The 57671-nt window shown below is 63.2% G+C and carries 51 protein-coding genes, 1 tRNA gene, 1 pseudogene and 1 riboswitch (1 of these 54 cut by a window edge); of the genes and pseudogenes, 26 read left to right on the top strand and 27 right to left on the bottom strand.

Annotated features, from left to right (window positions below):
• The 3 genes from NHAM_RS03695 to NHAM_RS26405 all read right to left on the bottom strand — a co-directional run.
• A protein-coding gene (locus tag NHAM_RS03695) for an efflux RND transporter permease subunit (RefSeq protein ID WP_011509299.1) crosses the window boundary here: on the bottom strand, window positions 1-2440 show its 5' portion. 734 nt of this gene lie to the left of the window's left edge; only the first 2440 of its 3174 coding nucleotides appear in the window; the start codon lies at window positions 2438-2440; the stop codon falls past the left edge of the window.
• Between the two features lie 31 nt (window positions 2441-2471).
• A complete protein-coding gene (locus NHAM_RS03690; RefSeq protein WP_245269981.1) occupies window positions 2472-3587 on the bottom strand; it encodes an efflux RND transporter periplasmic adaptor subunit in 1116 nt (371 codons plus the stop codon).
• A 271-nt stretch (window positions 3588-3858) separates the two neighbouring features.
• Window positions 3859-4320 (bottom strand): hypothetical protein, encoded by a 462-nt coding sequence (locus NHAM_RS26405; protein WP_157043526.1) that lies wholly within the window; start codon window positions 4318-4320, stop codon window positions 3859-3861.
• A 499-nt stretch (window positions 4321-4819) separates the two neighbouring features.
• Between NHAM_RS26405 and NHAM_RS03680 the strand changes: the two genes are divergently transcribed.
• The 6 genes and pseudogenes from NHAM_RS03680 (at window position 4820) to NHAM_RS03655 (ending at window position 9980) form a co-directional block, all read left to right on the top strand.
• Window positions 4820-5899 (top strand): alkene reductase, encoded by a 1080-nt coding sequence (locus NHAM_RS03680; RefSeq protein ID WP_011509296.1) that lies wholly within the window; start codon window positions 4820-4822, stop codon window positions 5897-5899.
• A gap of 104 nt (window positions 5900-6003) precedes the next feature.
• On the top strand, window positions 6004-6426 hold the full coding sequence (locus tag NHAM_RS03675; RefSeq protein WP_011509295.1) for a DoxX family protein: 423 nt from the start codon (window positions 6004-6006) through the stop codon (window positions 6424-6426).
• A 149-nt stretch (window positions 6427-6575) separates the two neighbouring features.
• Window positions 6576-6956 carry a nuclear transport factor 2 family protein gene (locus NHAM_RS03670; protein WP_245269980.1) on the top strand — a complete coding sequence of 127 codons (381 nt, stop codon included), beginning with the start codon at window positions 6576-6578 and terminating at the stop codon, window positions 6954-6956.
• A 215-nt stretch (window positions 6957-7171) separates the two neighbouring features.
• Window positions 7172-7285: pseudogene (locus NHAM_RS27895) on the top strand (serine protease); the annotation flags it as partial.
• 361 nt (window positions 7286-7646) lie between these two features.
• A complete protein-coding gene (locus NHAM_RS03660) occupies window positions 7647-9359 on the top strand; it encodes a SulP family inorganic anion transporter (protein ID WP_011509293.1) in 1713 nt (570 codons plus the stop codon).
• A 3-nt stretch (window positions 9360-9362) separates the two neighbouring features.
• Window positions 9363-9980 (top strand): ParB-like protein, encoded by a 618-nt coding sequence (locus tag NHAM_RS03655; RefSeq protein WP_011509292.1) that lies wholly within the window; start codon window positions 9363-9365, stop codon window positions 9978-9980.
• 149 nt (window positions 9981-10129) lie between these two features.
• On the opposite strand, the gene NHAM_RS03650 is transcribed toward NHAM_RS03655, so the two are convergent.
• From NHAM_RS03650 to NHAM_RS03640, 3 genes are all read right to left on the bottom strand, one after another.
• Window positions 10130-10318 carry a hypothetical protein gene (locus tag NHAM_RS03650; protein ID WP_041357660.1) on the bottom strand — a complete coding sequence of 63 codons (189 nt, stop codon included), beginning with the start codon at window positions 10316-10318 and terminating at the stop codon, window positions 10130-10132.
• A complete protein-coding gene (locus tag NHAM_RS03645) occupies window positions 10318-11133 on the bottom strand; it encodes an RMD1 family protein (protein ID WP_011509291.1) in 816 nt (271 codons plus the stop codon). Before NHAM_RS03645 ends, NHAM_RS03650 begins: the two co-directional genes overlap by 1 nt.
• 1006 nt (window positions 11134-12139) lie before the next feature.
• Window positions 12140-13249: an IS5-like element ISNha7 family transposase gene (locus tag NHAM_RS03640; protein ID WP_011509106.1), complete on the bottom strand. Its 1110-nt coding sequence runs from the start codon at window positions 13247-13249 to the stop codon at window positions 12140-12142.
• A 224-nt stretch (window positions 13250-13473) separates the two neighbouring features.
• Between NHAM_RS03640 and NHAM_RS03635 the strand changes: the two genes are divergently transcribed.
• Both NHAM_RS03635 and NHAM_RS03630 read left to right on the top strand, forming a co-directional pair.
• On the top strand, window positions 13474-13743 hold the full coding sequence (locus NHAM_RS03635; RefSeq protein WP_049769284.1) for a hypothetical protein: 270 nt from the start codon (window positions 13474-13476) through the stop codon (window positions 13741-13743).
• Between the two features lie 113 nt (window positions 13744-13856).
• Window positions 13857-14804 carry a GNAT family N-acetyltransferase gene (locus NHAM_RS03630; RefSeq protein WP_011509289.1) on the top strand — a complete coding sequence of 316 codons (948 nt, stop codon included), beginning with the start codon at window positions 13857-13859 and terminating at the stop codon, window positions 14802-14804.
• Here NHAM_RS03630 and NHAM_RS03625 read toward each other — a convergent pair.
• The 5 genes from NHAM_RS03625 to mnmA form a co-directional block, all read right to left on the bottom strand.
• Complete coding sequence (locus NHAM_RS03625; RefSeq protein ID WP_157043525.1) at window positions 14792-15559, bottom strand: lysophospholipid acyltransferase family protein; 768 nt, start codon at window positions 15557-15559, stop codon at window positions 14792-14794. The genes NHAM_RS03630 and NHAM_RS03625 overlap by 13 nt on opposite strands.
• 823 nt (window positions 15560-16382) lie before the next feature.
• Window positions 16383-16459: transfer RNA gene (locus NHAM_RS03620), tRNA-Met, on the bottom strand.
• Window positions 16460-16581: 122 nt separating this feature from the next.
• Window positions 16582-16926: a hypothetical protein gene (locus tag NHAM_RS03615; RefSeq protein ID WP_011509287.1), complete on the bottom strand. Its 345-nt coding sequence runs from the start codon at window positions 16924-16926 to the stop codon at window positions 16582-16584.
• 50 nt (window positions 16927-16976) lie between these two features.
• Window positions 16977-17615, bottom strand: a complete 639-nt coding sequence (locus NHAM_RS03610) for a class I SAM-dependent methyltransferase (RefSeq protein WP_011509286.1) — start codon at window positions 17613-17615, stop codon at window positions 16977-16979.
• A 22-nt stretch (window positions 17616-17637) separates the two neighbouring features.
• Window positions 17638-18840, bottom strand: coding sequence for a tRNA 2-thiouridine(34) synthase MnmA (mnmA, locus tag NHAM_RS03605; protein ID WP_011509285.1), 1203 nt, complete (start codon window positions 18838-18840; stop codon window positions 17638-17640).
• 338 nt (window positions 18841-19178) lie between these two features.
• Here mnmA and NHAM_RS03600 point away from each other — a divergent pair, with 338 nt between their 5' ends.
• From NHAM_RS03600 to NHAM_RS03560, 9 genes are all read left to right on the top strand, one after another.
• Window positions 19179-20747 (top strand): flagellar hook-length control protein FliK, encoded by a 1569-nt coding sequence (locus NHAM_RS03600; protein ID WP_245269978.1) that lies wholly within the window; start codon window positions 19179-19181, stop codon window positions 20745-20747.
• 10 nt (window positions 20748-20757) lie between these two features.
• Window positions 20758-21450, top strand: coding sequence for a flagellar hook assembly protein FlgD (locus NHAM_RS03595; protein WP_011509283.1), 693 nt, complete (start codon window positions 20758-20760; stop codon window positions 21448-21450).
• Window positions 21451-21657: 207 nt separating this feature from the next.
• Window positions 21658-21933 (top strand): DUF1153 domain-containing protein, encoded by a 276-nt coding sequence (locus tag NHAM_RS03590; RefSeq protein ID WP_002714638.1) that lies wholly within the window; start codon window positions 21658-21660, stop codon window positions 21931-21933.
• Window positions 21934-22111: 178 nt separating this feature from the next.
• Window positions 22112-23734 carry a flagellar basal-body MS-ring/collar protein FliF gene (fliF, locus tag NHAM_RS03585; RefSeq protein WP_011509282.1) on the top strand — a complete coding sequence of 541 codons (1623 nt, stop codon included), beginning with the start codon at window positions 22112-22114 and terminating at the stop codon, window positions 23732-23734.
• A 6-nt stretch (window positions 23735-23740) separates the two neighbouring features.
• Window positions 23741-24829, top strand: a complete 1089-nt coding sequence (fliG, locus tag NHAM_RS03580; protein WP_011509281.1) for a flagellar motor switch protein FliG — start codon at window positions 23741-23743, stop codon at window positions 24827-24829.
• Window positions 24829-25458 (top strand): FliH/SctL family protein, encoded by a 630-nt coding sequence (locus NHAM_RS03575; protein ID WP_011509280.1) that lies wholly within the window; start codon window positions 24829-24831, stop codon window positions 25456-25458. Before fliG ends, NHAM_RS03575 begins: the two co-directional genes overlap by 1 nt.
• Before the next feature lie 17 nt (window positions 25459-25475).
• Entirely contained in the window at window positions 25476-25826 is a 351-nt protein-coding gene (gene fliN / locus NHAM_RS03570) for a flagellar motor switch protein FliN (protein ID WP_011509279.1), read from the top strand.
• Between the two features lie 47 nt (window positions 25827-25873).
• Window positions 25874-27253 carry a sigma-54-dependent transcriptional regulator FlbD gene (locus tag NHAM_RS03565; RefSeq protein WP_011509278.1) on the top strand — a complete coding sequence of 460 codons (1380 nt, stop codon included), beginning with the start codon at window positions 25874-25876 and terminating at the stop codon, window positions 27251-27253.
• A gap of 112 nt (window positions 27254-27365) precedes the next feature.
• Window positions 27366-28475, top strand: a complete 1110-nt coding sequence (locus tag NHAM_RS03560; protein WP_011509277.1) for an ATP-dependent DNA helicase — start codon at window positions 27366-27368, stop codon at window positions 28473-28475.
• A 40-nt stretch (window positions 28476-28515) separates the two neighbouring features.
• Here NHAM_RS03560 and NHAM_RS27435 read toward each other — a convergent pair whose 3' ends face one another.
• Complete coding sequence (locus NHAM_RS27435) at window positions 28516-28776, bottom strand: hypothetical protein (protein WP_198137058.1); 261 nt, start codon at window positions 28774-28776, stop codon at window positions 28516-28518.
• Between NHAM_RS27435 and NHAM_RS03555 the strand changes: the two genes are divergently transcribed.
• Window positions 28688-29068: a BA14K family protein gene (locus NHAM_RS03555; protein WP_011509276.1), complete on the top strand. Its 381-nt coding sequence runs from the start codon at window positions 28688-28690 to the stop codon at window positions 29066-29068. The two genes, NHAM_RS27435 and NHAM_RS03555, sit on opposite strands and share 89 nt — an antisense overlap.
• 323 nt (window positions 29069-29391) lie before the next feature.
• Here NHAM_RS03555 and metB read toward each other — a convergent pair whose 3' ends face one another.
• From metB to clpB, 4 genes are all read right to left on the bottom strand, one after another.
• A complete protein-coding gene (gene metB, locus NHAM_RS03550) occupies window positions 29392-30576 on the bottom strand; it encodes a cystathionine gamma-synthase (protein ID WP_041358679.1) in 1185 nt (394 codons plus the stop codon).
• A gap of 437 nt (window positions 30577-31013) precedes the next feature.
• A complete protein-coding gene (locus NHAM_RS03545) occupies window positions 31014-32744 on the bottom strand; it encodes an NADPH-dependent assimilatory sulfite reductase hemoprotein subunit (protein ID WP_011509274.1) in 1731 nt (576 codons plus the stop codon).
• A gap of 10 nt (window positions 32745-32754) precedes the next feature.
• Window positions 32755-34596, bottom strand: a complete 1842-nt coding sequence (locus NHAM_RS03540) for an assimilatory sulfite reductase (NADPH) flavoprotein subunit (protein ID WP_011509273.1) — start codon at window positions 34594-34596, stop codon at window positions 32755-32757.
• 480 nt (window positions 34597-35076) lie between these two features.
• Window positions 35077-37713 (bottom strand): ATP-dependent chaperone ClpB, encoded by a 2637-nt coding sequence (gene clpB / locus NHAM_RS03535; RefSeq protein WP_011509272.1) that lies wholly within the window; start codon window positions 37711-37713, stop codon window positions 35077-35079.
• A 222-nt stretch (window positions 37714-37935) separates the two neighbouring features.
• On the opposite strand from clpB, the gene NHAM_RS03530 reads away from it, so the two are divergent.
• Window positions 37936-38721 (top strand): MOSC domain-containing protein, encoded by a 786-nt coding sequence (locus NHAM_RS03530; protein WP_041357659.1) that lies wholly within the window; start codon window positions 37936-37938, stop codon window positions 38719-38721.
• Window positions 38722-38893: 172 nt separating this feature from the next.
• Here NHAM_RS03530 and NHAM_RS03525 read toward each other — a convergent pair whose 3' ends face one another.
• Complete coding sequence (locus NHAM_RS03525; protein ID WP_011509270.1) at window positions 38894-39496, bottom strand: TIGR02594 family protein; 603 nt, start codon at window positions 39494-39496, stop codon at window positions 38894-38896.
• A 267-nt stretch (window positions 39497-39763) separates the two neighbouring features.
• On the opposite strand from NHAM_RS03525, the gene NHAM_RS27430 reads away from it, so the two are divergent.
• Window positions 39764-39937, top strand: coding sequence for a hypothetical protein (locus NHAM_RS27430; RefSeq protein WP_198136985.1), 174 nt, complete (start codon window positions 39764-39766; stop codon window positions 39935-39937).
• Between the two features lie 471 nt (window positions 39938-40408).
• Here the strand turns inward: NHAM_RS27430 and metW are convergent, their stop codons facing one another.
• The gene (gene metW / locus NHAM_RS03520; protein ID WP_011509269.1) at window positions 40409-41077 is read right to left on the bottom strand and encodes a methionine biosynthesis protein MetW; all 669 of its coding nucleotides are present in this window, start codon (window positions 41075-41077) and stop codon (window positions 40409-40411) included.
• 1 nt (window position 41078) lies between these two features.
• Complete coding sequence (gene metX, locus NHAM_RS03515) at window positions 41079-42278, bottom strand: homoserine O-acetyltransferase MetX (RefSeq protein WP_011509268.1); 1200 nt, start codon at window positions 42276-42278, stop codon at window positions 41079-41081.
• A gap of 90 nt (window positions 42279-42368) precedes the next feature.
• Window positions 42369-42448: riboswitch (SAM riboswitch) on the bottom strand.
• A 159-nt stretch (window positions 42449-42607) separates the two neighbouring features.
• On the opposite strand from metX, the gene NHAM_RS03510 reads away from it, so the two are divergent.
• The 3 genes from NHAM_RS03510 (at window position 42608) to NHAM_RS03500 (ending at window position 45631) form a co-directional block, all read left to right on the top strand.
• Complete coding sequence (locus NHAM_RS03510; protein WP_041358677.1) at window positions 42608-43459, top strand: chorismate mutase; 852 nt, start codon at window positions 42608-42610, stop codon at window positions 43457-43459.
• 136 nt (window positions 43460-43595) lie between these two features.
• Complete coding sequence (locus NHAM_RS03505) at window positions 43596-44693, top strand: pyridoxal phosphate-dependent aminotransferase (RefSeq protein ID WP_011509266.1); 1098 nt, start codon at window positions 43596-43598, stop codon at window positions 44691-44693.
• A complete protein-coding gene (locus NHAM_RS03500) occupies window positions 44690-45631 on the top strand; it encodes a prephenate/arogenate dehydrogenase family protein (protein WP_011509265.1) in 942 nt (313 codons plus the stop codon). The genes NHAM_RS03505 and NHAM_RS03500 overlap by 4 nt, the downstream gene beginning before the upstream one ends.
• 188 nt (window positions 45632-45819) lie before the next feature.
• On the opposite strand, the gene NHAM_RS03495 is transcribed toward NHAM_RS03500, so the two are convergent.
• A complete protein-coding gene (locus tag NHAM_RS03495; RefSeq protein WP_011509264.1) occupies window positions 45820-47010 on the bottom strand; it encodes a DUF2125 domain-containing protein in 1191 nt (396 codons plus the stop codon).
• A 180-nt stretch (window positions 47011-47190) separates the two neighbouring features.
• On the opposite strand from NHAM_RS03495, the gene NHAM_RS03490 reads away from it, so the two are divergent.
• Window positions 47191-47775, top strand: coding sequence for a gamma-glutamylcyclotransferase (locus NHAM_RS03490; protein ID WP_011509263.1), 585 nt, complete (start codon window positions 47191-47193; stop codon window positions 47773-47775).
• A 123-nt stretch (window positions 47776-47898) separates the two neighbouring features.
• Here NHAM_RS03490 and NHAM_RS03485 read toward each other — a convergent pair whose 3' ends face one another.
• The 4 genes from NHAM_RS03485 to ftsE all read right to left on the bottom strand — a co-directional run bounded on the left by NHAM_RS03485 (window position 47899) and on the right by ftsE (window position 51127).
• Window positions 47899-48666: a lysophospholipid acyltransferase family protein gene (locus NHAM_RS03485; protein ID WP_011509262.1), complete on the bottom strand. Its 768-nt coding sequence runs from the start codon at window positions 48664-48666 to the stop codon at window positions 47899-47901.
• A gap of 25 nt (window positions 48667-48691) precedes the next feature.
• Window positions 48692-49408 (bottom strand): YdcF family protein, encoded by a 717-nt coding sequence (locus NHAM_RS03480; RefSeq protein WP_011509261.1) that lies wholly within the window; start codon window positions 49406-49408, stop codon window positions 48692-48694.
• Between the two features lie 95 nt (window positions 49409-49503).
• Entirely contained in the window at window positions 49504-50475 is a 972-nt protein-coding gene (locus NHAM_RS03475; RefSeq protein ID WP_011509260.1) for a cell division protein FtsX, read from the bottom strand.
• Window positions 50468-51127: a cell division ATP-binding protein FtsE gene (gene ftsE, locus NHAM_RS03470; RefSeq protein ID WP_011509259.1), complete on the bottom strand. Its 660-nt coding sequence runs from the start codon at window positions 51125-51127 to the stop codon at window positions 50468-50470. The genes NHAM_RS03475 and ftsE overlap by 8 nt, the downstream gene beginning before the upstream one ends.
• A gap of 180 nt (window positions 51128-51307) precedes the next feature.
• Here ftsE and NHAM_RS03465 point away from each other — a divergent pair, with 180 nt between their 5' ends.
• Entirely contained in the window at window positions 51308-52162 is an 855-nt protein-coding gene (locus tag NHAM_RS03465; RefSeq protein ID WP_011509258.1) for an MJ0042-type zinc finger domain-containing protein, read from the top strand.
• Window positions 52163-52165: 3 nt separating this feature from the next.
• Window positions 52166-52549: a response regulator gene (locus NHAM_RS03460; RefSeq protein WP_011509257.1), complete on the top strand. Its 384-nt coding sequence runs from the start codon at window positions 52166-52168 to the stop codon at window positions 52547-52549.
• Window positions 52550-52557: 8 nt separating this feature from the next.
• Here the strand turns inward: NHAM_RS03460 and NHAM_RS03455 are convergent, their stop codons facing one another.
• The 3 genes from NHAM_RS03455 to NHAM_RS03445 form a co-directional block, all read right to left on the bottom strand.
• Window positions 52558-55092 (bottom strand): TIGR02302 family protein, encoded by a 2535-nt coding sequence (locus NHAM_RS03455; RefSeq protein ID WP_011509256.1) that lies wholly within the window; start codon window positions 55090-55092, stop codon window positions 52558-52560.
• 223 nt (window positions 55093-55315) lie between these two features.
• On the bottom strand, window positions 55316-55870 hold the full coding sequence (locus NHAM_RS03450; RefSeq protein WP_011509255.1) for a methylated-DNA--[protein]-cysteine S-methyltransferase: 555 nt from the start codon (window positions 55868-55870) through the stop codon (window positions 55316-55318).
• Between the two features lie 53 nt (window positions 55871-55923).
• Window positions 55924-57444: an FAD-dependent oxidoreductase gene (locus NHAM_RS03445; RefSeq protein ID WP_011509254.1), complete on the bottom strand. Its 1521-nt coding sequence runs from the start codon at window positions 57442-57444 to the stop codon at window positions 55924-55926.
• Window positions 57445-57671: the final 227 nt, after the last annotated feature.

Below are 57671 nucleotides of genomic sequence, written 5' to 3'. Positions count from 1 at the left end.
TTGCAACCGCACCGAGCGGCACCATTTCCGATGCGTTCGAACGGGTCCGTAAGGCTTCCACATCGCGCGTCGAAAGCCGGAATGGATTGTCGGCCTGTGCAGTCACCCGATAGGTGCGCCCCAGGATGTTGAAGTCATTGACGTAGGTCGAGCCCATATAGGTCGACAGCGTGTCGAAGAAACGCGAGATCGGCACACCGAGTATCTCGGCCTTTGTGCGGTCGATGTCGGCAAAAACCTGTGGCGTCGCGGCGTTAAACAGCGTGAAGACCTGAACGAGCCCAGGGGTCTGGTTAGCCATGCCGGTTATTGCGCCGACGACTCGCTCCAGCGCACGCGGACCGCGGCCAGCGCGATCCTGGACATAGAGTTTAAAGCCGCCGCCCGTTCCGATGCCGGGGACCGAGGGCGGTGGAATGACCAGAACGAAGGCCTCGCGCAACGCTCGCACCTGCGCTCGCAGATCATTAAGGATCGTTTCAGTCTTGAGCTTCTCTTTTACCCTTTCCTCGAAAGGCTTAAGGGTAACGAAAAGAACACCGGAATTGGGAGCGTTCGTGAAAGTCGCGCCGTCGAACCCGGCGAAAGTCACGGTGTGGGCGACGCCTGGCCGCGATAGCAGAAGGTCCGATGCCTTGCGGATGACGGCATCGGTGCGTTCGAGGCTAGAACCCGGCGGCAAAGTGATCGCCGTGATGAAATAGCCGCGATCCAGCGGCGGGATGAACCCAGACGGCGTGCGGGCGAACTGGAAGTAGGTCAGGCCAATCAGGCCGGCATAGACGAACAGCATCAACGCCAGGATTCGCAGCACCCGTCTGGTCAATCCCGCATAGCCACTCGAAAGCTTATCGAAGCCTCTGTTGAATCCGGCAAAGAAGGCATTGAATGGCCGGCCGACGGTCATCCAGAAGCCCGGCTTTTGTTCATGGCCATGCGGCCGCAGGAACAGTGCCGCCAACGCCGGCGACAGTGTCAACGACACGATGGCCGAGATGATCGTCGAGGACACGATGGTGAGAGCGAACTGCCGATAAAATGCGCCGGAAATACCGGCGATGAATGCGGAGGGAATGAACACCGCGCAAAGGACCAGCGCGATCGCGATCAAAGCGCCACCAACCTCATCCATGGTTTTGTGAGCAGCCTCGCGCGGGCTCAGGCCCTGACGCAGATAACGTTCGACGTTCTCGACCACGACGATAGCGTCGTCCACGACGATGCCAATGGCGAGGACAAGCCCGAAGAGCGTCAGGTTGTTCAGCGAGAAGCCAAAAGCCTCCAACACGAAGAACGTGCCGATCAAAGACACCGGAATAGCGACCACAGGAATGATCGCGGCACGCCATGTCTGCAAGAATAGGATGATGACGAGCACCACCAGGACAAGCGCCTCGAACAAGGTTCGGATCACCTCGTCGACCGATTGCTGAACGAATTCGGTGGTATTGTATGCGATGCGGTAGCCGAGACCGGGGGGAAAGTTCTTCGCAAGCTCGTCCATCGTTGCGATTACAGCGGCGGCGGTCTTAAGCGCATTTGAGCCGGGACGCTGAAATATGCCGATTGCGGTCGCGACCTTGCCATCGAGATAAGCGTTCGTGGTGTAGGTATACGCGCCAAGCTCAACCCGAGCGATATCCCGCACCCGCGTCACCCCGCCGTCCTGATCGGTCGCGACGATGATGTCGCTAAACTGCTCCGGACTGGACAGCCGACCCAGTGTCTGCACCGCCACCTCGAATCCAACCGGAGATTTCGCGGGCGGCTGATTGATGGCGCCAGCGGCGACCTGAATGTTGGCGCCGCGCAAGGCGGTGATCACATCGCTCGCCGTCAGACCGCGCGATTGCACTTTGGCCGGATCAAGCCAAATCCGCATGGAATAGTCACGCGCGCCAAACACGATCGTATCACCCACCCCGTCGACACGGGTAAGCACATCTTTGATATTGATGGTCGCGTAGTTCGAAATATACGATTGATCGAGCGCGCCGTCGGGTGAGATCAGATGAATCACCATCATCAGGTCAGGTGATTTTTTCTTGACGGTCACACCGACACGCTGCACCTCTTCCGGCAAACGCGGCGACGCGATCGAGACCCGGTTCTGCACCAGCACCTGCGCATCGTCGATATTCGTGCCGGGCTTGAAGACTACGTCAATCTTTGTCGTGCCGTCGCCGGTCGATTGCGACACCATATAAATCATGTTGTCGACGCCGTTGATCTCCTGCTCTATCGGCGAGGCGACAGTCTCGGCCACGATATCGGCCGCAGCACCAGCATAGGTTGCCGTCACCTCGATAGTCGGCGGAGCGATTTCAGGAAATTCAGTGATCGGTAGCGCGCGAAGGGCGATCACGCCGACAAGCGTCAGGATAATTGAAACCACGCTCGCGAAGATCGGCCTGTCGATGAAGAAATGGGGAAACCGCATTTGAGCCTCACCACCCCGCGCCGAACAGCGCTTAGTTCGCAGCGGCCTTTATCGTTCCGTCCTCTGCCTTGACCTTCTGTCCGGGCCGCGCGCGTGCTAACCCTTCGATCACGATACGGTCTTTTGGCGCCAGACCCGAGCGAACGACGCGCAGTCCATCAACGATCGGACCCAGTTCGACCTTTTTGATGCCAACCGTGCCATCTTCAGCGACGGTGAATACGATCTTGCTCGCCTGATCGGACAGGATCGCACTATCAGGGATCAGAAATGCCTGGGTCTCGCCGCCATAGAGTCGAAGCCGCCCAAAAAAGCCCGGCGTCAGCAATCCATCCTTGTTATCGAAGATGGCGCGGCCGCGAATCGTGCCTGTCTTCGGGTTAATGACGTTATCAACGAAATCCATTCGGCCGGTGTGCTTGAAATCGGTCTCGTCCGCGAGTCGAACGGCAACCGGGTTCTGCACGTCGCGCGACGATCGTCGCCCTCCGGTTGCGGCGAGACGCAGGTAGTGCAGGAAATCGGACTCGCTGCCATCGAATATGAAGTGAATGGGATCGAGGGAAACAATCACGGTCAGCAACGTCGCCCCGCTCTGGCCGCCCGTGATCAGATTTCCGGCATCGACGCGCCGATCGGAAATACGTCCGGCTATGGGGGCACGAACCTCGCTCCATTCGAGGTTGAGTTCGGCTTGCTTGAGCGCAGCCTCAGCCGCGCCAACTCCGCCTACGGCGTCGCGTTGCGTGGACCTTCGCGTGTCGAACTCACGTGCGGTTAAGGTCTGATGTCTGATCAGCGGCGTCGCCCGCTCCACGTCGGCCGTGGCGATCTCAAGCTTGGCTCGCGCCCGCTCGAGATCGGACTTAGCCTGATCGACCGCGAGTTTATAGGGCCGCTGGTCGATCACGAACAGGAGATCGCCTTCTTTGACAATCTGACCGTCCTTGAAATGAATGGAATCTATGAAACCCGAGACGCGCGCACGAACACCGACCGTCTTCAGCGCCTCGAACCGGCCAGTGTATTCATCCCATTCGGTAACCGACTTCTGAATTGGTTTCGAAACGGTGACGGATGGCAGCGGAGGAGGATTGGTGCTCGCCGCCGGTTTGGCGTCGCAACCGGCAAGCAAGCTGGCCAGCAATAAGCCAATCATTGGAAATGGAGCCCGTGTCATCAGAGCAAGTCTCCAATACGCGTCAGGCTCGGACAGTGTCTCGAAATATTGGAGTGAAAGCGAGTCCATTTTTAGTCTATTCGTTCGGTGCTAACGACCCTCGTTTGAAAAAGCTCGCGCGTTTACGCGCACTCTGCTGCGGCCTTGAGCACGATTGGGAGAGCGAAGATGATTCCGTTGCTGACCGACGCCATCCAGGCACACGGCGGCCTGAACCGCTGGAACGCCCATCGCACTCTCACCGCAATGATGTGGTGGCAAGCTTTAGGCATTGAAGGGTGTCAGTCAGGACCAAAATCCCCCGACGCTGCGGGTCGACCTGCACCGACAGTGGGGTTCCGTGGAGCCTTTCGGGAAGACCGGCCAGCGCATTGACTTTACTCCCGAACGCATTGCCATCATCACGAGAGAAACGACCGTCGCGGAACGACGAAATCCGCGCGACTCGTTTGCCGGACATGACATGCGGACCAGTTGGGACGTGCTGCATCACGCCTACTTCAGCGGATGCGCTCTCTGGACCTACATGACAACTCCGTTCCTTCTTGTAATGGACGGATTCCAGGTTCGCGAAATCGAACCGTGGCGCGAAGGAATCGAGATCCGGCGCGGTCTGAGGGCGACGTTCCCCGCAACGATCGCGAGCCACTGCGTCGAGCAGGATTTTTATTTCGGCCCCGACATGCTTATGCGTCGGCACGACTACAAGGTCGAAATCGCTGGAAACTTTGCAGTGGTGGTCGCAAAGCAGGGCCGCTCTTCATGGCGTTGCCGCCGCCGTCCAAGGCGCGCGCTCCGCTCAGCACGTTCGCGAGGCCTCCTTCGCTGCGACGCCTGCCGAGCAGTTCTTCAAGCGCTCGATCATCCATCGCCCGGCTGGCCCCGGAGGCTCGCCTTCCCGATAGACTGCGAACATGGGCAGAGGCAGTCCTCCAGGCGGCGCCTCTTCAATCGAAAGCTCGACCAGCCGCCTTCCGGCGTGGAGTGGCATGCCTAAAGCTGCCCTCATCGGCAGCAGCCACGAACATCCGCAACTGGTCGATACGCTTTCAAGCATCGACCACTCCATCGGTCCAGCCGATGGATAACATCAAAACATGCTGGCTACACCCGATGCCAGCCACCCCTCATTTTGTGCATGAAGGCGGCGTTGAGCGCCCCCGACCAAGGAACGGCCCAAGCAGCCGAAGGAGCACACGATGACACTTCGCACGCACACATTCACGCCTGCCCGCCTCGGACGCCACGTCCTGCCAAATCGTCTGGTCATGTCCCCGATGACCCGCAGCCGCGCCAGGCAGGACGGCACGCCGGGAGAACTGGCCGCCGAATACTATGCCCAGCGCGCCAGCCTCGGCCTGATCGTGGCGGAAGGCACGCAGCCTTCGGACGACGGACAGGGCTATCTCACGACGCCGGGCATCTACACCGCAGCACATATCGCCGGATGGAAGAAGATAACGACGGCCGTGCATGACAAGGGCGGTCGCATCTTCATCCAGCTCATGCATGTCGGGCGCATGTCGCATCCCGACAACACGCCGCACCATCGCCAGGCCGTTGCGCCGTCCGCCATCGCACCCGCATCGCAGATGTTCACCGCAACGGGGATGCAGGACATTCCGGTACCGCGCGCATTGTCGGCCGAAGACATCGGCCAGACCGTTGCCGACTTCCGTCACGCCGCGCGCGCGGCCATTAAGGCTGGCGCCGACGGAGTCGAGATCCATGGCGCCAACGGCTATCTCCTGCAGCAATTTTTCGCCCCGAACGCCAACACGCGCACCGACCAGTATGGCGGTTCCATCGAAAACCGGACCCGCTTCGCGATCGAAGTTGCCAAGGCCGTCGCCGAGGAGATCGGTGCGGACAGGACGGCGATCCGCTTGTCTCCCGGATCGACGCTCGGCGGTATCGACGAGGGTACCAGCAGCTCGGATCTCTACCGCTATCTGGTCGCCGAACTCGACAAACTCGGCCTTGCCTACATCCACGTCATCCACAACGGCGATGACATACTGATGGCCGACCTGCGCGCGCGGTGGAAGCAGGCGCTGATCCTGAATCGACCCGGCCGCCCACGCGACCAGATCGGCGGAGATGTGGCTTCGGGACTGGCCGACCTGGAAGCCTATGGGCAGATGGTGCTCGCCAACCCGGATTTCGTCGTGCGCTTAAAAAACGATGCGCCGATGAACACGGCAGACCGCACCACCTTCTTTGGCGGCACCGCACAAGGCTACACCGACTATCCCGCGCTTGTGGCCACCGCCGCCTGAACCGCGCGACGTTTGTCCGTCATCGATCGAGCTGCGCGGCCGCGCGGCTCAGAGCCGGCCAGATCTCGGCGCAGCAAAATTCCCCTCATACAGGAGTCATTGCCATGACGATTATCCGTTATCTTCCCTTCGCCGGCCGGCTGATGATCGGTCTTCCTTTTGCCATGAGCGGCTTGAGCAAGCTCGGCGCCTATAGCGCCACAACCGGGATGATCGGCGCCGTCGGATTGCCTTTCCCACCACTGGCCTTCGCCGTGGCTGTCGTTGTCGAACTCGGCGGTGGTCTGCTGCTCATTGCCGGGTATCATGCTCGCTCCGTCGCCGCTGCTCTTGCCCTGTTCTCGCTTGCAGCGGCGGTGTCGTTTCACAACAACTTTGCCGATCAGAACCAGATGATCCACTTCCTCAAGAACGTGATGATGGCGGGTGGGCTTCTGCAGATCGCGGCATTCGGCGCCGGTGCGCTTAGCATCGACAATCGGCGCAAGGCTGGCAGCATAGGTTCAAGCCCGGCCGTGGCCGCTTGAATATCTGCGACGGCGTTCTCGCTCGTGGTCTTGAGCGTCACGAACCGAGCCCGATCACCACGTTGAGAACGTCGTTGGCGCTCGCTCCCTGACCTTCTTGCAACAGAACAATCCTACGTCAACGCATCGTATGCCGCATTCCATGCCAAGTGGAGAAAACCATGTCCAACACGGTATCGACCTTGTTGCTTCGCAACCTCCACGATGTGTTTGGCGAAATCGACCCCACGCGTCGACGCGCGGCGATCGACGAGATCTTCCACGAAGACGCTGTGTTCTGCGACCCCAAAGGCGGAATTTTCCGCGGCCGCGACGAGATCGACCGTATCGCCACCGTGATCAAGGCGTCTCATCCTGACTTTCACTATCAGCCGATCTCCCAACCTGAGGAGATGGGCGATGGCGGCCGGGTCCGGTGGGTATCGGGCAGCCCCGGCAAGCCGCCCGCTTACGCCGGCACCGATTTTGCGATCGTCCGGGACGGCAAGATTGCCGCCGTCTATCTCTTCTTTGACGACCTCCCCAACTGAACGCCGTCCCGAGCGACCACCATTGTGAGTGCCTTCTCGAAGTTCGCGTAATCGCACGACATCATGAGCAGGAGGAACGCCGTTCAGCTCAACGGCTTTTCGCCAATGGTAACCGTCACGTCGCGCGCCTCGCCGCGACGCAATACGCCAAGTGTGACCGCAACGCTTGCACTGTCTGGCCCCAGTCTGCGGATCAGTCGCGTGGTCCGCGCACTGGCGCGCAAGGCATCGCCTTCGCCATCGCTTCCAACACCGCCAGTTTCGTCATTGCCGAAATCATCCGCTTCGGCCATGTGCGCCGCGCCTTCATCGGGGTCTCGGCCGACAGTTTTGCGGGACGAGCGACGAGCCCACCGATTCCAGAATGTCTCCGCCGCCTTGAACCGTTGCCATCTTGCGCAGCATCCCATCAGGAATGCGATGACGTTGTCGACTGCCTCGTCTGCCGGCGTGGCATTAGCGATCGTCAATCGATGGCCAAACGACATTCCTAGCTAAACAATCAAGCAGGAGCACGGGATCGAGCCATTCGGTCGAAACGCAATCTACTGGATCACTCGTCTCTTCTCGGTTGGGCATGCTGATGTACCAAACACTCGCTGTTTTTTGCGGAGCTTAGGTTTATAAACACAATTGCATGACACGTTTGGTCAAGTAACGCGCAGGTGTAATTGGGCAAGGTAACCGCCGATGCAAGGTATGGGACAGTCCCCGCTGTTCGCCTCCATGCGCGGCTGGAGCCGCAAGGACCTGGGCGGTGACGCCTTCGCTGGCCTGACACTGGCTGCCATTGCCATCCCCGAGCAGATGGCCACCGCGCGCCTCGGCGATCTCTCGCCCCAGGCCGGCTTCGTCGCTTTCCTGGCGGGCACCGTAGCCTTCGCGCTGCTCGGCTCGAGCCGCCACATTTCCGTTGGTGCGGATTCCACCATCACGCCGATCTTCGCGGCGGGCCTTGTGATTTTGGCCGCGTCTGGCTCGCCGCATTACCAGGCGCTGGCTGCGTTGCTCGCGCTGATGGTAGGCGCCACAGTATCGGCCGCCGGCCTGCTGCGGCTCGGCTGGGTCGCCGATCTGCTCTCGGTGCCGGTCACGGCCGGCTTCCTTGCCGGAATATCGATCCATATCGTTACCTCGCAACTTCCTGAACTGCTCGGCCTGCACCCTGGAAGCGGAGACGTCTTCCACCGCATCGCAGCGGTCTATGGCGGCTTGGGTGACATCAATCCCTATAGCGCCACCATCGGCATAGCCGTGTTCGCCGTCGTCGTCCTGTGCGAGCGCATCAGCGCGCGTGTCCCCGGCGCGCTGATCGCACTAGCGGCGGCCACGCTCGTGGTGGTCGCCTTCGGTCTGCCGGCGCGCGGCGTCGCGGTCCTCGGCACACTGCCGGCCGCCTCGCCTGGCCTACGTCTGCCGGAGGTGACGTTCGGGGACATGCGTACGCTGGTGCCGCTAACCCTTCTGGTCACCATCGTCATCATGGTCCAGACGGCGGCCACCACGCGCTCCTTCGCCGGCAGCGGTACTTCGGGCTCTGACGACGTCAACCGCGATTTCATCGGCGTCGGCGCGGGCAGCCTGCTGTCCGGCCTCGCCGGTGCGTTCCCGGTCAATTCCAGCCCACCCCGCACCGCCATCGCGGTCGAGACGGGCGGGCGCTCGCAGGTCGCCGGCCTGCTGGCCGCGGCCATCGTGCTGGCGCTTGTGCTGTTCGGCACCGACCTTTTAAAAAACGTGCCGCAGGCGGCGCTGGCCGGCATCCTGTTCTTCGTGGCTATGCGTATCTTGCGCTGGCAGACCTTCATGGCAACGCTGCGCCAGGCACCGACGGAATTCTTGCTGATCGCCACCACCGCGCTCGCCATCGTGGCGCTGCCGATTGAGATCGGCGTCGCCATCGGCATCGGCCTGTCACTGCTGCACGGCGTGTGGACCATCACCCAGGCCAGGGCGATCGAGTTCGAGCACGTGCCGGGCACCTCCATATGGTGGCCACCGGACGGCAAGCCGGCGGGCGAGCGGATCGCAGGCGTGCTGGTAGCAGCGTTCCAAGCGCCGCTGTCCTTCGTCAACGCAGATCGCTTCCGCCAGGACTTCCACGCGATGGTGGGGGAGCGCGCGGGCAGCCTGAAGCACGTGGTGTTCGAGGCCAGCAGCGTCATCGACATCGACTATACGGCGGCGCAGACCTTGCGCGAGGTGATCACCCATTGCCGAGACGCCGGAATTACCTTCTCGATCGCTCGGCTGGAATCGGTCAGAGCGCAGAACGCATTGGCACGCTTCGGCATCACCGCCATGCTGGGTTCGGCCGGGGTCTACCGCAGCGTCGACGACGCCGTACGCGCACTGACGCGTGGACAGGACGCAGTGCCGCCCTCTGCCAATGGCAAGGAATGAGCCATGCCCACGAACATCCTACCTGTCCTGCACACCGTTTCCGTGAGTACCCTGCGGCCTACCCAGATGACGGTCGGACTGCGCGAGGTGGCGCGGAAGCGCAAGGATATCCGGGCGATGACCGTCGGCAAGACCGGGGTTTTCCTGGCCGGGCATTCCCTTCCCGCCGTCGTCGGACCGAAGGGCCGCTACTACATTGTGGACCATCATCATCTTGCGCTCGCCCTGCATCAAGAGGACATCGAGCAGGTTCTCCTCACGGTGATCTGCGATCTTTCTGCGCTCGACAAGGACGCCTTCCTGATCGTGCTGGATAACCGCGCCTGGATGCACCCGTTCGATGCCTCCGGCAGGCGCCGTCCCTACAACGATCTTCCCAAGAGCGTTGACAAACTCGTCGACGACCCCTTCCGCAGTCTGGCCGGAGAGGTCAGGCGCCTAGGCGGCTATGCCAAGGACACCACGCCCTTCGCCGAGTTCTTGTGGGCGGACTTTTTCCGACGCCGGATGGACGCACGGGGCCTGGAGGATGATTTCCACAAAGCCGCCACTCATGCGCTGCGACTAGCACGGCAGAAATCGGCCGGCTACCTGCCCGGATGGAGCGGCCCTGACAACTGAACAAGCAGCACAGACCACGATTCAAACGCGATCCTATATGCGGTGCTCATTAGCAACATCATTCGATGAGCTCAAAAAAGCATTTCCGCTTCGGTGGACCGGATATGGAGCGGCTACAATCAATGCATTTCCTGGGGTCGCCCCCCCCCTCAGCCGTTCTGGATATGCGTTTTGGCAGGATGAGAGGACAGAAGTCGGGCGGTCTCGGACCGATCGACATGGCCTATGATCAGCAGGCCGTAGAGCGAAGGGAGGTCTCCTGCAGCGGTTCGCCGCAGGACATTGATTTGTTGCTTCAAGGCCAGAGTTTCTGCATCAAGCGCAACTCGCTGCAGCATCAGTGGCCTCCAGCAGCATAAATTTGGTAAAAGGTGACGACAATTTCGAGCGCGATCAGCACAACGATAATGAGTTCAAGGCGTAGCGATCGGCGTGTATCGATGATGTCAGCGAGAGTGTTGGCCGTTTCGGCCACTACGGCGAGCTTCCGGTTGAGTGCGTCGACGCGCTCTTTAAGTTCGTATTCGTCTTCGAGCCGTGCATAGAGCCGCTCCAGATCTGGGCGGTCCCATAAAGCATCGGGTTTTTCCGCTACCGCAACACGACCCGATACCCGGTGCTGTACCAGCAGGGCATTTCCGAGCAATTTCAACATCCCTTTTCGGTTCCGCCGAGTGCCTCCGTGATCTGCCAGCTCTTTCGCAAATGGCTCGATGATCTCGAACACTTTTGCCACTTCGCGTTCATCATGGGCAAGCACAACGCTCTTCGCAAGGACATCGGCAATGACAAGAAGCCTTTCGTGCGACATATCCCGCAACTGAATCGGTCCTCCCGCCTGAACCTGGTCCTCGGCTTCACTGGCAAGCGCAACGATCGCGGTTTCTTCCTCAAATCGCACGAACTCGCCACCGATCCGGGGCTTCAGCGTTTCCAAAAAGTCGACCTCATCTTCGGGCGAAAGGCCGATCAGCACCGCGACGCCGTAGCGAAACAGAACGGCGACACCAGCCTTGCCAACCCGGACCGCGAGCGGGAGCGCCGAAAGCACTTCTCCCTCGAAGCCCATCGTATTGATCCGGTCTCCAATATACAGGGCATGTGCGGTGACCCGTGTGCCCATTTCCGCGGAGATAATTGCCGGTTTGGTCATCACGACATCTCCCCAAAGTCTCCGCGCTTCATGCAGCGGTTCTTCAGCAAGCGTTCATTTCTCGCACACTATCCCGCTCAAGGCGTTCGGCAATTGGCGGGTCCGACTGCTCGCGCGGTCGCGGCGTCGCAGGGAACGTGGAGGGCGTTGCTCATTTGCAGTCAATGTAGGGTGCGCACGCCAGGAGAACCAGCGAGAGCTGACCGAGCCGCCTTGGAGTCAACGGTTGGATGTATGGCAGTCCGATCCGATCGATCGGCGCTCACGCAGAACCTGAGAAACAGCGTGCAGGCGACCGCTCTTGGCGCAAGGCGCTTGTCGCTTACAAGAAGGTTTGTAAGATTTGTCCGGAAGCCTGCGGTTTGAGTCTCAGGGCAAATGCTCACGTTTTCGCGTTGTGAAGATATCAATTTCGTTGTGCGGTCCAGTACCCTGAGCATCGCGCATTTCCTGCGTGGCCGTTCCATGTCCCGCGGCCAGAAACACTGGAGAGTCTGCCTGAGCCGGAGGCGTATTTATCCTGAACGGTCACCGAAGCGCGAACCGCGCCAGATTTTGCGACGTATCCTCTGAACTTCACGAGATTAGGATGCGTCACAACTCCGTTAGAAATATTGACGGTGAAGTTGTAGGTAGGATCGCATGCGCCTCGTTGCGTCACGAAGACGAGATCCCAAGAACCATCGTAGGCCGATCGTGCGTTTGCGGTATGCGCTAGGACAACGAAACAGATTATTGCCGTCGCGCAAAGCGAAAGCCTTTTCATAATCATTTCTCCCAAGCATGGTCAGAGTAGCTTGCTCCTTTAACGAAACGCATCGCTTAAATGGGGTCCGCCCTGAACCATTTCAAATGGCCTGAACAGCGATGCGATCGCGGAAAGGCTCTAGCAGGCTGTTGAAGAAGTTTCCCACGGAGACGGATATGGAATGGAGTCAGCGTGATCTGCGGGCGGCGCCACCATCAGGGTCCTGATCGAGCATCTTGACGGTGCACGACTTGTGTTTCACGCGGCGGCTGCCAGGAGTTTGGGCAAGCGGATCAGGTTGTAGGCCGCCAGCGCCAGGGTGAAGGTGGCGTTGACGCGGTCGCGGCCTCGCAGCTTGATCTTGGCAAGTCCGGCGGAGGCCTTGATCCAGCCGAACACCTCCTCGATGCGCTTGCGACAGCGTTGGCTGACGGCATATCCGGCATGACGGAGAGTCCTCTGGTCGATCGCGGTCTTGCGCGGCTTTCCGGTCTTGCTCAAATGCCCGTCGATGGCGATGTGCGGCGTGACCGAACGCCGTCTTAAGTCCTCGACGAATGCGGTGACGTCATAGGCCTTGTCGGCGCCCAGCGTGATCCGCCGCTCGCTTTGGCCGCGGTGGCAGTCGATCAGCGCCAACGCCTGATCCCGCTCCGCCGTTCCGGTCGCCCGGCTCACGCCACCCAGCACCGCCAGTCCGTTGCGGTTCTCCATCAGGGCATGGCCGATGTAGCAAAGCTTCGCCGGCTGGCCGCCGCCCTTCTTATAGAGCCGTGCCTCGGGATCGGTCGTGCTCTGATGCGTCTCGTTGCAGCGCTTCTCGTTGTGGAAACTGCGCTCGGCGTTGCGTCCCGGTCCATCACTGTCCTGGTCACCGCCGTCCTTGCGCCGGAAGCTCTTGATCGATGCCCACGCCTCGATCAGCGTGCCGTCGACCGAAAAATGCTCGCTTGATAACAGCCGCTTGACCTGGTGCTGCCCCATCAGCGCGTTCAAGAACTTCGCGGCGATCTCACCTTCAAGCAATCGGTCGCGGTTCTTCGAGAAGGTCGAGTGGTCCCACACCGGGTCGTCCACGCCCAAGCCCACGAACCAGCGCAACAGCAGGTCGAACTCCAGCCGCTCCATCAACTGCCGTTCCGAGCGGATCCCGTAGAATGCCTGCAGCAGCATTGCCCGAAGCAGCTTCTCCGGTGCGATCGAGGGACGGCCGAACGCCGTGTAGAGCTTGTCAAAGTCCCTCGACAGATCATTCAACGCCGCGTTCGCGATCTGTCGGATCGTTCGCAGCGGATGGTCGGAGCGAATCCGAGCCTCCAAGTCCACATAGCTGAACAGCGAGCCTGACCGTTCGTCGCTTCCCCGCATCGCTCCCCCCTCGACGCATCCGCATCAAGAGAATCATGCCCAGAACCGCTGCGCCAGAGACTTCTTCAACAGCCTGCTAGAGCAAGGTTACTTGCCTAGATTGCTTTAGTCGCCCTGGATCGATGCGGAGCGATTTAATCACGTCCGAATCTGGCGCAAGGTCTTTGTCAGCGTTCTCGTTGGTGGCGACTCAGCCAGCCGACTCGGAGCGGGTGCTTTGCCGAATGCGCCGGCGTATTGCGCCTGGCAAAGAAATCATTCTGGTCACCCATTTCTACTCCGAGCGAGGAGCCGTCGCCGCGATCGAGCGCTGGTCGGCACGCTATGTCGGCGCCATAGGACTACGACCGGACTTTCCGCTCTCGCGCCTCCTGCAATGGGCTGGGAGGCCGGACGGCATCGAATTCGCCGGAAGCGAGCCGGTCGAACCGCTGCGGGTTTTCACGGTTGTTCGTTTCCGTCGGCCGGCTGCCGGGCTCGCCGCCGCGGCATGAGCGGCGGCCGCGCGTGCGAGGTCCACACTGGCGCTTTCATATAGCTGTAGCTTGTCCGTGCTTGAGTGGCGCAGCAACTCAACGGGGGTTCGCCGAACAGGCGACTGCATCCGATGTCCGTCGTAGATCCTCCTACCCGTGCTGCCGGCTTCCGTTTCCGGCCGCCATTCGCACCAAACGGAATGAGCCAGGTCATCCCGGCGCTGCGGGCATATAGCGGATTGCAGGTTGTAGGCCGCGAAGCACTGCTCGACCAGGAGGTGCTGGGCCGCATCAACTCGCTCGAGATTCGTCTCGCCACCAAGGCCAAGCATGTGCGCCTGGCGCAGAAGCTGCGCTATCGTGTGTTCTACGACGAGATGTCGGCCACCCCCAACCCGGTCGCCTATTTGTCAAAGCGCGACATCGACCCTTACGACGGCATCTGCGATCATCTGATCGTCATTGACCGCTCGCTTCCCGCCAACGGGCGGTCGCGCTTCGGCGTGGTCGGCACCTACCGCCTGTTGCGCCAGAGCGTCGCAGCCGCGCATGGCGGCTTCTACGCCGCCCGGGAATACGACATCGGCGGGCTGCTGTCGCGCCACGAGGGCCTGCGTTTCCTCGAACTCGGCCGCTCCTGTGTGTTGCCGGCCTATCGCGACCGGCGCACCGTGGAACTGCTCTGGCACGGCATCTGGACTTACGTCGTCCGCCATCGGATCGATGCGATGATCGGCTGCGCCAGCTTCGAGGGCACCAACGCCGACCAGCTCGCGCTGCCGCTGTCGTTCCTGCATCACCACGCGGTGGCGCCCGATGCCTGGGCGGTTCGTGCGCGTCCGAGCCGCTATGTCGAGATGAACCGCATGGCCAAAAGCATGATCGATACCAAGGTGGCGATGCGGGCACTGCCACCGCTCATCAAGGGCTACCTTCGCGTCGGGGCTTTCATCGGCCACGGGGCGGTTATCGACCGGCAGTTCGGCACCACTGACGTCTTCATCGGCTTGCCGGTCGCCTCGATCAACCGCCGCTACATCGAGCACTTCGGCCCGGCGGCGGAGCGTCACGCCGCCTGACCGGCGACGTCGTGCGCGGCCTTGAGGCCGCGCACGCTCTCTTCGAGCCGGCGCGTGACCTCCTTGCGGTCGCTGCCCGGCGTGAAGGTAAGCGGCGCTCCCCATGAAACGTGGGCTTCAATCTCGCCGGCTCTCACTACGCTCAACAGGTGCGGCAGAAACGCCATATCGCCGTACCACGCAGCGACGCGCCGGTTCGATCGAGGGTACGATACGGCAAGCGGCTGGATGAACACCGCCGCCGCGCCGCTGTCTACAGACATTGCCGCTGCGGCCGCGCCGACGAGCGCCGAGCGGAACGGAAGAACCGTCGAGCCGTCACTCGACGTGCCTTCCGCAAACAGCACCACGGCATGGCCAGCGAGCATCCGTCCGGCGATCTCCTCGGCGGCGGTGCGGCTTTTGAGCTTGCGGTCGCGATCGACGAACACGGTCTGCTGAAGCTTGGCGAGCCGGCCGAGAAGCGGCCATCCGGCAACCTCGCTTTTGGCGACGAAGATGAGCGGCGTGCAGGCCGACAGCACGACAATATCGAGCCAGGAAACGTGGTTCGATACGATCAGCAGCGGCCGGCTGTGCGATGGCTCGCCGTCTACCACCACGCTCAAGCCGATCAGGCGGGCGAGACAGCGATGGTAAAGCATCGGAATGCGCCGGGCGGCGGGCCGCTTTGCCCATACCGCGACGATCTGGAACGGTAGCAGCAGGCCCGTAATAAGTGCGAACACGGACGCAAACCAAATCTGACGAAGCATGTGAAATGCCGCCATTCCCTGCCCGGTTCAACTCTCCAGGAGCCGCGGTTGATACCTAATGAGCTATTGTAATGGTTTTGTGATCCCCATTGCGACAGGGTACTGACGAGGAAACAAATCCATTGGCTGAGCAACGCCGCCCGGCGGCAAGATATACGACACATACGTTCGACAACGCCGCTAGATCTCCGGCGCGATTTGTCCGATGGAAGGTAAAGGTGCGGACGCTCGTCCTGCCGACATGCAACACCGAGGCGATGAACCTCCATCTCGCCGAAATCGATTTACCGGAATATCGATTCACTCACACCAAATGGCAACGGCGCGTCATGCGCCTTAGTCTTCGCGCGGACCTGCAAAGAACGAGCCGCAATCGGGCTCCGGTTGCGTCGAGAGACTGGAATCGATATCGCGGAAGGAGCAACCCGCCACTGTCGCTTGCCGATGGCCCAACAAAGAAGCATGACGTTCCGGCGGACCACCTGCTGTACACGACTAACCGCTCGGCGCCTCGATCCTTTCACGGTGATACCTGGACCATTGCGTACGTTGGAGCGATGGTTGAAGGACAGTCAGTTTGCCGCGCCACACGCCGCCGTGCCTGACGATAATCGGCGGTCCCTAACGACGTCCGAAACAGTGGCTGGTTGAGCAGGGTGGCCACGACATGACTGCAGCGAACCTGAAGGCAATAACGTCCCTCGCGACGGGCGAGATAGGAGACGCGCCATAGCAGCCCCATGGGTACATCACCGTGAGATGTCTCACAGTGGTCGGAACCTCAGGCAGTCATAAGGCGTTGAAATATCTTGATGTTTTCTGGTGGTAGCGAGGGAGGGACTCGAACCCCCGACCCCAGGATTATGATTCCCGTGCTCTAACCAGCTGAGCTACCTCGCCACGGCGTTCGTGGTCGGCCGAAGCCGTGAACGCGTGGCATATAAAAAGCCGCTCACGGGCCTGTCAAGCAAAGCCGCCCGATATGCCAGCTTATTGCGGGATAGTGCTTATTTTGGCCGCGCTTATTTTGGTCGCACGGTGGGATCGCCGCCGGGGCTGCCGGGTGGCGGGATAACCGGCATATTGCCGCCTTCCGGCGTCGGCGCGCGAATCTCCGGATCAACGCCCGCAAGCGCGCACACTACGCCGTCGGATTTCACCAGCTTGTCGCCCAGCGGCTCCCCGCGCTCGTTCGTCGTCGTTCCGTTCGGCGCGGCCGTGTCGTGATTGGCGCAACTCGCCGAGTTCGGGGAAGGGGCGGACTTCGCCATGGCAGGCGGCGTGGCCGGGGTCGGCGGCGCCTGCGCAAGAGCGATATCCGGAAGCGCAACAAGCGCGACCAACAAAAATGTGACCTTCATCCGCATGGCACGGCAACGAACGGCCACAGCGGATGTTCCGCCGGGAACCGGCGCGATCAGGATTTGCGATAGCGGATCAGCGAAAAGTGGCCCATCGGCGGCATCGGGCGATGCTCGGAGAGCGTGACGCCGCCGTGCTTGGCGGCCCAGTTCACGAGGCGCGCCCACGGGAATTCCGGGCGCCAGCCGAGCCGCCGCGCCAGCGGCGCAAACGCCAGTTCGAACAGGCGGCGCGGCCCGCGCTCGGCGCCAATGTGATTGACCAGAATCAGTTCGCCGCCAGGCTTCAGCACACGGATGAAATCGTCCAGTGTCGCTTCCGGATCCGGCACCGCGGTGATGACATATTGCGCCACCACTGCGTCGAAAAACGAATCCGCGAACGCAAGATGTTTGGCGTCCATCACCGCCAGCGTTTCGACATTGGTGAGATTGAGCGAACGCACCCGCTGCTGCGCCTTGCGCAGCATCGGTTCGGAAATGTCGACGCCGTAAAGTTTCGTGGTGGACGCATAATCCGACAGCGACAATCCGGTGCCGACGCCGACATCGAGGATACGCCCTCCGATCGTGTCGGCGATAGCGATGGTGGACTGACGGCCAGGATCGAAGACCTTGCCGAACACGAGATCATAAACCGGCGCCCAGCGGCCGTAAGCCCTGGCGACGCCTGCGCGGTCGATGTCGTTGCCCATGCTCCCCGCGCGCCCCGAACGTCTACCCGCGCAATTCGGCGGCGAGGGGCTGCGCCGGCGTGCCGTTCTGCGCAGCGATTTCGTTTGCGCGCCTGGCCATGGCGCGCGCGATGAATCCGCCGCCGAGCACCCGCGCCTGCCCTTCCAGCCCATCGTAGAACACACAGGCCTGACCGGGCGACACGCCCTCCTCGCCGGCCACGAGTTCGATCTCATAGCGGCCATCGATTGCACGCAGCCACGCCGGCTGGGGCTTGCGCGTCGAGCGGACCCGGACGAACAGCTCAAGTCCGGCACCGACAGCGCGATCGAGCGCGCCGTCACCGATCCAGTTCACGTCGCGCAGGATGATGCGATGCATCTTCAGCGCTTCGCGCGGCCCGACCACCACGCGCCGGTTCGCGGCATCGAGACTCAAGACGTAAAGCGGCGCGCCGGAGGCGATGCCGAGGCCACGGCGCTGCCCGACTGTGAAATGCACGATGCCGTCGTGATGACCGATGACATGCCCGTCGAGATCGACGATATCGCCTGATACCATCGCGTTCGGTTTCAGCTGACTGATGATATCGGTGTAGCGACCGGTCGGCACGAAACAGATATCCTGGCTGTCATGCTTGTCGGCAACCGACAATCCGAAGCTCCGCGCCAGTTCGCGGGTCTGCGGCTTGGTCATGTCGCCGAGCGGAAACCGCAGAAAATCGAGCTGCTCGCGCGTGGTGGCGAACAGGAAATAGCTCTGGTCGCGATCCGCATCCGCCGCGCAGAGCAGCGCGCGCGATCCGCCGGCCATGCGGTGGGAGGCGACGTAATGACCGGTCGCCAGCGCCGCGGCGCCAAGCTCGCGCGCGGTAGCCAAAAGATCACGAAACTTGACCAGACGATTGCACTCGATGCAAGGCACCGGCGTTTCGCCCGACGCATAGCTGTCCGCGAAATTCTCGATCACGGTTTCGCGAAAGCGGTTTTCATAGTCCAGCACGTAGTGCGGGATGCCGAGGCGCTCGGCGACATTGCGGGCATCATGGATATCCTGCCCGGCGCAGCACGCGCCCTTGCGATGGGTCGCAGCGCCGTGATCGTAAAGCTGCAGGGTTATTCCGACGACGTCGTAACCCTCGGACTTCAACAGCGCGGCCGTCACCGACGAATCGACGCCGCCCGACATGGCGACCACGACCCGCGTGTCCTGAGGACGGCCTTCCAGTTCCAGACTGTTGAGCATTGATCCTGTCATTCCCAAGACCGCGCAAGGTCACAGACGCCTTGCGGATCGGAGGCTTTCGCGGCGGTCCGGAGCGGGATTCCGCTCCGTCGGGCCGACCGAAACACACCCATTAATATAGTCCGTATTCCTGCGAGGCAATCACGGCCAGACAACGGCGCCCGACCGACGGCAAATCTTGCCGCCGGGCAGAAAGGAAGCAGCCGAACCGGCCGGGTCGGCCACCGCATGATCCTGATAACCCATTGAATATTATAGTTATTTATTCCTATTCGATGATGGCCCGGTCCTTGCTGTTTGCTTGGCAACTTTATCACGAGAGGTTGCCTGTGCTTAGCGTGACATCAGAAACCACCACCGGCGTGTCGTTTCCGAACGCGCGGCAGAGGTCTGAGCGGGACGATCGGTCGGCCGGCGGCACTTTCGGTGCCCTGGTCGACATCAACGCGCAAGCCTCACAGGCTTCGACCGCGCAAAGGCCGAATTTGCCGGATCAGCAGGATATGCGCCCGGACCGGCTTGCCAACGCCTCCCCTCGGGACCGCACCATGCCGGCCGACGACAATGATCAAACGCGCGGCTCCCAGACGTCATCCAGTCGGCCGCCAGAGACCGATTCGGCAGGCCCCCGCACCGGCATTCAAAAGCCCGCCGCGGGCACCGAAACATCGGGCGATACACACCACCATCGGGCCAAACACGAAGGCATCGACGTCACCTCGACCGGAGATGCTTCCGACCCCATGATGGCCGTCTCGGACACCACAACGGCAGATCCGACCGTCCCGCCGCAACCCGTCACAACGCTGCCCGCGGTTGCCGTCCCGGTCGCGGCCCCGCTATCGGCAGCCGCCGCGCCTGCCGCAACTGCAGCCACCGATTCAGCGATCGTATCAACCGGAGCCGCCGGAGCATTGCCGGCCCAAGCGGCTTCTGCAGCTCAAGTCACGCCCGCGGGCACCGGTTTCAATCCAGCCGTCGCCGCCGATAGCACAGCTTCCACCGCGGCCATGCAGACCGGAAATGCCTTGGCGGCCGCGGTCGCCGCGGCAACACCGGCCACCGCGAAGGCGACCGTAAAGACGCCGGACACCACGCAGCCGGGCAAGACGACAGCATCGGTCATGACCGGACTCCAGCCCGGACTGATGCCCCCGGACGTAACAGCTCCGCCCGCCGCATCCGGCAATCCCGGCGCGCCGCACGCCGCCGCCGCCAGCGATCACAAGCATGATGCCGTCGCCACCGACGGCGCGAAGACCGCCTCGTCCGACACCGGCACGCTCGCAACGCAGCCGGGAGCCGCCGCAACGCCGCAGCATTCCGCCCAAACGGCCGACGCCGCTCCGCAACCGCAACCGGGCCAAACCGACAGCGGTCAGCCGCAGGGCCTCAACAGCGCGCTTGCGCAGCCGCAGGTGCAATCCACGGCCGCGACGACGCCGGTGACGCCGCAGTACAATGTCGCCGTCGCAGCCGGCGCGGCGGTACCGCTCAACGGACTCGCGGTCCAGATCGCGGTCACTGCGCTAAGCGGCAAAAGCCGCTTCGAGATTCGGCTCGACCCCGCCGATCTCGGCCGCATCGATGTCCGGCTCGACGTCGACCGCCAGGGCCGGGTCACGTCCCATCTGACGGTGGAGAAGCCGGAAACGCTTGCGATGCTGCGGCAGGATGCGCCGCAGCTCCAGCGCGCGCTGCAGGACGCGGGCCTGAAGACCGGCGACGGCGGCCTGCAATTCAGCCTGCGCGATCAATCCTCGCAGGGCCAGACCCCGCGCGACGATACCGGCCGCAACACCCGGCACCTGATCGTGACCGAAGACGCCGTCGTTCCCGTGGCGACAGCCGGGCGAAGCTATGGCCGGATGCTCGGATCGAGCCGCGGCCTCGACATCAGGGTTTAAGGAGACGGACATGACGACGTCAGTGGGTTCCGCGGTTCAGCAGGTCGTGTCGGGCACGACGACACCGCCTGCGTCCTCCTCAAGTTCGTCGGCATCGACCAACAACAGTACGCTGGCCGGCAACTTCCAGACCTTTCTGACACTGCTGACGACGCAGTTGCAGAACCAGAACCCGCTTGATCCGCTGGACACCAACCAGTTCACCCAGCAACTCGTCCAGTTTGCGGGCGTCGAACAGCAGTTGAAGACCAACGACCAGCTCACGAGTCTTGTCTCCCTGCAGCAGACCGCGCAGGCAACCCAGGCCCTGGACTTCGTCGGCAAGAACGCCGTGGTCGACGGCAGCACCGCCACCATGACCAACCACGCGGCGACCTGGCAGCTCGGCGTCCCGACGGCCTCCACCCTCACCGTCAATATCGCCAGCAGCACCGGCCAGAACGTCTTCTCCGGCTCCTACGGCGTCAATGCCGGCGACAACCAGGTTTTCTCCTGGAACGGTCTCGGCAATGACGGCACGCAATGGCCCGACGGCAAATACACGCTGACGACGACGGCCGCCGATGCGTCCGGCAATTCGGTCCCGGTCTCGACGCAGATTCAGGGTCAGGTGAATTCGGTTGATCTGACCCAGTCGCCACCATTGCTGTCGATCGGAGGCGACACATACACGATCAGCCAGATCAAGCGCATCGTGAACTGACGGCAGCGCGGTTCAGCCGGTCCGCTGCTCCCCCCGTCTTCCTGCTCATATGAACGGTCCTGGAGCCACCCGAACGCTGGCCCGGTGCCGTTTCCGCAACGGCATTTCGAAGGAGAATCGTATTGAAGCCTTGAGCTTAGGCAAATTTTAAGCCGCGAGGCGTAGGTTCCTCGGTGAGTTCAATGGTTTAGAGTTTGTGAGTACGCCATGACAGAACCCCATCGCCCGAGGGTGAAATACGTCATCGGGCCCGACGGCAGCCCGTTAACGATCGCGGACCTGCCGGCACCCGGGACCAAACGGTGGGTGATCCGCCGCAAGGCCGAGGTCGTTGCCGCGGTACGCGGCGGCCTGCTCTCCCTCGAGGAGGCCTGCAGCCGCTACACGCTGACCGTCGATGAATTCCTGTCCTGGCAGTTCTCGATCGACCAGCATGGCCTTGCCGGGCTGCGTACCACCCGCATTCAGCAATATCGCCAGTAAGCGCATCCCGCGGATATTTCGGATTTTCAGAAAACCGGCATCCTTTGCGGATGGCGGTTTTTTGCCATTCAGCAATTTCGTCACGGGTCTTAACCGCCGTTAACCATATCGAAACCATCCCATAGGCAATAATTGCCGAGCCGGCCTTTCCAAGGGCCGAATCCGAGGGGCTGGTTCGTTGCAAGGTCTGCTGGCATTTCTGAAGGGCCTGGGCCCATCCCGGCTGATGGCGATGGTCGCGGTCACCACCGCACTGATCGGCTTCTTCGCGTTCGTCATCATGCGCGTCACGGCCCCGCAGATGACGACGCTCTTTACCGACCTCAGCGTCGAGGACTCCTCCGGCATCATCAAGGACCTCGAACGTCAGGCAATCCCCTACGAACTGCGGAACGACGGCGCCGTGATCATGGTGCCGAAGGACAAAGTGACGCGGCTGCGCATGAAGCTCGCCGAGGCAGGTCTGCCCAAGGGCGGCGGGGTCGGCTACGAGATCTTCGACAAATCCGACGCGCTCGGCACCACCAGTTTTGTCCAGAACATCAATCGCCTGCGCGCACTTGAGGGCGAGCTCTCCCGCACCATCAAGGCCATCGACCGCATTCAGGACGCCCGCGTCCATCTGGTGCTGCCCGACCGGCCGCTGTTCTCGCGCGAAGCGCCGCAGCCTTCGGCATCGATCGTTCTGCGCGTCCGCGGCGGCCTCGAACCGCAGCAGATCCGCGCCATCCGCCATCTCGTCGCCTCGGCCGTCAACGGATTGAAACCGCAGCGAGTGTCCATCGTGGACGAAACCGGCCAGTTGCTTGCCGATGGCTCGGCGACCGACGCCGACGGCACGACCGGAGACGAGCGGCGTACCGCATTCGAAAAGCGAATGCGCAATCAGGTCGAGGCCATCGTGTCGTCGGTGGTCGGAAGCGGCCGTGCGCGCGTCCAGCTCTCCGCCGACTTCGATTACAACAAGATTACCCAGACCTCGGACAAGTTCGATCCGGAGGGCCGGGTGCTGCGATCAAGCCAGACCCGCGAGGAATCCTCCGTGACCGCCGACAACAACGGCCAGGTCACGGTCAACAACGAACTGCCCGGCAACCAGCAATCGGACAATCCAAGCCCCGCGCGCGACCAGAGCAAGAAGAGCGAAGAAACCAACAACTACGAGATTTCCCGCACCACCAAGACCGAGGTGACCGAAGCCGGCCGCGTCAACCGCATTTCTGTCGCCGTTCTCGTCGACGGCACCTATACCAAGAATGACCAGGGCCAGATGGTCTATGCGGAGCGCAGCAAGGAACAACTCGACCGCATCGCGACGCTGGTGCGCTCAGCCATCGGTTTCGACCAGAAGCGCGGCGACCAGGTCGAGGTCGTCAACCTCAAATTCGCCGAGCCGCCCGCCGCCGTGCCGCTCGCCGAGCCGGCCGGTTTGCTGGGAATGATGGCATTGACGAAAGACGACGTGATGTACGTCATCGATCTCGCCGTCATGTTGCTGCTCGGCCTCGTGGTGACGTTCATGGTGATCCGGCCGCTGGTCCGCCGTATCCTGGCGTCGGAGCCGGCCCCGGCCGGCGCCGCACCGTCCCAGCTTCCTGCCCCGGCCGACGCCACCGCTCAGGCCGGCGCGACCGGGCAAAATCTCGTTCCCGGCGGCAGCGCCACCGCACAGTTGATCGACGTTGCCCAGGTGCAAGGGCAGGTCCACGCCCAGTCGGTGCACCGGGTCGGCGAACTGGCCGAGCGCAACCCGGCCGAAACCGCTTCCATCATCCGTCAATGGCTTGCCGAACCCGCGTGATCTGACATGGCCGTACCGCAAACCACCACCGCAAACGCCAACGACATCGCCAGCGTCGTCGCCTCGCTCGCGAGTCGTCAGAGCAACCGTCCGAAGTCCAAGCCGATGAGCGGGCCGAAACGGGCGGCCGTGATGATGCTGGCGCTGGGCGAGCAGTACGGCGGCAAGGTCTGGTCCATGCTGGACGACGACGAGGTGCGCGATCTGTCGCTGGCGATGTCCACCCTCGGCACGGTCGAGGCCGATGTGGTCGAGGATCTGCTGCTCGAATTCGTCTCGCGGATGTCGGCGTCCGGCGCGCTGATGGGCAACTTCGACGCGACCGAGCGGCTGCTGACCCAGTATCTCCCCGCCGAGCGGGTGAGCGGAATCATGGATGAAATCCGGGGACCCGCGGGCCGCAACATGTGGGAAAAACTGTCCAACGTTCAGGAGGAGGTTCTCGCGAACTACCTCAAGAACGAATATCCGCAGACCATCGCGGTCGTGCTGTCGAAGTTGAAACCCGAACATGCCGCGCGGGTGCTCGCCATCCTGCCCGAGGACATGGCGCTCGACGTTGTCGGCCGGATGCTCAAGATGGAAGCGGTGCAGAAGGAAGTCATCGAGCGCGTCGAGCAGACGCTGCGCAGCGAATTCATGTCCAACCTGTCGCAGACCCGCCGCCGCGACGCCCACGAAGTGATGGCGGAAATCTTCAACAATTTCGACCGCCAGACCGAAACCCGTTTCATAACCTCGCTGGAGGAAGAAAACCGGGAATCCGCCGAGCGCATCAAGGCGCTGATGTTCACGTTCGACGACCTGGTGAAGCTCGACGCAGGCTCGGCGCAGACGCTGATGCGCCACGTCGACAAGGACAAGCTCGGCATCGCGCTGAAGAGCGCCAACGAGGAGGTTCGCGCTTTCTTCATGGGCAACATGTCGACCCGCGCCGCGAAGATGCTGATGGACGACATGGCGGCGCTCGGGCCGGTCCGGCTGCGCGACGTCGACGAGGCGCAGGCGCTGCTGGTCAATCTCGCCAAGGACCTCGCTGCCAAGGGCGAAATCATGCTGTCGAAAAACCGCGCCGACGACGAGCTGGTGTATTGATGGGCGCTCCGGCAAAATTCCTGTTCGATACGGACTTCTCGGTTCCGCATAAATCCAGGGAGCGCGCGCCGACGGCTGTGGAGATCGCGCAGCAGATCGCGGCCGCGGAAGCCAAGGCCTATCAGAACGGGTTCGACGCTGCACAGCGCGAAGCCAGGGTGCAGAGCGACCGCCGCATGGCGCTGGCGATCGAGGCCATCGCCATCGGCATCAAGGAGATCGCCGGACGCTTCGCGGGCGTCGAAACGCGGATGGAGACCGAGGCGGTCGATGTCGCCGTCGCGGTCGCGCGCAAGCTGTGCAGCGAGCTGATCGCGGCCGAGCCCTTGGCGGAAATCACCGCGCTGGTTTGCGACAGCTTCCGCCATCTGGTGTCGGCGCCGCATCTCGTGGTGCGGATCAACGATCAGCTCTACGACGCGGCGCGCGGGCAAATCGAACGCATGGCCAGCCAAAGCGGGTTCGCCGGGCAGCTCGTCATCCTCGCGGAGCCCGATATCGAGACCGGCGACTGCAGGATCGAATGGGCCGACGGAGGGATCGTTCTGGAACGCTCGGCCGCCGACGCCAGGATCGACGAACTGGTGCGCGGTTACATAACGTCACGCAAATCGAACGGCAACGCCTGAGGGCATGGGAACGAACAATGAGCGATAACGACACTCAGGTGCCGCTTCCCGACCTCAACGCCGCCGATACGCCGGCGATCGATGACATTGGATACAGCGAGGACGAACAGGTCTCGCGAATCGCGTCCGACCTCGAGGCGGTGTTCGACGTTCCGGTCCAGGTGTCCGCCGTGCTCGGCCGCTCCAAGATGGACGTCGGCGCGCTGCTCAAGCTCGGGCCCGGCAGCGTTCTGGAACTCGACCGGCGCGTCGGTGAGGCCATCGATATCTACGTCAACAACCGGCTGGTAGCGCGGGGCGAGGTCGTTCTCGTGGAGGACAAGCTCGGCGTCACCATGACCGAAATCATCAAGGCCGAGAAAGCCTGACAGCGAACCAGCCGCCGCGAGCGCGGGACACATAACAGGAGCAACCCATGCGGCTTCTCATCGTTGGCACACTGAAGGGCCAGCTCACGACCGCCACCAAGATCGCCATGGACAATGGCGCCTCCGTCACCCACGCAACCGGCAACGAACAAGCCATGGCCGTGCTGCGCGGCGGCAAGGGCGCCGATCTCCTTCTGGTGGATGTCGGTCTCGATATCCGCGACCTCGTGATGCGGCTCGAGGCGGAACACATTCACGTCCCGATCGTCGCCTGCGGCATCACCAGCGACGCGCGCGCCGCTGTCGCTGCGATCCATGCCGGCGCCAAGGAATACATCCCGCTGCCGCCAGATCCGGAGCTGATCGCCGCGGTGCTCGCCGCCGTGGCGAACGATTCCCGCGATCTCATCTACCGCGACGAAGCCATGGGCAAAGTCATCAAGCTGGCGCAGCAGATCGCGTGCTCCGACGCCTCGATCATGATCACCGGCGAATCCGGCACCGGCAAGGAGGTGCTGGCGCGCTACGTGCACACCCGCTCCAACCGCGCCAGGCGGCCGTTCATCTCGATCAATTGCGCCGCGATCCCGGAGCATCTGCTGGAATCCGAACTGTTCGGTCATGAGAAGGGCGCGTTCACCGGGGCGGTCGCGCGCCGCATCGGTAAATTCGAGGAAGCCACCGGCGGCACGCTGTTGCTCGACGAAATTTCCGAAATGGACGTGCGGCTGCAATCGAAGCTGCTGCGCGCCATCCAGGAACGCGTGATCGACCGGGTCGGCGGCAACCGGCCGGTGCCGGTCGATATCCGCATCATCGCCACCTCGAACCGCAACCTTGCGGACGCCGTGCGCGAGGGCACCTTCCGCGAGGACCTGCTGTTCCGCCTCAACGTCGTCAACCTGAAGATTCCGCCGCTGCGCGAGCGTCCGGCCGACATCCTCGAATTGGCGCAGCATTTCGCGAAGAAGTATGCCGAGGCCAACGGCGTGCCGGTGCGTCCGGTTTCGGCGGACGCGCGGCGCGTGCTGACGACCAACCGCTGGCAAGGCAACGTCCGCGAGCTTGAGAACACCATTCATCGCGCGGTGCTGATGGCGAGCGGCGACGAGATCGGCGCCGACGCGATTCTGACGCCGGACGGCGACCGCCTTGATCTCGCGAAGACGGCACCCGTCGTCGCCCACGCCACGCTCGCCGCCGAGCAAGTGACGCGCGCGCTGGTCGGCCGCACCGTGGCCGACGTCGAGCGCGACCTGATCCTCGAAACGCTGAAACATTGTCTCGGCAACCGCACCCATGCCGCCAACATTCTCGGCATCTCGATCCGGACGCTGCGCAACAAGCTCAACGAATATGCCGATGGCGGCATCCCGATCACGCCCGCCGGCAACGGCGATCATCGCGCGGTCGTGGCAACGGCCTGACAAACCGGGTTTACCGCGAGAGCAACGCGGCTTGCACTCGCCCCGCGAATGGTTAGCTTTCGAAGATCTAGCCGAGGCATCGCTTCGCAGGCTCCGTCATCCGTCGAGACTCATGACCTCCTTCACGCCGCATCAGGATACAGCGCTGAAAGCCGTCGCCGACTGGCTGAAAGCCAAACCCGGCAAAAACAGCACGCCGCCGGTGTTCCGCCTGTTCGGCTATGCCGGCACCGGCAAGACCACGCTGGCGCGCCATATCGCCGATGGCGTCGACGGCGAGGTCAAATTCGCGGCCTTCACCGGTAAGGCCGCGCTGGTGATGCGCAACAAGGGCTGCGACGGTGCGTCGACCATTCACTCGCTGATCTATCGCGCCCGTGAATCCGGCGAGGAGCAACCGAGTTTCGAACTGTGGGACGATGCGCCCGCTTCCAAGGCCAAGCTCATCGTCATCGATGAATGCTCCATGGTGGACGCGGAACTCGGTCGCGATCTGATGTCGTTCGACTGTCCGCTGCTGGTGCTGGGCGATCCCGCACAACTGCCGCCGATTCAAGGTGCCGGCTTCTTCACCAATGCGGAGCCGGATGCGATGCTGACCGAGGTTCATCGTCAAGCCCAGGACGATCCGATCGTGCGGATGTCGATGGACGTGCGTGAGGGCCGCGATCTCGACATCGGACGCTATGGCGAAAGCGAAGTGGTCGCGCGCAGCGAACTCGATCCGACGCGCGTGATGGATGCCGATCAGGTGCTGGTCGGGCGCAACAACACACGCCGTTCCTACAACATGCGATTCCGGCAACGGCAAAACATCGAGGATCCGCTGCCGGTGGCCGGCGACAAGCTGGTCTGCCTGCGCAACAACCGCAAGAAGGCGCTGTTCAACGGCGGCCTGTGGCGCGTGAAGTCCCGTGCAGCCTCGAAATCGAAGATCATCACGATGCGACTGTCGCCCGACGAGGAATTCGCGCACAAGGTGACGAAAGTCTCGGTGCGGCAAGACTGCTTCGCCGGCGGCATCGAGGACATTCCGTGGGAGCAGCGCAAACCCTACGACGAGTTCGACTACGGCTATGTCCTGACGGTGCACAAGTCGCAGGGCTCGCAATGGGACGACGTCGTGCTGTTCGATGAAAGCTTCGCTTTTCAGGACAGCCGCGCGCGCTGGCTCTATACCGGCATCACCCGCGCCGCGAAGCGGCTGAGCATCGTGGTGTAGCAGATCGTCGCGGAACGGCTCGCAAAACGGGCTCGGCTTGCTATTCGATCGCCATCGAACTAAAAAATGAACCTTGAAGCGGCCATCGAGCACTAAGCATTATGACCGTCGTCACATGATATTGTGGCCGCTCGCGGCAATCTGACGCCTCGCCAATTGTGACGGCTTGAACGAAATACCTTTCGTCATAATCCCACCATTGAGGAGCTTGAATGATGCGATCGAAGATTCTGTTGGGAGCACTGCTCGCCGGTTCCGTAGCGTTCACATTGTCCGTGCCGGCAACCTCAGCGCCGCTCATGGGTCAATCCGATATGAGCAAGGCCGCACCATCCTCGATCGAGACCGTGCAGTATTATGGGCACGGACACAGGCATTATGGCCACGGTCATCATCATCATGGGGGCGGCGGCGCCGGCGCATTGATCGGCGGCCTGGCGGCCGGCGCCATTATCGGCGGCGCGATTGCCGCCGGTCAGGCCAATGCTGCCGCGCAACAGAATGCGGCCTATTGCTCGCGGCGCTACCGCTCCTACGACCCGGCATCCGGAACTTATCTCAACAACGACGGCTACCGTTACCCCTGCCCGTAACGCCGGAATTTAGAGCCTTTCCGTTTCTGATAGAATCAGGAGCGGGGCTCAATCATTTCGATTTGACGCGTTTTCTTCACGCGAACCGGTATCCGCTTCGCTCGAAAACGCTCTAGAGCCTTTTCGCTTCTGATGGAATCAGAAGCGAGGCTCTATGATTTTGAATTGACGCATTTTCTTCACGCGAACCGGTGCCCACTTCGCTCGAAAACGCTCTAATCGGCAGCGGATATCGTGCCGATACATCCAAACCATTTACCGCGGAACCGGTTGGCTCCGCGGTTTTTTTGACGTGCGACCCAGCACGTCTCCAGTGTGGCGTTTCAGACGTTCGCGTGTGGACAAGCCGATCCATCGGTCGCAGCAAGAGCCCGTTCCAGATCGGCGATCAAGTCGGCGGTATCCTCCAGGCCGATTGAAAGCCGTATGAGGCCGCTCGTTATGCCGGCGGCCTTGCGTGCTTCCTCCGACATGCTGGCATGGGTCATGGTCGCGGGATGAGCCACCAGGCTCTCGGTGCCGCCGAGCGACTCCGCGAGACTGAAAAGCCGCACGGCCTCGACGAAGCGGCCGGCCTCCGCGCCGCCTCCTTTCAACTCGAAGCTGAGCATCGCACCAAAGCCGGATTGCTGGGCCTTGGCGACGGCATGGCCTGGATGCGTGGGCAGCCCCGGATAGTGGCACGCGGCAACAAGGGGATGCTTGACGAGAAACTCGGCGACCGCTTGCGCATTGCGCTGCTGCCACTCCATGCGCGGAAACAGCGTGCGGATACCGCGAAGGGCCAGATAGGAATCGAACGGCGCCCCCGTGACGCCAACGATATTGGCCCAGGTCGCCAGCGCCTCGGCATCAGTGGCATCGGCCGCGATCACTGCGCCGCCGACCATGTCCGAGTGGCCGTTGAGATATTTCGTCGTCGAGTGAATGACGAAATCGGCGCCGAGCGCGATCGGTCGCTGCAACGCGGGCGACAGGAACGTATTGTCGACGGCGACCTTGGCGCCGACCGCTCTCGCCTGCGCGACGATCGCCCGGATGTCGACGATGCGCATCAGAGGGTTGCTCGGGGTCTCGATCAGGACGAGCCTGGGCTTGTCCTGGAATGCCGAAATCAGCGCCGCATGGTCGTTCTGATCGACAAAAGCAACCCTGAAGTGGCCGCGGTCGCGGCGGTTCAACAGCAGGCGGTGGGTGCCGCCGTAACAGTCATGCGGCACCATCACAATGTCGTCGCGTGACAGTTGCGACAGCACGAGATCGATCGCGGCCATGCCCGAGGACACCACCACCGCGCCCGCGCCGCCCTCGAGCTTGGCAAGGGTATCGGCCAGCAACGTCCGGGTAGGGTTGCTGGTACGGGTGTATTCGTGCGGACCGCTGCGTCCAAAACTGGGCCAGGTGAAAGTGCTCGACAGACAGATCGGCGGCGTCACCGCTCCGAAATGATCCTCCGTCGCGATGCCGTTGGCGGCCGCGACCGTTTTCAGATTCGTGGGTTCGGACATGAGGTTTGGAAGACTTTCGATGAAAATGCGGGGGTCGCGCGGCCAGCCGTGCGCGGCATATTTAAAGGACTTCAGCCGAAACACAAACGGTCCCGCAGGCACTGCGCAACCTGCGTTGCGCAGTCACAAAGAGCTTGCGCGCTATTGGGCGCAGCGCAGTCTTTTTCCGTTTTGAGCAGAGGCTCGCTTGACGGAGGCAGCGCAGCCGGCCGCGCCAAGATCACGCTCATGATTTTGGATCGAATCGATCCAAAATCATGCACGTGATCGATTCCAATATTTTAGAGCGGCGGGATGCAGGCGGAAAACCGCTACACACTTTTCCTCATCCCGCCTAGAGCCTTTTCGCTTCTGATGGAATCAGAAGCGAGGCTCTATGATTTTGATTTGACGCGTTTTCTTCACGCGAACCGGTATCCACTTCGCTCGAAAACGCTCTAGTCGTTAAAAAACCGCCCCTCCTTCACCTCGACGACATAACCTGCGCGAATGGCAAAGTCGCCGAAGTGTTCGCCGGGCTTGCGGTCGCGGGCATAGTGACCGAGCGTCTTGTCGAGCGCTTCGAGGATCGCGCCCTCGCCGACATTCTCAAGATACATCTTGTTGAGCCGCTCGCCGTGGAAGCCGCCGCCGAGATAGAGATTGTACTTGCCCGGAGCCCGCCCGGTCAGGCCGATCTCGGCGATATAGGGCCGCGAGCAGCCATTCGGGCAGCCGGTCATGCGGATGGTGATCGGATCGTCCTTGAGTCCGTGGACGTTGAGGATGGCTTCGATCTTGGTAACAAGATCGGGCAGATAGCGCTCGCTTTCGGCCATCGCCAGACCGCAGGTCGGCAGTGCGACGCAGGCCATCGAGTTGAGGCGCAAGCCGCTGCGGGTCTCGAACTGGTCGAGGCCGTATTGCTTCATCAACGCTGCGATAGCCGGCCGATCCTCGGGAGCGATGTCGGAGATAATCAGGTTCTGGTTCGGCGTGATGCGGAACATGCCCTTGTGGACCTGCGCAATGGCGCGCAAGCCATCCATCATCGGATGGTCCGGCGTATTGATGACGCGGCCGTTCTGGATAAACAGGGTGCAATGCTCGCGGCCGTCCTCGCCCTTGACCCAGCCAAGCGGATCGCCGTTCGAGGTGAACGTATAGGGCTGCGCAGGTTCGAGCGCGAAGCCGAGGCGGCGCTCGGCCTCCGCCTTGATCCAGTCGAGCCCCTTTTCGTCGATGGTGTATTTGAACCTTGCGTGCAGACGGTCGAGACGGTCGCCGTAATCGCGCTGGACCGACATCACCGCGTCGATGGTCGGAAACAGCTTGTCGGCGTCGATGTAGCCGATCACGGTGGCGAGGCGCGGATAGGTCTTCGGCGACTGATCGGTCCGGCCGAGGCCGCCTCCGATGGCGACGTTGAAGCCCTTCAGCTTGCCGCGGCGCGCAATGGCGATGAAGCCGAGATCCTGGCCGTAGACGTCGATATCGTTGCTCGGCGGGATCGCGAATCCGATCTTGAATTTCCGGGGCATGTAGGTGCGCCCGTAGAACGGCTCCTCGGGGCCATCCGTGTCCTGACGCTCGGCCTCGTACCAGATTTCCTGGTAGGCGCCCGTCCTGTGAACGGCGTGGTCGCTCGCCTGCTTGGCAAGCGCATAGACCTCGGCGTGCAGTTTCGACAGATCGGGATTGACCGTGCACATCACGCCACGGGTATCGTCGCCGCAGGCGGCCCTGGTGTCGAGCAGGACGTCGCGCAATCCCTGGATCACGGCGCGCATGTTATGCTTCATAATGCGATGAAGCTGAAAGGTCTGCCGCGTCGTCAGCCGCAGCGTATCGCCGCCATAAGCCCGTCCCAGAGCATCGAGCTTCAACCACTGGCTCGGGCTGCAAACCCCGCCCGGCAGGCGTACGCGCACCATGAAGGAGAAGGCAGCCTCGAGTTTCTGCCGCCGCCGCTCGTCGCGGATGTCGCGATCGTCCTGCTGATAGATGCCGAAGAACTTCATCAGCTTGGCGTCGTTGGCCGTCACCGCCGCGGTGATCTCGTCGGCCAGACTCTGTTTGATCGTGCCGCGCAGATAGTCGCTGTTGGCCTTCAACGTTTCGTCCGGCCCGAGCTTGTCGAGGGGTTGGGAAACATCGCGGCTGCGATCGGGCTCGGTCTTCACATTCATCAAACTGGCCTCAATAGACATCAAGCCGGTAGCGGCGATCGCGCTGCAGCGCCGAGAGATAAGCACCCGCCTCGTCGCGATCGAGGCCGCCGTGTTCGGCAACGATATCGGTGAGCGCCGCATGGACATCAGGCGCCATCTGCGCGCTGTCGCCGCAGACGTAGAGATACGCGCCCTCCTCGAGCCACGCATAGACATCGCGGCCCTGGCGGCGCAGGCGATCCTGCACATAGGTCTTCGGCGCGGCGTCGCGCGAGAAGGCGAGATCGAGCCGGCTCAAGACGCCGCTCTTGACCAAATCCTGCCACTCGACCTGATAGAGGAAGTCGCTGCGGAAATTGCGCTCGCCGAAAAACAGCCAGGAGCGGCCGGACGCGCCGCGCGCCTCCCGTTCCTGCATGAAGGCGCGGTACGGTGCCACACCGGTGCCGGCGCCGATCATCAGGATCGGCGCATCGTCGTCCGGCAGATGGAAGTGATCGTTGGACTGGATATAGACCGGAATCGTGGCGTCCGCCTCGGTGCGCGCAGCGAGATACCCGGAAGCGACGCCGGCGCGCGCTTGGTCGTGCAACGTATAGCGCACCGTGCTGACCGTGAGATGCGCCTCGTCCGGGGCGGCGGCAAGGCTCGAGGCGATCGAGTAGAGCCGCGGCTGCAACGGCCGCAACCCGGCGACGAATTGCGTGGCGTCGATACCGGACGCCGGAAACCGGCTGACAACGTCGAGAATATGATGGTTGTGCTGGAACGTTGCGCGGGCCTCCTTCTGATCGGAGGCGCGCAACGCCTGCAATTCGGCAGCCCCCGTGATATCGGCCCAGTGATCGAGAAAGCGCGGCGTCAGCGCCGTGATCTCGAACGTCCCGCCCAGTGCCTCCCCAAGGCTTGTCGTACCCTGCTTCACCGTTACCGGAGCATCGGCTGACAGCGACAGCTTCTCCAGCACCGCTGCGACGAGCGCAGGATCGTTACGCGGCACCACGCCGAGCGCGTCGCCCGGCTGATAGGTCAACCCGGAGTCCGCAAGGGACACCTCGATATGACGGGTCTCCTTGGAGGATCCGCGCCCGGTCAGCACGATATTGTCGACGACTGCGGCCTGAAACGGATGCTTCTTGTCGAATGTCGTGGCTGGCGCAGTGCTCTGCACTACAGCCGCGGATGCCGCGACAGACCCCCGCGTTTGTGTGGCCGGTGCAAGGTTGGCGACGACCGTTGCAATCCAGCCGTCTGCAGCATCCTCGTAATCGACATCGCAATCGACGCGATCGGCGATGCGCTGCGCGCCCAACTCCTCGAGCCGCCGGTCGACCCGCTTGCCTGCCTCGCAGTAATGTTCGTAGGTCGAATCGCCCAGCGCCAGCACCGCATAGCGCAACTGCGGCAATTTGGGCGCCTTGCGGCTTTCCAGAAATTCGAAAAAGCCCACAGCGGTCTGCGGCGCATCGCCTTCGGCATGGGTGCTGGTGATGACGAGCAGATCCTGTTCGTCCTTGAGGCCGCGCGTCTTGTAATCGGCCATATCGACGAGACGCGTCTGTATGCCTTTAGCCTCGGCTTTGCCAGCGAGCGTTTTGGCCAGAGCCTTGCTGTTTCCGGTCTCGCTGCCGAACAGAACCGTCAAGAGCCGCGTCGCGGGCGCCGCGGCGGGGAGGAGGCCGCTCTGGGAAGGCGGCGCAAGCTCCGCGACATCCGCCGCCGCAACGCCAGTCCGTGCCCGATGGCTGAGACCGGCGAAATAGCCGCTGATCCAGATCGCCTGTTCATGGCTGAGAGACGTCGCGAGTTGATTGACCTGCGCCCACTGATCCGTCGTGAGCGCTGAACCCGGAAATTCCAATTTTGTCATCGCAAGCAACCCTCGGAAAGCGAACTGCCGGCCGCCGCGATTGACGCTTCAGAGGTCGGGTCGAGTCGCTGAACGAAACGGAAATCTTCCGCGCCATTTTCGACAATTCGGCCTCTTGAATAGGTCTGGTTTGGCAGAGAAAACAATGCGTTATTGAAAAAAAGAATATTACCCTTCGGAGGACGTCGGCAGCGAAACGATTATTTCATTGCCGCGCTCATTTTTAGCATTGCGGGAGAGCGCACGAGACAGAGGCGTCAGCGATTTACCATGACCGTTGCGGCATGGGCGTCGGTCGAGCGAGGTTCGCGCTCAAAAGGCAATCTGACGCTGATGTCGAAACGATGTTATGCTTTTCGGCATTCATTGAAGAACGATTTTCGAAACCAAAATTCGGGATCAACGGACCATCGAAAATAGCGGAGGGTTTTATTCAACCCTCCCTGCGCTGCAGGAAGGGTTGAATCGCGTGCGTCGGCGTCAGTGCAACTTGCGCTTCGGCACCCGCGGTTCGAACTGCTCGACGCCCGCGGTCGTTGGCGGCTCGCCGTTGAACGTGAGCGCGTCGCCTTTCACCGCAATCGCGACATGGTCGCCGTCGTGGACCTTGCCCGCCAAAATCATTTCGGCGAGCGGGTCCTGCACGGTGCGCTGGATCACGCGCTTGAGCGGGCGCGCGCCATAGGCAGGGTCCCAGCCTTTCTCGGCCAGCCTGTCGCGCGCCGCAGTATCGAGATCGAGCACGATCTTGCGGTCTTCCAATAGCTTTTGCAGCCGGGCGAACTGGATCTCCACGATCCGGCCCATCTCGCTCTTCTGCAACCGATGGAACAGGATGATCTCGTCGACGCGGTTGAGGAATTCAGGACGGAAGTGCGCGCGCACCATCCCCATCACCTGCTCGCGCACCGCGCCGGTGTCCTCGCCCTCGGGCTGGTTAACCAAAAACTCCGAACCGAGGTTCGAGGTCATGATGATGAGCGTGTTGCGGAAATCCACGGTGCGGCCCTGACCGTCGGTCAGCCGGCCGTCGTCGAGCACCTGCAGCAGCACGTTGAACACATCGGGATGCGCTTTCTCGATCTCGTCGAACAGCACGACCTGATAGGGCCGCCGCCGCACTGCTTCGGTGAGCGCACCGCCCTCGTCGTAACCGACATAACCCGGAGGCGCGCCGATGAGCCGCGCCACCGAGTGCTTCTCCATGTATTCGGACATGTCGATGCGAACCATCGCGGTCTCGTTGTCGAACAGATAGGCGGCGAGTGCCTTGGTCAGTTCGGTCTTGCCGACGCCGGTGGGCCCTAAGAACATGAACGAACCCATCGGCCGGTTGGGATCCTGCAGGCCCGCGCGAGCACGCCGCACTGCCGTGGAGACCGCGCGCACAGCCTCGGACTGTCCGACGACACGCGCCGCAAGGCTCTCTTCCATCCGCAGCAGCTTTTCCTTCTCGCCCTCGAGCATCTTGTCGACGGGAACGCCGGTCCAGCGCGACACCACCTGAGCGATGTTGTCCGCCGTCACGGTTTCGTTCATCATCGTATTGCTTTCGCCGGCCTCGATGCTCTCCAGACGCTTTTCGAGTTCGGGAATCCGTCCATAAGCCAGTTCGCCGGCCTTTTGGTATTCGCCGCGCCGCTGCGCGTTGGCGAGCTCGATCCGCGCCTGATCCAGTTCGCTCTTGAGCCTGGCGGCGTCCGACAGCTTGCCCTTCTCGGCGTTCCAGCGCGAGGTCAGGTCCGCTGACTGCTTTTCCAGATCGACCAGTTCCTTCTCGAGGTTCTCGAGGCGCATCCTGGAGCCGGCATCGTTCTCCTTCTTCAGCGCCTCCTGCTCGATCCTCAGCCGCACGATCTCTCGGTCGAGCGAGTCGAGTTCTTCCGGTTTGGAATCGACCTGCATCTTCAGCCGGGCTGCCGCCTCATCCACCAGATCGATCGCCTTGTCGGGCAGGAAGCGGTCGGTGATATAACGGTGGGACAACGTGGCGGCCGCGACCAGCGCGGCGTCGGCGATGCGGACGCCGTGATGCTGTTCGTACTTGTCCTTGAGGCCGCGCAGGATCGAGATCGTGTCCTCGACCGTCGGCTCGGATACGAAGATCGGCTGGAAGCGCCGCGCCAGCGCCGCGTCCTTCTCGACGTGCTTACGGTACTCGTCGAGCGTGGTCGCCCCAACGCAATGCAGCTCGCCGCGCGCCAGCGCCGGCTTCAGCAGATTCGACGCATCCATGGCGCCATCGGCCTTGCCGGCGCCGATCAGCGTGTGCATCTCGTCGATGAACAGGACGATGCCGCCGGCGGCCGACGTCACTTCCTGCAACACCGCCTTGAGCCGCTCCTCGAACTCGCCGCGGTATTTGGCGCCTGCGATCAGCGACCCGAGATCCAGCGCCAGCAGCTTCTTGTCCTTGAGGCTTTCCGGCACGTCGCCGTTGACGATGCGCAGCGCCAGCCCTTCCGCGATCGCGGTCTTGCCGACGCCGGGCTCGCCGATCAGCACCGGATTGTTCTTGGTCCGACGCGACAGCACCTGGATCGTGCGGCGGATTTCCTCGTCGCGGCCGATCACCGGATCGAGCTTGCCGTCGCGCGCCGCCTGCGTCAGATCGCGCGCATATTTCTTCAGCGCGTCATAGGCGTTTTCTGCCGTGGCGCTGTCCGCGGTCCGTCCCTTGCGCAGCGCATTGATCGCCGCGTTGAGGTTCTGCGGCGTGACGCCTCCGTCCTTCAGCAACTTGAACGCGTCGCTGTCCTTGTCGAGCGACAGCGCCTGCAACAGCCGCTCGACTGTGACGAAGCTGTCGCCGGCCTTTTCGGCCGCCTGTTCCGCGGCATCGAACGCGCGCGCGGTTGCCGGCGCCAGATAGATCTGGCCCGCGCCGGCGCCCGACACCTTCGGCATCTTGTTGAGCGCGGCTTCGGTCGCCTTCAGGATCGCGCGCGAATTGCCACCGGCGCGGTCGATCAGGCTTCCCGCCAGACCTTCGCTGTCGTCGAGCAGCACTTTCAGGATATGGAGCGGCGTAAATTGCTGGTGACCTTCGCGCACCGCGAGCGATTGCGCCGACTGGATGAAGCCTCGCACCCGCTCGGTATACTTTTCAATGTTCATGGAATCTCCCTCAGCCTGCCGCCCCTGCCCCGAAGGCACAGAAGCAACATCTTCATTGGGTTTTCCGTTGGCCGCATTGACCTTCCTCAACCGGCAACGGTCGGCAGGCCGGGTCGTCCGAGCCGGCCTGTGACAAATGTAGGAATACGCTCCCAGGAAATGAAGGGGAGCCATGGATTTGAAGCCGATGGCATGGCCGGCCCAAATCCCTTAAAGAGCGCTATGCCTGCTGTCCCGGATGCGGCCGTCGCCGCCCTTTACCGCTATCCCGTCAAAGGCCTATCCGCCGAACCCCTGCCCCGTGCGACGCTCCGCCCTGGCGAGACCGTTCCCGGCGACCGCAGCTATGCCATCGAGAACGGCCCCATCGGTTTCGACCCGGCCGCGCCTCGGCATTTTCCAAAGGCCAGGTTCCTGATGCTAATGCGCGACGAGCGGCTCGCCGCGCTCCATAGCCGCTACGACGACGCCAGCCGGATGCTCACCATCCACGCCAACGGCGAGGAAGCGGTGCGCGCCGACCTCGGAACCGCCGACGGTCGCGCTGCGGTCGAACGGTTCTTCGCCGCCAACTTCACCCGGGAACTCAAGGGACCGCCACAGGTTCTCGTCGGCAACGGACATAGTTTTTCGGACGTCGCAAGGAAGGTGGTCTCGATCATCAACCTCGGCAGCATCGCCGCCATCGAGACAATGGTCGGGCAGCCGGTCCACCCGCTGCGCTTCCGCGCCAATCTTTACGTCCGTGGCTGGCCGGCCTGGAGCGAACTCGACCTGCTCGAGCGCACGCTCGCGATCGGCGACATCCGGCTCAAGGTGGTCAAGCGCATCGTCCGGTGCACGGCCACCAACGTCGACCCGGAGACAGCAGTTCGCGATCTCGACATTCCGAACACGCTGACGCGAACGCTGGGGCATCGCAATTGCGGGGTCTATGCGGAAGTCGTCACCGGCGGCACGGTCAGGATCGACGACAAGGTCGAAACGCTTCGGGAATCACGCCCATGAACGGCGACCGCAGCAGTTCTTCCTTCTCCCGTGCTCCCGCCGCAGGAGAAGGTGGCACGGACGACGTCCATGAGGGATGAGCGGGGCTTGTCAAAAAACTTGCCCCGCCCGCCCTGGTTCACCGAGGCGCCCTCTCCTGCAAGAGGATAGGGCGAAAACGGCACCACACGCCTCAGTTCGGCACCACATAGGCGTAGACGCGGCTGCGCGGATAGACCGACTCCGCGACGCGACGGCCGTGATTGCCCGATACGACAATGGGATTGCCGCGCCGATCGACGCCGCTGACGACGCCGACATGGCCGCCGCCGCGTCGGCTCATGACGGCGATGGCGCCAACCTGCGGGCCGGAGACCCGCCGCCCGTAATGCGCGAACGAACTCGCCATATCGGAGCCCGTTCCCCGATGCCCGGAGCGCGCCAGAACCATGTTCATGAAGCGCGCGCACCAGAGTCGGCTGCGGCCGGTGGGATTGCCGCCGATATAGCGGCGCGCTTCGGAAACGATATTCGACACGAAGCCTCCGTCCGAAAATCCGGTTTCGTCCGCACGCGAGCGCGACACCCGCGTGTGACGGTGCCTGTGCTGGTGATGGCGATACCGGTGGTGACGGCGAACGTGATGATGGTGTTTGTGGTGATGAACGTGCGCGTGATGTCCCGCACGATGATGAGGCCTTGCCGAGGCCGGAGCCGCGAATGCGACGACCGCCAACGAACACACCGCCAGTGCCAGGATACGCGGCAGCCGGCGAAACGCAACTAACTGAAACATACATGCACCCCTGTGACACCCTCCGGTGTCGCGCGATCCTTAACAAAGAATCACCGTACCCGCCTAAAAAGGTTAAATATGTCTAAAACATGGCGTCGATACGATAATTTCACGTCAAAGAAGTCGCACGCTGTATTGCGACAGGAATATCGGCACGCGAAAACATGGCTGAACGGCACTAAACGCAGAACACACCCACGCACGTTTTCGTCTGTCGTCGTTTTACTTCCCATGTCTACGACTAACCATCGGCAAACAATCCTCTTCATGGAATCGACATGCCGTGACGCCGCGACCAAAGACAACGCGCGCCTCTCCTTCGAGGAAACCGGCACCGGCATGCCGGTCCTGTTCGTGCACGATTTCGCCGCGAGGCTTCCAACAGCCATGCAAGCCGGGAGCGGAGCGCGACTTCTCGCGCAAACGCCGCAGCATCACTGACCCGGCGCGGTAGGATATTCCGTATCGGACAGTTCCTGCTACGAGGACTTCCGCGACGATGCGATCGCAATCCTCGACGATCTCAAGACCAAGACCGCGCGTCGGTCAGCCGCTGGCGCTCACCGAGGTGATCTGTCGGTGGGGGCGTATTCGTCCCTGCAAGTCGGCATCAAGGCGCCGAAGCGCGCGCTGTCCTGACACGCACCGGCGCCGGCTCGGGATATGAGGCGGCGAAGCCCGACCAAGGTCCGCGCCGAGTGCCGCCGAAGCACCAAGCAACTTGAAACAGCAGGCGCTGCCGGCTTCGCGAACGACTATGGCCACCGGCCGGGCCAGAGCGTTTTCGAGCGAAGTGGGTGCCGTTCGCGGGAAGAAAGCGCGTCAAATCAAAATAATAGAGACCGCTTCTGATTCCATCAGAAGCGAAAACGCTCCAGGTGGCGTTCGGGATCAGGGACCGGTCGATGTTTGCTACTCGTTCTTCTCTCCTCGGCTGAGCAGAAACACGCCCTGCTCCCCGAACATGTTCCAGAACCACCACGGCGCGTTGAACCGCAGCGGCCGGCCGTAAAGATCGAGCGCGACCGCACGCTCCATCTTGACGTTGATCTCGCCGCAGAGCTGGACGAAATCCTTGATGGTGCAGAAATGGATGTTCGGCGTATCGTACCACGTCGCCGGCAGGTTGTCCGTGCGCGGCATGTGGCCGCCGACCAGAAGCTGAACACGCATCTTCCAGTAGCCGAAATTCGGGAACGATACGATGGCGCGGCGGCCGATCCGCAACAGATTTTCCAGCACCGCCTTGGGCTGCCGCGTCGCCTGCAGGGTCTGCGACAGGATCACATAGTCGAAGGCGTCGTCGGGATAGTTGACGAGGTCGGTGTCGGCGTCGCCCTGCACCACCGCGAGCCCCTTGGCGACGCAGTGATTGACGCCCTCGCGCGACAGTTCGATGCCGCGGCCGTCGATGCCGCGTGTCTCGAGCAACTGCAAAAGGTCACCGTCGCCGCAGCCAACGTCCAGGACCTTCGAATTGGGCGCGATCATCTCGGCCAGCAGGAGATGATCGCCGCGATAGCAGCCGCCCGTCAGCGGCGCGACGTCATTCAGCGGCAGGGTCGGTTGCTCGACGCTCATGTCACTCACCTGCGGCCGCCAGACCGCGGGTCTTTCCCGCCGATACCAGGAACGCATGCGCGATGTCGAAAAATTCGGGAAGGTCGAGCAGGAAGGCGTCGTGGCCGCGATCGGTCTCGATCTCCGCGAACGAGACCCGCGCGCCGCCGGCATTGAGCGCATGTACGGTTGCGCGCGATTCGGAGGTCGGGAACAACCAGTCGCTCGTGAACGACACCACGCAGAACCGTGTCCGCGTATCGCGAAACGCGGCGGCCAGCACGCCGTTATGATCGGCCGCGATGTCGAAATAATCCATCGCCCGCGTCAGATAGAGATAGCTGTTGGCGTCGAAGCGCTCGACGAACGACGACCCCTGGTGGCGCAAATAGCTCTCCACCTGAAAATCCGCGTCGAACGAAAACGTCGGCAGATCGCGATCCTGCATCCGCCGTCCGAACTTGCGATGCAGCGCCGCGTCCGACAGGTAGGTAATGTGCGCGGCCATCCGCGCCACGCCGAGACCCCGGTGCGGATAGGTGCCCTGCTCGACATAGCGGCCGTCGCGCCAGTCGGGGTCGGCCATCACCGCCTGCCGTCCCAACTCGTGAAACGCGATGTTCTGCGCGGAGTGGCGCGTGCTGCATGCGATCGGCAGCGCCGAAAACACGCGCTGCGGATAGGCGACGCACCACTGCAGCACCTGCATGCCGCCCATGGAACCGCCGACCACGGAAAACAGCGTGTCAATGCCGAGGCGATCGATCAGCATGGCCTGCGCGCGCACCATGTCGGGGATGGTGATGACCGGAAAATCCAGCCCCCATACCGTGCCGGTTGCAGGATTGGTCGAGGCGGGACCGGTCGAACCCATGCAGCCGCCGATCACGTTCGAGCAGATTACAAAATACTTGTCGGTGTCGAGCGGTTTGCCGGGCCCCACCAGGGTCACCCACCAGCCGGGCTTGCCGGTGACCGGATGAACGTTGGCGACATGCTGATCCCCGGTCAGCGCATGGCAGACCAGGATGGCGTTGGACTTTCCGGCGTTGAGTTCGCCGTAGGTCTGATAGGCGATCTGGAAAGGCGCGAGATCGATGCCGCAATCGAGCGGCAGCGGTTGATCGCCGGCGAACATCGCGACCTGCGAGGTGGGATGGTCTGCTTCCTGGGCTCGATACTCGGCGTGAGCCGGGGTCGGTACCGATTGCGCGTTTACCATCCTGACACTGACCTCCTCCGAGGCTTCGAAGAAACCGCGGATTACAGGCCATAAAAAACCGGCCTGAACATGGGTTCGGCCGGGATCAGGATTTTGCTGTCCCCGGCCTGTTTAGCGAGTTGTTTAACGTGGCTGCAAGCCGGCCGGCTCAAATGACCACGGAATGATCGGAACCTAATCCTAGATGCCTTTTTCGTCAAGATAAGGCCCATGCAGCCGCGACTCTGACGATCGCAGACCCAGGCGGGCCATGTTTTCTTTGCTTTCGTACGCCTTCTTTCCTATCAATGCGGCCCGTGGTGGAACTAAGCGCGGCCGACGAATTACCCATGACCAAGGCACCCCCGGCGCCGCCCTCGCTCGACGAGCTGCGCAAAGAGATCGACGCCATCGACGAGCAGGTTCACAGCCTGCTGATGCGACGCGGCGACATCATCGACCGCCTGATCTCGGTGAAGCAGACCCAGGAAATCGGCTCCGCGTTCCGCCCGGCGCGCGAAGCCGACATGATGCGCCGTCTGGCGCAGCGTCATCGCGGCATCCTGCCGCTCGACACCGTCGAGAGCATCTGGCGCGTCATCATCTCGACCTTCACCTACGTGCAGGCGCCGTTTTCGCTGCATGCCGATCTATCGCTCGGCGAATCCGCGATGCGGGATTCCGCACGCTTCCACTTCGGCTTCACGGTGCCCTTTGTGCCGCATTTCAATGCGCAGGCGGCCGTGGAGGCCGTGGCGAATTCGAAAGGCGACCTTGCCCTGGTCTCGGCGACCTCGAGCCGTGCGCCATGGTGGCTCGCGCTTGAGACCGAGGGCGCGCCGAAAATCATCGCCCGCCTGCCCTTCATCGAGCGCGCCGACCATCCGGCTACGCTGCCGGTGTTCGTGGTCTCGCGCGTCGCCGACAATGCACGGGTCACTGAAGTGGAGACCTGGAGCGTGCGCGTGTCCGGCTGGAATGCCGATACCGCCCGTGCGCTGTCGCCGCTCGCCGAGATCGTTGCCGTGCCCGATACCGCCTTCGACGGCGCTGCGCTGCTGGTGTCCGTCACTGGAGGCACCAGCCTCGACACGATAAAATCGGCGCTGTTTGAGGCGGGCGCATCGGTCCGTTCGACGGCCCTCGTCGGCAGCCACGCAACACGCTATACGATGCCTTCCAGCGGGGCGTCCAAAAGTTAAGTCCCGCTAGCGCGTATTCCGCAAAAGCGGGATACCGGTTTTGCGATCGAATACGCGCGAGCTATTGATCAAGAGGATTTTCTTACGGCTAACCGGATTCCACTTAGCCGGAAAATGCTCTAGTCCGGAGTCCATGATGTCCCGACCGGTGCCGAATCCCGGCATTCTCGATATTGCGCCCTATACGCCCGGCAAGAGCCCGGTGCCGGAAGCGGGCCGCAAGGTGTTCAAGCTGTCAGCCAACGAAACGCCGTTCGGCCCCTCGCCGAAAGCGATGGACGCTTATCGCAATGCCGTGGCGCATCTTCAGGACTATCCGGAAGGCACCTCGCGCGTGCTGCGTGAAGCCATCGGGCGCGCCTACGGCCTCGACCCCGACCGCATCATCTGCGGCGCGGGATCAGACGAAATCCTCAATCTGCTGGCGCACGTCTATCTCAGCCACGGCGACGAAGCGGTTTCGACCACGCACAGTTTTCTGGTGTATCCGATCGCAACCACCGCAAACGGCGCGGAAAACGTCGTCGCGCCGGAGGTCGACTACACCGCCGACGTCGACGCGATCCTTCAGCGGGTGACGCCGAAGACGAAAATGGTCTGGCTCGCGAATCCGAACAACCCGACCGGCACCTATCTGCCGTTCGACGAGATCAAGCGGTTGCACGGCGGGTTGCCGCCGCATGTGCTGCTGGTGCTCGACGCCGCCTATTCGGATTATGTGTCGCGCAACGACTACGAGCTCGGCATCGAACTGGCGGCGACCACCGGCAACACGGTGCTGACGCACACATTCTCCAAGATCCACGGCCTTGCCGCGCTACGGATCGGCTGGATGTTCGGCCCGGCGCACGTCGTCGATGCGGTGAACCGGATTCGCGGACCGTTCAACGTCTCGACGCCGGCGATGCTTGCGGCCGCGGCCGCGATCGGAGACACCGCACACGTCCAGATGTCGAAGGTTCACACGGAAAAGTGGCGCAACTGGCTGACGGACGAAGTGACAAAGCTCGGCCTCAAGGTGACGCCGAGCGTGACCAACTTCATCCTGATCCACTTCCCGACGACGAAGGGCAAGACCGCGTCTGAGGCCGACGCGTTCCTGACCAAACGCGGCCTCGTGCTGCGCGCGCTCGACAATTACGGTCTGCCGAATGCCCTGCGCATGACCATCGGCACCGAGGAAGCCAACCGCCTGGTGGCGGACGGCTTGCGCGACTTCATGGCGCAGAAATGACCGCAGCGCCCTTATTCCAGCGGGTCGCGCTGATCGGCTTCGGCCTCATCGGCGGTTCGATCGCGCGCGCGGCGCGCGCGCAAGGCCTCGCCGGCGAAATCGTCGCCACCGCACACTCCGCGAAGACGCGTGCGCGGGTGGCGGAGCTCGGCATCGCCGATCGCGTGGTGGAAACCAACGCCGAAGCCGCTGATGGCGCCGACCTCGTGATCCTCTCCATTCCGGTCGGGGTGTGCGGAGCAGTGGCGCAGGAGATCGCATCTCACCTCAAGCCGGGCGCCATCATCTCCGACGTCGGATCGGTGAAAGGCGCCGTCGTCCGCGACATGGCTCCGCACCTGCCCGCCGGGGTGCATTTCGTGCCCGCGCATCCGGTGGCCGGGACCGAGCACTCGGGTCCGGATTCCGGCTTTGCCGAGCTGTTCATCAACCGCTGGTGCATCCTGACGCCGCCTGAGGGGACGGATCCCGCCGCGGTGGACAGATTGCGCGCGTTCTGGACAGCGATCGGCGCCAGGGTCGAGACCATGACGCCGGAGCATCACGATCTGGTGCTGGCGATCACCAGCCATCTGCCGCACCTGATCGCCTATACCATCGTCGGCACCGCGGAAGAACTCGGAGACGTCACATCCTCCGAAGTGATGAAATTCTCCGCCGGCGGCTTCCGCGACTTCACCCGGATCGCGGCGTCCGATCCCACCATGTGGCGCGACGTATTCTTGACCAACAAGGACGCGGTGCTGGAGATGCTCGGCACCTTCAACGAGGACCTCTCCAAGCTGACGCGCGCCATGCGCCGCGGCGATGGCGAAGCGCTGTTCGAGCATTTTACCCGAACCCGCGCGATCCGGCGCGGCATCGTCGAGATCGGTCAGAACTCTGCTGCCCCCGACTTCGGGCGGCTGCAAACGAGCGCGACGAAGAAGAATTCCTGAAGCGGTTCCCGACTATACGAATTCAATCCGTGCTCCTGCGTCATGCGCGGGCATAGCCGTTCGAAGAACGGCGTCGCTTCCGCTCGCCTATGACCCACGCATCCATCTTCTTCTGAGATGATGGATTGCCGGGTCAAGCCCGGCAAATCGAGACGTTTCCGTCCAAGTGTGAAACCCCTTAAGCGCGTTCAGAACAGCGGCGGCGTCTGGGCGACTTTCAGTGACCCGACGAAGACCGCGCCGTCGACGAACCGCAACGGGAAGGAGCGCGCTTTCTTGCCTTCCAGCGTTGCCTCCTGACCAATCGCGGCGAGGCCCGCAGCGACGCCGACGTTGGCGTTCTCACGCACCGCCTTGCCCAACCCCGGAATCGCCCGATCCAGCGCACCGAACAGATTGTCGATATCCTGTGTCTTCACACCCGGCGCGACCTTGTCGAGAGTGTCCTGCGGCACGCCCTGCTCGAGCATTTTCTCGATTCCGAGTGCCGGAATCACCTTCTCGAAACCGGTCGCGGTCATATGCAACTCACCGTCCAGGCGTCCATTAGCGGTGAGGCCAAGCGAGCCGGCGGCGATCGCAATCAGATCGCCCTGCTGGATCCGCGACTGCATGATCTCGACGCGGCCGCCCGCCGCCTGCATTTCGCGGAACCGCTCCGGCCAAGGCTTTGGCGTGAAATCCTTCAGCCCGTGCACCATCGCGCGGACAACGGCATCGAACGGCTTGGTCAGCACCGGATGAACGTCCCGAAGGCTTGCCCCGGTCAATTCGAGGACGGTCTCGATCGTCGGGTAATCCGGTTTGGAGTTCTCCGCGATGCGGCCGTGAAGCTCCACATGGCTGGCGCGCGCAACAGGGGTCTGCGCCGGGGCCGCGATGCGGTCGATCGCCAGATCGTCGAATACGATATCCGCACTCTGCGGAGTGCCGGGCAACCCGACGATGCTGCTGCGTGCAGTCTTCCAGTTGACGACCATCACCGGCTGCCCGTTCTGCGACAGGGTCGCCGGAGCCTTGAACTCCGCGATCAGCAGTTTCGGAGTGTAGATCTGCGCGATCACCAGAATGTCCCCGAGCCGCGCGGTCAGGGGCGCTATCGCCGCCTGATCGGCGGTCTGGGACTTCAGCTCGACGGTCGCATCCTCGCAATGAACCTCCAGCCGGAACGGGAATCCCCCGAGGGTCCGTTTGGCACAATCATAGATGCGCCCGGACGCGGCTTCGCGCGCGCGCCAGGCATCGACGGTCTGATCGACCTGCGAGGCCGCATAGAACCAGAACGCGCTCCACGCCGCGGCGGCGATGACCACCAGAACGGGCATGACGAAAATGGGCCAACGACGGTACTTGGAAGGGGCGACGGTGGTGGCGGTCATGCGCGGAGGTAGACCCATGAATTTTGTCAAATCGGCGGTCGGCTCGGACAATAGTCGCGCCGTTCCGGTAAAACCAGCCCCTTCAGCCGCGAGACAATGCTCCCAATTAATAACTTGCACGTATTCTGATCGCAAAACCGGTATCCACTTTTTGCGGAATACGCGCTAGGCGTGCGCGAGATGAATGCGCAACGACAATTCGAGCCGCCTTCCGGCCCTTCCGACGACGACCTCTGGGTGTTCGCTTACGGTTCGCTGATGTGGCGGCCGGGGTTCGATTTTGCCGAGCAGGTCCCCGCGCGATTGATCGGCGAGCACAGGGCGCTCTGCGTCTATTCGTTCGACCATCGCGGAACGCCGGAAAAGCCGGGGCTGGTTCTCGGGCTCGACCGCGGAGGCGCCTGCCGGGGCATCGCGTTCCGGGTTGCGGCCAGCCGGCGCGAGGCAACGATCGCTTACTTGCGCGGGCGCGAGCAGACCACCCACGTCTACCGCGAGGTGATGCGCTCCGTCTGGCTCGCGGACGACGCCCGCCGGCGGGTCAGCGCTTTGGCCTACGTCGTCGATCGCGGTCATGTCCAGTATGCCGGACGGCTGACGCCGGCGGAACAGGTCCGTTACGTCAGGCAGGGCCACGGCCGCTCCGGGAATAATCGCGACTACGTGCAGTCCACCGTGAAGTCGATCGAGGCACAGGGCTTTCGCGACGCGAAACTTCACCAGTTGGCCGAATTGCTGCGCGACGATACGCCGATGCGCGACTAGAGCCTTTTCGCTTCTGATGGAATCAGAATCGGGCTCTATGATTTTGATTTGACGCGTTTTCTTCCCGCGAACCGGTATCCATCCTCGGGTCAAGCCCGCGGACATGCTTCGCTCGAAAACGCTCTAATCCGCCGGCGCGTTCGGCACCCGCCCGAACAACCGCGCCTGCTCGCGACGCCCCGCCTCGACCAGGCTGCCGGTCGCCCCCTCGATCGACGCCGTCAGCCGCGACATGAATTCGGCGCGCCGCAATCCCGGCGGCAGCGGATCGAGGAACTCGACCGTAATCGTTCCCGGATAGCGCAGGAATGTCCGGCGCGGCCAGCACAGACCGGAATTGAGCGCCACCGGCACGCACGGCACCTCGCACTCGGCATAGACCAAGGCAACACCGCTTTTGTACGCCGGCGGCGCCCCGACCGGACGCCGCGTCCCTTCCGGGAAAATGACGAGCTGACGCCCGCGATGCATCTGCTCCTGCGCCATCCTGGCCAGCATCTTGAGCGAGCGCATGCCGGCCTTGCGGTCGATGCCGATCATGCCGGCCTTCATCAGGTACCAGCCGAAGAACGGAAGCCATGTCAGTTCGCGCTTGAGAATGAAGATCGGCTGATCGATGAGGCTGAACAGCGCGAAGGTCTCCCACATCGACTGATGCTTCGAGGCGATGATCACCGGCCCTTTCGGAATCCTCCCGGTGCCGAGAATTGTCACGCGCGTGCCGCAGATGACGCGCATCAGCCAGATGTTCCAGCGTCCCCAGGCCTTCACCACGCCGACAAGGGCCGCACGCGGCATCACAAACGTCGGCAGCGCGGCGACGATCCAGATCGCCATCGTCAGATAGAACAGGACGTTGAAGACCAGCGAGCGCAGAAAGATCGACGTCATCGAAAATCCAATTCCGTGGCGCAGGTCACGACCCCGGCCGTCGCGGCTCGACCGATCCGGTCGGCTGATCGCCGATCTCGGGGGCGAGTTCCAGGCCAAGATAGGCCAGGCGGACCCGCACCTCCGCGGCGAGATATTTGGCATACTCCGATAGCAAGAGCCGCAAGGTCGCGCCACTCGTCCACCACGGCTCTTCGCGCCACTTGTCGCCGATCACCGCAAACGGAATCAGGGTGATGTCCGGCATCGCGTACGATAATTCGACGATGGCGCGGGGCATATGATAGTTCGAGGTCACCACGATCAGCGAGCGGAAGCCTTGCTCGTCGACCCAGCGCCGCGTCTCGCTGGCGTTGCTCCGGGTGTTGACCGCCGAGCGATCGAGATCCACGCAGCAGGTTAATAGCCGCTGGTTGTCCGGCAACGAGCGTGAAATGTCGCTGACCCCGTTGGTCGGATGGACTCCCGAGATCAGCAGCCGCTTGCCGTAGCCGCCGGCCAGCAGCTCGACCGCGTCGGAAATCCGCGACGATCCGCCGGTTAGCACAACGATGCCGTCGGCATTGCTGGCGGGCTTGGTCTCGACCCCGCGCAGTTGCGACAGAAATCCGACGAAACCCACCGCCGCTCCGACAAAGCCGATCCCGGCGGCGGCAACCACGGCCGCGAGCAACGTGGCGCGACGCCGCGCCGGCGCCCGGCGCGAGGTTTCCGGCTTGTCATGACGGGCTTGTTCACTCATCCGTTCGATGTTCCTGGTCCACCCGAGTTTAGTGCGTTTCGGGGCGAAGTGGAATCCGGCCGCACCGGGAAAGGCGGGAGGCCGGAAACAGCCGCTCAGTCGATATCGTCCAGCGTCGCAAACAAGGTGCGGCGGGAGGCGAAGGCAGTGATCGCCGCGATCAGGACCGTCTGCGCCGCCAGCACGAGATAGCCGGAGGGACGCAGCGAGAATGTGCCCAGCAGCGCCGCGAACTGATCCCCGACCGGCGTTCCGGAGAACCAACTGGCGATCGATTCGGAGAACCCGAACATCAGCATCGCGGCGACGCAGCCGATCACGCCGCCCTTCAGCCCGAGCCGCAGGAAATGCCGCAGAAAGCGATTGGCGATGTAGCGATCGCTCGCGCCGACGAAATGCAGCACCTCGACGATCGGGCGATTGGCCGCCATCGCGCCCCGGGTTGCGAAGGATACCGAGATAATGGTCGCAATGATAACCAGGGCAAGGACACCGATCCCGGCGAACACCGTCGCGCCGGTCATCGATCGCATCCGGTCGATCCAGGCCCGATGGTCGTCCACGCTGGCCGATGGCGCCAGTTGCGTCACACGGCTGCGAAGCCCTTCCAGGTCGAGCCTGGTTCCCGGCGCGGCGCGAGCCACGATCATGCGCGGCACCGGCAGATCGTCGAGCGACAGACCGCTGCCGAGCCACGGCTCCAGCAGCTTGGCGGACTCCTCCCTGGTGTACGGCCTGACGTCGAGGATACCCGGCTCCGCGCGCATCGCGCCGGCGACCGCGGTGACGTCGCGCTCGATGTCGCGCCCGGCGACAGGACGCACCTGGATGGTGATTTCGCTCGCGACCTCCGACTGCCAGTCCGCGGCAGAGGCGCTGACCAACAGCACCGCCCCGGTCGTGATCGAGGCCAGAAAGGTCATGATGGCAACGACGGCCACCAGCGCGCGGCCCGCGATCGAGGCGCGCGGCACGATCGGCGACATGTTGCGCGCGCGGGCCGGCACCTGCGGGCGTTCGCGCCCGAGATCCATCAGAACACCGTGGTCGTCGCCCGCGTTACTCATAGATGTGCAGCCGTCCCTGATGCAGCACCAGCCGCCGCGCGTCATACTGGTCCATCAGCGTGATGTCGTGGGTGGCGATGATGACCGCGGTGCCGGTTTTGTTCAACTCGATGAACAACCGCAGCAACCGCCGGCCGAGCGTCGGATCGACGTTGCCGGTCGGCTCGTCCGCCAGCAGAAGCTGCGGGCGCGCGATCACCGCGCGGGCGATCGCCGCGCGCTGCTTCTCGCCGCCGGACAGGATCGGCGGCAGCGCATCCATGCGCTCGCCGAGACCGACCCATTTCAGAAGATCGATCACTTCGCGCCGGTAGGTCGACTCATCGCGCCCCATCACCCGGAACGGCAATGCGACGTTCTCGTAGGTGGTCATGTGATCGAGCAAGCGAAAGTCCTGCAGCACGATGCCGATACGCTGGCGCAGATCGGCGATCGCGTCCTTGTCCAGCAACGAGACGTCCTGACCGAACAGGTTGACCAGCCCCCGCGTCGGCCGCAGCGACAGAAACAACAGCCGCAGCAGGGAGGTTTTTCCGGCACCGGACGGGCCTGTGAGGAACTGGAACGAATGGGCGGGAATCTGAAAGCTGAGGTCGCGCAAAATCTCCGGGCCGAGCCCGTAGCGCAAGCCGACATTTTCGAACCGGATCAAGCCTGGCTCCGTTCGATGGACGCGGGACCGGACAGACGGCGTCACCCCGGACTTGCGCGTCTCCGCGGTCTTTTTCGGAACGGCAGCCCTCGATCGATCCCGTTGTGCGTCGGTTATGGTTTCCGATTCGTTAACGGTCGGCGCATAGACTCCGGACAGCGTTATTCCGGCGAGTCGTCCATGCACATCGTCTGCCCTCATTGTACGACATCCTATGCGGTCGATTCCGCAAGTTTCGGCGAAGCGGGCCGTACCGTCCGCTGCGCGCGCTGCAAGGAAACCTGGCGGGCGATGCCTGAAAATATTGCCGTCACCGAGGTACGCGTCCCTTCGATGGCGGAAGCGGAAGCGGACGCGGCGGAATGGAATTATCCGCCGCAGACCAGCGACATCCCCTCCATCGACAGCCCGCCTATCGCCAGCGAACTGCCGCAATCCCCAGAACTCGGAGGCTTGCAGCAGGATCTCTCCGGCACCGGGACGACGCCGGCACAACAGGACAATACGCCTCAGGACGACAAGCGTCCGCGCTCGACCGCCACCTCGCGGCTCGGCGCCCGGCTCAAGCCCTCATTCGCGCTGCGCCTGCCTGCGGTCAATCTGAACACAGTCTGCGTCGCGATGGCCGCCGTGGTGCTGGCCCTGATCATCTGGCGCGCCGAGATCGTGCGGCTGCTGCCGCAAACCGCAATATTCTATCGGCTGGCCGGGCTGGAGGTAAACTTGCGTGGATTGGCGTTCAAGGACGTCAAGATGTCGACCGAAACCGTCGACGGCAAGCCGGTGCTGGTGATCGAAGGCATGATCGTCGCGCAAACCCGCAAGCCGGTCGAACTGCCGCGTCTGCGCTTCAGCGTCCGCGACGCGCACGACACGGAGATTTACGCGTGGAACGCGGTGCTCGAGCAGCCCGCGCTCAAGCCCGGCGAGAGCGCCTGGTTCCGTACACGGCTGGCATCCCCGCCACCGGAGGGCCGCAGTATCGATGTTCGTTTCTTCAATCGGCAGGACCTTGCCGCGGGAGGCGGAGCGTAACTCGTGGCCCGTGTTCTGATCGCCGACGACGAGGACTCGATGCGGTCGCTGGTGGCCCGCGCCGTCGCCATGGACGGCCACGAGACGGTGACCGCGGCTGACGGCGCCGAAGCGCTGGATATTTTGACCGGCGACGCGCGCGGCTTCGATCTGCTGCTCACCGACATCAAGATGCCGATCATGGACGGCATCGCACTGGCGCTAGCGGCGGCGCGCGATTTCCCCGACCTGGTCATCCTGCTGATGACGGGCTTCGCCGATCAGCGCGAGCGCGCGTCCGGTCTCAACGCCATCGTCCACGACGTCGTCACCAAGCCGTTTTCGGTGGCCGATATCCGCGCCGCCGTCGCCGGCGCGCTGAGGGCACGCCAGATGGACAAGCGTTAACGGGACGATCAGTAATCCTTGAGCAGCCGCTCGATGTAATCGAGTTCGACCTTCGGCCGTGACGGATCGGCGAGGCGGCGGCGCAACTCTTCGAGAATGCGGCGGACCCGCTGCACGTCGATTTCGCCGGGAATCCTGACGCTCGAATCATTGCCGAATTCCCGGCCATGCAGCGGCCGCCCCAGCGGGTCGGTCTGATTGCCGCCGTTCTGCCGGCCAGCCTGGCTGCCCGGACCATCCTCAGCCTGCCCGTCACCCTCGCTTTGCTGCATGGCTTCGGCAAGGCTCCTGGCGCCCTTGCGCAACGCCTCAAGCGCCCGGCCTTGGGCGTCGACGGCGTCATCGGCATTGCCTTCGCCAAGCCGACCGTCGGCCTCGCCCATGGCGGAATCGGCCTGACCGAGACCGTCCCCGCCGTCCTCCTGACCGGCCTCCTGCCCCTGCCGGCCACGCTGGCTCGGCCCCATTCCGCGTTTGGCGAGTTCCTGCTGCAATGTCCTGAGCCTGTCGTGCAGCGCCTGCTGATCCTGCTGCAGGTCACCCATGGCTTTCTGGCCGTCGCGCTCGCGGTCGTGATCGCGAGGCAAATCCTGACCCTGCTTGTAGGTCCTGTCGCGCAACTGCTGCTGCTTGCGGATCATGTCGCCGAGTTCGTTCAGCGACTGCTGCATGTCGCCGTCCTGGCTTTGGCCCGGCTGCGCCATCTGCAGGTTCTCGAGCATCTGCTGCAACTGATCCAACAACTGCCTGGCGGCGTCCTTGTCGCCGGAGCGCGACAGGCGCTCCATGCGCTCGATCATGTTGTCGAGGTCCTGCGGGCGCATAACCTTTGTGTTGCGATCGAGCGGACGCGCCAGTTGCTGCGGATCGTTGCGCATCTGTTCGGCCAGCTGCTGCAGGTACTTGTCCAGCGCCGCGCGCAGATTCTCGGTGAGCTTCTTGATCTCCTCGTCGCTCGCGCCGCGTTCCAATGCATCCTTCAGCGCGTCCTGCGCCGCACGCAGCGCCTTTTCGACGTCGGTGATATTGCCATCCTCGATGCTGACAGCGAGCGCCCAAAGACTGGCGACCACCTCGCGCAACTGCGCGTCGGTGCGTGCCTCCTCAAGCTGCCTGGTCACGCTGTGAAGACCGAGATATTCGCCCACCTTGGGAGTAAACACCTCCGGCGCGATCAGGAGGGCATCGAGCGCGGTATAGACCGGGGCGTTTTGATTGGCGTCCAGCGCCAGAATACGGCGCTGCTCGATCAGCGCGCGCGCAAGCGGTTTGGTGAATACGCGTTCCGGCAGGCGCATGTCGAACGGCTCGCTGCGTCCCTCGTTCCCGGCGTCGTCGCGCGCGGTCAGCGTCAACGTCACATCGGCGCCGGCATAGGGACTCTCGCTCAGATCCTTGACGATCTGCCCGACCCCGTTGCGGGTTCGCGCATTCGGCAGCACCAGCGCGAATTGCGGCGCGTCGAACAGCGGACGCGCAGTCGCACCGTCCTTTGCAGCGGATTCGGTTCGGGTCGAAAAGACCGCATGGGCTTCGGTCACGCCGTAGTCGTCCTCCATGCGATAGGACAACTGCAACGATCCGCGCGCCTGACGTTCCGGATGCTTCGCCAGCGATATGGCCGGGGCGCGATCGGGAACCGCGCTGAATGTCCATTGCGGTTGCCCCGACGGCGCACGCACACGGGCCGTGCCATCCGTTGCAATGGTGAAATGCCGCTCGTTGGTGCCTTCCGGAGGCTTGTCGGCCGAAGCCGATTCAGTCACGCCGCCGCCGACCGCGACGTCGAGGCGGCCTCCGCTCGAGCGAACGATCAGCGTGCTGCCCGCGGGCACCGGGAGCGCCGCGGTATCGGATGACGCAGCATCCTTGTTGGTCGCCGACAGGATGATCGGGGGCTTGCCGGTATACGGCGGCGGCGCAACCCAGGCATCGACCCTGACATTGGCCGACGCCAGCACACCGTTCCAGTCGAACGCGGCGGCCACCCGCTCGGTTCGTTCGCCGCCAGCGGCGATAAAGGTTGCGACCATCAGCACCATCACCAGCGCGCGCAGCGCCCAGCGGTCATGCATCACCAACCGCGGCGACGGCAGTCCGGCGCGAATACGTCTGATCGAGGCCAGCGTGCGCGCGCGCTGCGCCTGCCACAACGCCAGCGCGACCGGATCCCGGGTCGCCAGCGTGTCGGCAAGCGCGGTCACCGGACGATGACGCGTGCCGGCGCTGCGGTCGAGCCGGCTCAGCCCCTCCTCGCGGCTGGGCCAGCGAAACCAGACGAGCGGCAACAGAACGGCCAGCGCCAGCAGGACAAATGCAGCAAGGGCAACGGCGCGTCCCGCCGCCGGCAGCACAAGCCACAGGCCGGCCCAGGATACGGCCAGAAACAGCCCCGCGACACTGAGGAGCCGCGCCAGATGCGGCCAGACCCTTTCCCACGCGATCGCCCATCTTGCGCGCCGCAAGGCTTGCGTCAGTCCAGGCCCTGCCGCCGCACGCCGGCCGCGGTCCTGACTGGATGGATCTGGGGTTGCGCCGCTCAACTCACTCTCCGGGCTGCTGGAGCCATTCCGGCTTTGATGGAACCAAAGCCGGGCTCCAGCTTTTTGTTCTAACGCGTTTTCTTCACGCGAACCGGTACCCACTTCGCTCGAAAACGCTGTAAAACAGCACCCTACCACGGCGGCGGCAATGAGGCATCGGCGGCCGGGCCATAACCCGCCAGGTTCGCAAGCCGGAACTGGTATCCGCTTTGCGCGAACACGGTCAGTCGAACAAGCTCGGCGTGTGATTGACGGCCGCGCCCTCGATGGCGAGCATTTTCAGCTTGGTAGCAACGCCGCCGTTGGCAGAGAAGCCTCCCGGCTTGTCGCCGGCGGCGAGCACGCGATGGCACGGCACCACGATCGGACACGGATTGCGGCCGAGCGCCTGACCGATATCGCGCGACAGCTCGACGCCGCCGAGGCGTCTGGCGATGTCGCCATAGGTCATGGTCCGGCCCGGCGGAATGGTGCGGGCGATGTCATAAACGCCGAGATCGAATTCGCAGACGCCGTCGAGGTCGAGCACCACGTCGGACAAATCCTTCGGCTTGCCCTCAAGCAATGCGATCATGCCGTCGATCGCGGTCTGCACACCGGCGGGCGGGATCGCCTCCGCGAGCCTGCCATAGCGCTGACGGATGCGCGTGCGGGTCTTGTCCTCGTCCGACAGCGGCAATTGCACCGCTTTGATGCCGCGCGCGGTCCAGACGATGCCGCATGCGCCGATCGCAGTATCGAACAGCGCGAACTTGATATCCCTCACGTCTTCACTCATGGCCCGCTCCATCTGCGATGCCGAGCGACGATTTCCAGGGCCGGGCCGGACCTTTACGACGCGACGGCGCGCTCCATCGCCACTTCGGCCTTGAGGTGGTCGATGTCACGGTAGATCGAGGACACCGCCAGCACGCGGCCCTGATGCTTGTAGCGTAGCAGGCAATCCCGGTCCGCGACGCTGCCCTCGACCTCGATCTGGTCCCACTTCAACGCGTGGCCGACATAGTTGATCGGCACGTCGTAGTGCTGGCTCCAGAAGAACGGCACGGCGTCGTACTTTTCGCGGTGTCCCAGCATGTTGCGCGCGGCGACCTGTCCCTGACGCTGCGCCACCACCCAGTGCTCGACGCGGATGTTTTCCGCGGCATGCGGATCCGGCCAGCGCACGATGTCGCCGGCCGCATAGATACCGGGCACGCTCGTTTCCAGAAACTCGTTGACGAGCACGCCGCGGTCGATCGTCAATCCGGCCTTTTCCGCAAGCTCCAGGCGCGGCTTCACGCCGACGCCGAAGACGACGAAATCCGCCTCCAGCGACCCGCCGCTCCCGAGCGTCACCTTCCGCTCGCCGATCGCGGCGACGGTGTCCTCAAGGTGGAAGATGACGCCATGCTCTTCGTGCAGCGCGCGGACGAAATCGCCCATCTCCGCGCCGAGGATGCGTTCCATCGGGCGCGACTCCGGCGCGACGACATGGACCTCGATCCCGCGGGCGCGCAACGACGCCGCGACCTCGAGGCCAATGAAACTCGCGCCGACGACAACCGCCCGCTGCGCCGTCCTGGCCGCGTCGATGATGGCGCGGCAATCGGCGAGTGTCCGCAGCGTGTGGACGTGCGGCAGGTTGGCGCCGGGAATCGGAAGCCTGACCGGCTCGGCGCCGGTCGCCAGCAGCAGCCGGTCGTAACCGATGCCGCCACCGGTGGTCGTGAGTTGGCGCGCTTTCGGATCGATGGCGGTAACGGTGGTGCGCAGCCGCAGATCGATGCCGGCCTGCTGATAGAAATCGTCGGGACGCAGCGGCAGCCAGTCCTCGGGCGCGGAACCGGCGAGATAGTCCTTCGACAGGTTCGGCCGGTCGACCGGCGCCGCATCGTCGCTGCTCAGTATCACGATGCCGCCTTTGTAGTCTTGCCGACGCAGCATTTCGGCGGCCGCAAAACCGGCCGCGCCGCCGCCGACGATCACGATGTTTTCGGGATGATCCGGCTTCGCGACCTTGGCCGCCGGCCGCTCGCGTTGTCCGCGGACGAAAATCAGACCGTCGCGCTGCTCGACCTCCCAGACGTCGAGCGCGTTGAAGGCAGGCGCGCGGATCGCCTCGCCGGTGCGCAGGTCGAAGCAGGCGTGATGCCACGGACACCGCACGGCGCCGTCAACGACGAGCCCGTCGGCGAGCGGTCCGTGGTAGTGGCTGCAGTGGGCATCGATCGCGAAAATCTCGGTCCCGTCGCGGATCAGCAGAATCTCCCGATCGCCGACATGGCCGACCAGCTTGCCATCCTTGAAAGCGCCGGGATCGACACCCTGCGCCAGGTCGGGTCCACTCGGTGGAGCCTGGTCCTCAGCCATCTCTCTGGTCCTCTCGTAGTTGCGCGGCCGCCGGATTCGCGCGAGCCCATGCGGACAATCGCGATCCCCACACGCACGGTTTCACACCAGCGCGTGTACGGCAAGTTCACACCCGTTAAGAGGGAATGGAAAGAAAAAGGTTCCGCCCGCGCGGGATCGGCTTGCGTATGCGAGCGTTCGCCGAACGCCCATGCCACCGTGCCGATCCAGAAAAGAACCGGCCCAGG

Source organism: Nitrobacter hamburgensis X14 (genome assembly GCF_000013885.1).
Lineage (GTDB): Bacteria > Pseudomonadota > Alphaproteobacteria > Rhizobiales > Xanthobacteraceae > Nitrobacter > Nitrobacter hamburgensis.
The sequence above is the reverse complement of the archived record's forward strand: the minus strand, read 5'-3'. Positions and strand labels throughout refer to the sequence as shown.

Excerpts from the sequence above, each read along its gene's own strand:
- NHAM_RS03485 (WP_011509262.1), bottom strand. The coding sequence starts at position 48,666 with ATGACGTCGATCTTTCTGCGCTCGCTGGTCTTCAACGTCCTGTTCTAT.
- NHAM_RS03445 (WP_011509254.1), bottom strand. The coding sequence starts at position 57,444 with ATGGCTGAGGACCAGGCTCCACCGAGTGGACCCGACCTGGCGCAGGGT.
- NHAM_RS03480 (WP_011509261.1), bottom strand. The coding sequence starts at position 49,408 with ATGAGTGAACAAGCCCGTCATGACAAGCCGGAAACCTCGCGCCGGGCG.
- fliG (WP_011509281.1), top strand. The coding sequence starts at position 23,741 with ATGGCCGTACCGCAAACCACCACCGCAAACGCCAACGACATCGCCAGC.
- mnmA (WP_011509285.1), bottom strand. The coding sequence starts at position 18,840 with ATGCTCAACAGTCTGGAACTGGAAGGCCGTCCTCAGGACACGCGGGTC.
- NHAM_RS03625 (WP_157043525.1), bottom strand. The coding sequence starts at position 15,559 with ATGCTTCGTCAGATTTGGTTTGCGTCCGTGTTCGCACTTATTACGGGC.
- NHAM_RS03490 (WP_011509263.1), top strand. The coding sequence starts at position 47,191 with ATGAATGCGCAACGACAATTCGAGCCGCCTTCCGGCCCTTCCGACGAC.
- NHAM_RS03565 (WP_011509278.1), top strand. The coding sequence starts at position 25,874 with ATGCGGCTTCTCATCGTTGGCACACTGAAGGGCCAGCTCACGACCGCC.
- NHAM_RS03645 (WP_011509291.1), bottom strand. The coding sequence starts at position 11,133 with ATGACCAAACCGGCAATTATCTCCGCGGAAATGGGCACACGGGTCACC.
- NHAM_RS03475 (WP_011509260.1), bottom strand. The coding sequence starts at position 50,475 with ATGAGTAACGCGGGCGACGACCACGGTGTTCTGATGGATCTCGGGCGC.
- NHAM_RS03630 (WP_011509289.1), top strand. The coding sequence starts at position 13,857 with ATGTCCGTCGTAGATCCTCCTACCCGTGCTGCCGGCTTCCGTTTCCGG.
- NHAM_RS27430 (WP_198136985.1), top strand. The coding sequence starts at position 39,764 with ATGGAATCGACATGCCGTGACGCCGCGACCAAAGACAACGCGCGCCTC.
- NHAM_RS03590 (WP_002714638.1), top strand. The coding sequence starts at position 21,658 with ATGACAGAACCCCATCGCCCGAGGGTGAAATACGTCATCGGGCCCGAC.
- NHAM_RS03680 (WP_011509296.1), top strand. The coding sequence starts at position 4,820 with ATGACACTTCGCACGCACACATTCACGCCTGCCCGCCTCGGACGCCAC.
- NHAM_RS03530 (WP_041357659.1), top strand. The coding sequence starts at position 37,936 with ATGCCTGCTGTCCCGGATGCGGCCGTCGCCGCCCTTTACCGCTATCCC.
- metW (WP_011509269.1), bottom strand. The coding sequence starts at position 41,077 with ATGAGCGTCGAGCAACCGACCCTGCCGCTGAATGACGTCGCGCCGCTG.
- NHAM_RS03640 (WP_011509106.1), bottom strand. The coding sequence starts at position 13,249 with ATGCGGGGAAGCGACGAACGGTCAGGCTCGCTGTTCAGCTATGTGGAC.
- NHAM_RS27435 (WP_198137058.1), bottom strand. The coding sequence starts at position 28,776 with ATGAGCGGCGCTGAGGTTGCCGGCACGGACAATGTGAACGCTACGGAA.
- NHAM_RS03450 (WP_011509255.1), bottom strand. The coding sequence starts at position 55,870 with ATGAGTGAAGACGTGAGGGATATCAAGTTCGCGCTGTTCGATACTGCG.
- NHAM_RS03525 (WP_011509270.1), bottom strand. The coding sequence starts at position 39,496 with ATGTTTCAGTTAGTTGCGTTTCGCCGGCTGCCGCGTATCCTGGCACTG.
- NHAM_RS03610 (WP_011509286.1), bottom strand. The coding sequence starts at position 17,615 with ATGGGCAACGACATCGACCGCGCAGGCGTCGCCAGGGCTTACGGCCGC.
- NHAM_RS03595 (WP_011509283.1), top strand. The coding sequence starts at position 20,758 with ATGACGACGTCAGTGGGTTCCGCGGTTCAGCAGGTCGTGTCGGGCACG.
- metX (WP_011509268.1), bottom strand. The coding sequence starts at position 42,278 with ATGGTAAACGCGCAATCGGTACCGACCCCGGCTCACGCCGAGTATCGA.
- NHAM_RS03650 (WP_041357660.1), bottom strand. The coding sequence starts at position 10,318 with ATGCTGCAGCGAGTTGCGCTTGATGCAGAAACTCTGGCCTTGAAGCAA.
- NHAM_RS03510 (WP_041358677.1), top strand. The coding sequence starts at position 42,608 with ATGACCAAGGCACCCCCGGCGCCGCCCTCGCTCGACGAGCTGCGCAAA.
- fliN (WP_011509279.1), top strand. The coding sequence starts at position 25,476 with ATGAGCGATAACGACACTCAGGTGCCGCTTCCCGACCTCAACGCCGCC.
- NHAM_RS03495 (WP_011509264.1), bottom strand. The coding sequence starts at position 47,010 with ATGACCGCCACCACCGTCGCCCCTTCCAAGTACCGTCGTTGGCCCATT.
- NHAM_RS03615 (WP_011509287.1), bottom strand. The coding sequence starts at position 16,926 with ATGCGGATGAAGGTCACATTTTTGTTGGTCGCGCTTGTTGCGCTTCCG.
- NHAM_RS03660 (WP_011509293.1), top strand. The coding sequence starts at position 7,647 with ATGCAAGGTATGGGACAGTCCCCGCTGTTCGCCTCCATGCGCGGCTGG.
- NHAM_RS03575 (WP_011509280.1), top strand. The coding sequence starts at position 24,829 with ATGGGCGCTCCGGCAAAATTCCTGTTCGATACGGACTTCTCGGTTCCG.
- NHAM_RS03635 (WP_049769284.1), top strand. The coding sequence starts at position 13,474 with ATGCGCCGGCGTATTGCGCCTGGCAAAGAAATCATTCTGGTCACCCAT.
- NHAM_RS03540 (WP_011509273.1), bottom strand. The coding sequence starts at position 34,596 with ATGACAAAATTGGAATTTCCGGGTTCAGCGCTCACGACGGATCAGTGG.
- NHAM_RS03555 (WP_011509276.1), top strand. The coding sequence starts at position 28,688 with ATGATGCGATCGAAGATTCTGTTGGGAGCACTGCTCGCCGGTTCCGTA.
- NHAM_RS03675 (WP_011509295.1), top strand. The coding sequence starts at position 6,004 with ATGACGATTATCCGTTATCTTCCCTTCGCCGGCCGGCTGATGATCGGT.
- NHAM_RS03500 (WP_011509265.1), top strand. The coding sequence starts at position 44,690 with ATGACCGCAGCGCCCTTATTCCAGCGGGTCGCGCTGATCGGCTTCGGC.
- NHAM_RS03655 (WP_011509292.1), top strand. The coding sequence starts at position 9,363 with ATGCCCACGAACATCCTACCTGTCCTGCACACCGTTTCCGTGAGTACC.
- NHAM_RS03560 (WP_011509277.1), top strand. The coding sequence starts at position 27,366 with ATGACCTCCTTCACGCCGCATCAGGATACAGCGCTGAAAGCCGTCGCC.
- NHAM_RS03545 (WP_011509274.1), bottom strand. The coding sequence starts at position 32,744 with ATGAATGTGAAGACCGAGCCCGATCGCAGCCGCGATGTTTCCCAACCC.
- clpB (WP_011509272.1), bottom strand. The coding sequence starts at position 37,713 with ATGAACATTGAAAAGTATACCGAGCGGGTGCGAGGCTTCATCCAGTCG.
- NHAM_RS03465 (WP_011509258.1), top strand. The coding sequence starts at position 51,308 with ATGCACATCGTCTGCCCTCATTGTACGACATCCTATGCGGTCGATTCC.
- NHAM_RS03505 (WP_011509266.1), top strand. The coding sequence starts at position 43,596 with ATGTCCCGACCGGTGCCGAATCCCGGCATTCTCGATATTGCGCCCTAT.
- metB (WP_041358679.1), bottom strand. The coding sequence starts at position 30,576 with ATGTCCGAACCCACGAATCTGAAAACGGTCGCGGCCGCCAACGGCATC.